This is a genomic window from Psychrobacter glaciei (genome assembly GCF_014652895.1).
Classification (GTDB): Bacteria; Pseudomonadota; Gammaproteobacteria; order Pseudomonadales; family Moraxellaceae; genus Psychrobacter; species Psychrobacter glaciei.
On sequence record NZ_BMZR01000003.1, the window covers coordinates 115343 to 173013 of the forward strand.

General features: G+C 43.8%; 45 protein-coding genes, 1 other RNA gene and 1 pseudogene (2 of these 47 running past the window's edge). 22 read left to right on the forward strand and 25 right to left on the reverse strand.

Annotation, left to right across the window (positions count from 1 at the left end; translation table 11 throughout):
• Positions 1-1712: the 5' portion of a penicillin-binding protein 1B gene (mrcB, locus tag IE130_RS08140; protein WP_189584345.1), read on the reverse strand. The gene continues 766 nt to the left of window position 1, outside the view; the window shows 1712 of its 2478 coding nt (coding positions 1-1712); the start codon lies at positions 1710-1712; the stop codon falls past the left edge of the window.
• Positions 1713-2116: 404 nt separating this feature from the next.
• On the opposite strand from mrcB, the gene IE130_RS08145 reads away from it, so the two are divergent.
• On the forward strand, positions 2117-4966 hold the full coding sequence (locus tag IE130_RS08145) for a heavy metal translocating P-type ATPase (RefSeq protein WP_189584348.1): 2850 nt from the start codon (positions 2117-2119) through the stop codon (positions 4964-4966).
• Between the two features lie 425 nt (positions 4967-5391).
• Here IE130_RS08145 and IE130_RS08150 read toward each other — a convergent pair whose 3' ends face one another.
• Positions 5392-6114: a Bax inhibitor-1/YccA family protein gene (locus tag IE130_RS08150; protein ID WP_010199412.1), complete on the reverse strand. Its 723-nt coding sequence runs from the start codon at positions 6112-6114 to the stop codon at positions 5392-5394.
• 298 nt (positions 6115-6412) lie between these two features.
• Here IE130_RS08150 and IE130_RS08155 point away from each other — a divergent pair, with 298 nt between their 5' ends.
• Together IE130_RS08155 and IE130_RS08160 are read left to right on the forward strand one after the other, a co-directional pair.
• On the forward strand, positions 6413-7417 hold the full coding sequence (locus IE130_RS08155; RefSeq protein ID WP_010199415.1) for an NAD(+) kinase: 1005 nt from the start codon (positions 6413-6415) through the stop codon (positions 7415-7417).
• A gap of 38 nt (positions 7418-7455) precedes the next feature.
• Entirely contained in the window at positions 7456-7767 is a 312-nt protein-coding gene (locus IE130_RS08160; RefSeq protein ID WP_189584351.1) for a YeaC family protein, read from the forward strand.
• A 104-nt stretch (positions 7768-7871) separates the two neighbouring features.
• Here the strand turns inward: IE130_RS08160 and IE130_RS08165 are convergent, their stop codons facing one another.
• The 5 genes and pseudogenes from IE130_RS08165 to IE130_RS08185 form a co-directional block, all read right to left on the reverse strand.
• Entirely contained in the window at positions 7872-8246 is a 375-nt protein-coding gene (locus IE130_RS08165; protein ID WP_010199421.1) for a HopJ type III effector protein, read from the reverse strand.
• A 201-nt stretch (positions 8247-8447) separates the two neighbouring features.
• A pseudogene (gene csrA, locus IE130_RS08170) lies at positions 8448-8615 on the reverse strand (carbon storage regulator CsrA); the annotation flags it as partial.
• A 325-nt stretch (positions 8616-8940) separates the two neighbouring features.
• A complete protein-coding gene (locus IE130_RS08175; protein WP_189584354.1) occupies positions 8941-10227 on the reverse strand; it encodes an aspartate kinase in 1287 nt (428 codons plus the stop codon).
• A 310-nt stretch (positions 10228-10537) separates the two neighbouring features.
• On the reverse strand, positions 10538-13210 hold the full coding sequence (alaS, locus tag IE130_RS08180; protein ID WP_189584357.1) for an alanine--tRNA ligase: 2673 nt from the start codon (positions 13208-13210) through the stop codon (positions 10538-10540).
• Positions 13211-13379: 169 nt separating this feature from the next.
• Entirely contained in the window at positions 13380-15107 is a 1728-nt protein-coding gene (locus tag IE130_RS08185; protein ID WP_189584360.1) for a DUF389 domain-containing protein, read from the reverse strand.
• Between the two features lie 310 nt (positions 15108-15417).
• On the opposite strand from IE130_RS08185, the gene IE130_RS08190 reads away from it, so the two are divergent.
• Positions 15418-15630, forward strand: coding sequence for a hypothetical protein (locus IE130_RS08190; RefSeq protein ID WP_189584363.1), 213 nt, complete (start codon positions 15418-15420; stop codon positions 15628-15630).
• A 202-nt stretch (positions 15631-15832) separates the two neighbouring features.
• Here IE130_RS08190 and IE130_RS08195 read toward each other — a convergent pair whose 3' ends face one another.
• On the reverse strand, positions 15833-17086 hold the full coding sequence (locus IE130_RS08195) for a L,D-transpeptidase family protein (protein ID WP_373299659.1): 1254 nt from the start codon (positions 17084-17086) through the stop codon (positions 15833-15835).
• Positions 17087-17560: 474 nt separating this feature from the next.
• Here IE130_RS08195 and prmB point away from each other — a divergent pair, with 474 nt between their 5' ends.
• The gene (gene prmB, locus IE130_RS08200) at positions 17561-18727 is read left to right on the forward strand and encodes a 50S ribosomal protein L3 N(5)-glutamine methyltransferase (RefSeq protein WP_010199439.1); all 1167 of its coding nucleotides are present in this window, start codon (positions 17561-17563) and stop codon (positions 18725-18727) included.
• 76 nt (positions 18728-18803) lie between these two features.
• Positions 18804-19907, forward strand: coding sequence for a chorismate synthase (gene aroC / locus IE130_RS08205; RefSeq protein ID WP_189584372.1), 1104 nt, complete (start codon positions 18804-18806; stop codon positions 19905-19907).
• Positions 19908-20115: 208 nt separating this feature from the next.
• Here the strand turns inward: aroC and IE130_RS08210 are convergent, their stop codons facing one another.
• From IE130_RS08210 to IE130_RS08225, 4 genes are all read right to left on the reverse strand, one after another.
• Positions 20116-20316: a hypothetical protein gene (locus IE130_RS08210; protein ID WP_189584374.1), complete on the reverse strand. Its 201-nt coding sequence runs from the start codon at positions 20314-20316 to the stop codon at positions 20116-20118.
• 159 nt (positions 20317-20475) lie between these two features.
• On the reverse strand, positions 20476-22305 hold the full coding sequence (gene creC / locus IE130_RS08215) for a two-component system sensor histidine kinase CreC (protein ID WP_189584376.1): 1830 nt from the start codon (positions 22303-22305) through the stop codon (positions 20476-20478).
• 214 nt (positions 22306-22519) lie between these two features.
• Positions 22520-23302, reverse strand: a complete 783-nt coding sequence (locus IE130_RS08220) for a response regulator (RefSeq protein ID WP_189584378.1) — start codon at positions 23300-23302, stop codon at positions 22520-22522.
• A 415-nt stretch (positions 23303-23717) separates the two neighbouring features.
• The gene (locus IE130_RS08225; RefSeq protein WP_189584380.1) at positions 23718-25103 is read right to left on the reverse strand and encodes a glycerophosphodiester phosphodiesterase family protein; all 1386 of its coding nucleotides are present in this window, start codon (positions 25101-25103) and stop codon (positions 23718-23720) included.
• A gap of 174 nt (positions 25104-25277) precedes the next feature.
• On the opposite strand from IE130_RS08225, the gene IE130_RS08230 reads away from it, so the two are divergent.
• The 3 genes from IE130_RS08230 to IE130_RS08240 all read left to right on the forward strand — a co-directional run bounded on the left by IE130_RS08230 (position 25278) and on the right by IE130_RS08240 (position 27158).
• Positions 25278-25949 (forward strand): alpha/beta hydrolase, encoded by a 672-nt coding sequence (locus IE130_RS08230; protein WP_189584383.1) that lies wholly within the window; start codon positions 25278-25280, stop codon positions 25947-25949.
• 85 nt (positions 25950-26034) lie between these two features.
• Positions 26035-26413: a transfer-messenger RNA gene (gene ssrA / locus IE130_RS08235) on the forward strand.
• A 367-nt stretch (positions 26414-26780) separates the two neighbouring features.
• A complete protein-coding gene (locus IE130_RS08240) occupies positions 26781-27158 on the forward strand; it encodes a hypothetical protein (RefSeq protein ID WP_189584386.1) in 378 nt (125 codons plus the stop codon).
• A gap of 159 nt (positions 27159-27317) precedes the next feature.
• Here IE130_RS08240 and IE130_RS08245 read toward each other — a convergent pair whose 3' ends face one another.
• The 3 genes from IE130_RS08245 to IE130_RS08255 all read right to left on the reverse strand — a co-directional run bounded on the left by IE130_RS08245 (position 27318) and on the right by IE130_RS08255 (position 30212).
• Positions 27318-28979 carry an alkaline phosphatase D family protein gene (locus IE130_RS08245; protein WP_189584389.1) on the reverse strand — a complete coding sequence of 554 codons (1662 nt, stop codon included), beginning with the start codon at positions 28977-28979 and terminating at the stop codon, positions 27318-27320.
• Between the two features lie 148 nt (positions 28980-29127).
• Entirely contained in the window at positions 29128-29517 is a 390-nt protein-coding gene (locus IE130_RS08250; RefSeq protein WP_189584392.1) for a hypothetical protein, read from the reverse strand.
• Between the two features lie 179 nt (positions 29518-29696).
• Complete coding sequence (locus IE130_RS08255; RefSeq protein ID WP_010199475.1) at positions 29697-30212, reverse strand: hypothetical protein; 516 nt, start codon at positions 30210-30212, stop codon at positions 29697-29699.
• A 320-nt stretch (positions 30213-30532) separates the two neighbouring features.
• Here IE130_RS08255 and recJ point away from each other — a divergent pair, with 320 nt between their 5' ends.
• Entirely contained in the window at positions 30533-32344 is a 1812-nt protein-coding gene (recJ, locus tag IE130_RS08260; RefSeq protein ID WP_189584394.1) for a single-stranded-DNA-specific exonuclease RecJ, read from the forward strand.
• A gap of 275 nt (positions 32345-32619) precedes the next feature.
• Here recJ and IE130_RS08265 read toward each other — a convergent pair whose 3' ends face one another.
• The 6 genes from IE130_RS08265 to IE130_RS08290 form a co-directional block, all read right to left on the reverse strand.
• Positions 32620-33285: a trimeric intracellular cation channel family protein gene (locus IE130_RS08265; RefSeq protein ID WP_010199481.1), complete on the reverse strand. Its 666-nt coding sequence runs from the start codon at positions 33283-33285 to the stop codon at positions 32620-32622.
• 89 nt (positions 33286-33374) lie between these two features.
• On the reverse strand, positions 33375-34010 hold the full coding sequence (locus IE130_RS08270; protein ID WP_189584397.1) for a trimeric intracellular cation channel family protein: 636 nt from the start codon (positions 34008-34010) through the stop codon (positions 33375-33377).
• A 14-nt stretch (positions 34011-34024) separates the two neighbouring features.
• The gene (locus IE130_RS08275; RefSeq protein ID WP_189584400.1) at positions 34025-35161 is read right to left on the reverse strand and encodes a multidrug resistance efflux transporter family protein; all 1137 of its coding nucleotides are present in this window, start codon (positions 35159-35161) and stop codon (positions 34025-34027) included.
• Between the two features lie 349 nt (positions 35162-35510).
• Entirely contained in the window at positions 35511-36242 is a 732-nt protein-coding gene (gene queE, locus IE130_RS08280; RefSeq protein WP_189584403.1) for a 7-carboxy-7-deazaguanine synthase QueE, read from the reverse strand.
• Between the two features lie 226 nt (positions 36243-36468).
• Positions 36469-37290 (reverse strand): 2,3,4,5-tetrahydropyridine-2,6-dicarboxylate N-succinyltransferase, encoded by an 822-nt coding sequence (gene dapD / locus IE130_RS08285; protein ID WP_010199491.1) that lies wholly within the window; start codon positions 37288-37290, stop codon positions 36469-36471.
• Between the two features lie 165 nt (positions 37291-37455).
• On the reverse strand, positions 37456-38397 hold the full coding sequence (locus tag IE130_RS08290; RefSeq protein WP_189584406.1) for an alpha/beta fold hydrolase: 942 nt from the start codon (positions 38395-38397) through the stop codon (positions 37456-37458).
• 302 nt (positions 38398-38699) lie between these two features.
• On the opposite strand from IE130_RS08290, the gene IE130_RS08295 reads away from it, so the two are divergent.
• From IE130_RS08295 to IE130_RS08320, 6 genes are all read left to right on the forward strand, one after another.
• Positions 38700-39815 (forward strand): FAD-dependent oxidoreductase, encoded by a 1116-nt coding sequence (locus IE130_RS08295; RefSeq protein WP_189584409.1) that lies wholly within the window; start codon positions 38700-38702, stop codon positions 39813-39815.
• Between the two features lie 270 nt (positions 39816-40085).
• Positions 40086-41084: an arsenosugar biosynthesis radical SAM (seleno)protein ArsS gene (arsS, locus tag IE130_RS08300; RefSeq protein ID WP_189584412.1), complete on the forward strand. Its 999-nt coding sequence runs from the start codon at positions 40086-40088 to the stop codon at positions 41082-41084.
• A gap of 12 nt (positions 41085-41096) precedes the next feature.
• A complete protein-coding gene (locus IE130_RS08305) occupies positions 41097-41942 on the forward strand; it encodes a DUF547 domain-containing protein (protein WP_189584415.1) in 846 nt (281 codons plus the stop codon).
• Positions 41943-41956: 14 nt separating this feature from the next.
• Positions 41957-42670, forward strand: a complete 714-nt coding sequence (locus tag IE130_RS08310; protein WP_189584418.1) for a TIGR04283 family arsenosugar biosynthesis glycosyltransferase — start codon at positions 41957-41959, stop codon at positions 42668-42670.
• Positions 42671-42687: 17 nt separating this feature from the next.
• Entirely contained in the window at positions 42688-43335 is a 648-nt protein-coding gene (locus IE130_RS08315; RefSeq protein WP_189584421.1) for a TIGR04282 family arsenosugar biosynthesis glycosyltransferase, read from the forward strand.
• A 98-nt stretch (positions 43336-43433) separates the two neighbouring features.
• A complete protein-coding gene (locus IE130_RS08320; RefSeq protein WP_189584425.1) occupies positions 43434-44477 on the forward strand; it encodes a methyltransferase domain-containing protein in 1044 nt (347 codons plus the stop codon).
• A gap of 368 nt (positions 44478-44845) precedes the next feature.
• Here IE130_RS08320 and mtnP read toward each other — a convergent pair whose 3' ends face one another.
• Together mtnP and IE130_RS08330 are read right to left on the reverse strand one after the other, a co-directional pair.
• Complete coding sequence (gene mtnP, locus IE130_RS08325; RefSeq protein ID WP_189584438.1) at positions 44846-45739, reverse strand: S-methyl-5'-thioadenosine phosphorylase; 894 nt, start codon at positions 45737-45739, stop codon at positions 44846-44848.
• Between the two features lie 397 nt (positions 45740-46136).
• Positions 46137-46613: a GFA family protein gene (locus IE130_RS08330; protein WP_189584441.1), complete on the reverse strand. Its 477-nt coding sequence runs from the start codon at positions 46611-46613 to the stop codon at positions 46137-46139.
• Positions 46614-47099: 486 nt separating this feature from the next.
• Between IE130_RS08330 and IE130_RS08335 the strand changes: the two genes are divergently transcribed.
• The 3 genes from IE130_RS08335 to IE130_RS08345 are packed head-to-tail and all read left to right on the forward strand — an operon-like array spanning position 47100 to position 50659.
• Positions 47100-48122, forward strand: a complete 1023-nt coding sequence (locus tag IE130_RS08335; protein ID WP_189584442.1) for a TAXI family TRAP transporter solute-binding subunit — start codon at positions 47100-47102, stop codon at positions 48120-48122.
• On the forward strand, positions 48100-48645 hold the full coding sequence (locus IE130_RS08340) for a DUF1850 domain-containing protein (RefSeq protein ID WP_189584445.1): 546 nt from the start codon (positions 48100-48102) through the stop codon (positions 48643-48645). Before IE130_RS08335 ends, IE130_RS08340 begins: the two co-directional genes overlap by 23 nt.
• Before the next feature lie 10 nt (positions 48646-48655).
• Entirely contained in the window at positions 48656-50659 is a 2004-nt protein-coding gene (locus IE130_RS08345; RefSeq protein ID WP_189585246.1) for a TRAP transporter permease, read from the forward strand.
• Between the two features lie 144 nt (positions 50660-50803).
• Here the strand turns inward: IE130_RS08345 and lipA are convergent, their stop codons facing one another.
• Complete coding sequence (gene lipA, locus IE130_RS08350; RefSeq protein ID WP_189584448.1) at positions 50804-51850, reverse strand: lipoyl synthase; 1047 nt, start codon at positions 51848-51850, stop codon at positions 50804-50806.
• A gap of 368 nt (positions 51851-52218) precedes the next feature.
• On the opposite strand from lipA, the gene acnB reads away from it, so the two are divergent.
• From acnB to IE130_RS08365, 3 genes are all read left to right on the forward strand, one after another.
• On the forward strand, positions 52219-54822 hold the full coding sequence (gene acnB / locus IE130_RS08355; protein ID WP_189584451.1) for a bifunctional aconitate hydratase 2/2-methylisocitrate dehydratase: 2604 nt from the start codon (positions 52219-52221) through the stop codon (positions 54820-54822).
• A gap of 393 nt (positions 54823-55215) precedes the next feature.
• Entirely contained in the window at positions 55216-56034 is an 819-nt protein-coding gene (locus IE130_RS08360) for a hypothetical protein (protein ID WP_189584454.1), read from the forward strand.
• Positions 56035-56424: 390 nt separating this feature from the next.
• A complete protein-coding gene (locus tag IE130_RS08365; protein ID WP_227676171.1) occupies positions 56425-56868 on the forward strand; it encodes a PACE efflux transporter in 444 nt (147 codons plus the stop codon).
• A 119-nt stretch (positions 56869-56987) separates the two neighbouring features.
• On the opposite strand, the gene IE130_RS08370 is transcribed toward IE130_RS08365, so the two are convergent.
• Positions 56988-57671, reverse strand: the 3' portion of a protein-coding gene (locus IE130_RS08370) for an enoyl-CoA hydratase/isomerase family protein (protein WP_189584457.1). Its footprint extends 114 nt past the window's final position; 684 of the gene's 798 nt are visible here — the last part of the coding sequence; its start codon lies off the right edge, out of view — the gene reads right to left on this strand; its stop codon occupies positions 56988-56990.

The window sequence follows — 57671 nt, forward strand, 5'->3', positions numbered from 1 at the left end:
GGATAGGGCGATATTTTCTCTTTAATACCCATACGCTGTAGCTGCTTGGCAAAAGTATTGATCCCAAATTCCATGCCTAAGCGTACCGCTGCTTGGTTATAAGACTGAGACAGAGCGGTGGTAAAGGGGACATAACCATGATCGCGATTGTCATAGTTTTTTGGATTCCATTTCGTACCGTCATTTAGATTGACTGTAATCGGTGAATCATCGACGGAACTCGCCAAATTATAGCGACCACTTTCGAGCGCTGTCATATAAATGATTGGCTTTAACAAAGAACCGACTTGACGTTTGGCGTCGACAGCACGGTTAAAGCCAGTAAACTCACTGCCGCTACCGACTACGGAGACCAGCTCACCAGTCTCTGGATTCGCACTGACCAAGGCCCCTTGTAAGTCTTTGGTCTTGCTGCTGCTACGACGTAGCTCGCCCAGTTTTTTATCGACTGCTTTATCAGCAGCTAGTTGGGCAATAGGATCGAGCGTACTAATAATCGTCAGACCTTCATTTTTGAGGTCATCAGAATAATAGACGGTATTCAATTCACGTTTGACGATATCAAGGAAATCAGGAAACTGGCTTTTGCCTTCGACAGGCTTATCAACGATACCCAGCGATCTCTCTATGGCTTTATCATAGTCTGCTTGACTGAGCGTACCCATCTCTAGCATGTTGCTAAGAACAATGTTACGACGTGCTTTTGAATCGTTTGGATGGCGACGTGGATTATAGACACTTGGGCCTTTTGCCATACCGACAAGTAAGGCTTGCTGATCTAAACGCAGCTCATTCAGCGGTTGATTAAAATAAAACTGTGCTGCCAAACCAAAACCATTGATAGAGCGGTTGCCATTTTGTCCTAAGTAAATTTCGTTCAGATACGTTTGCAGAATTTCATCTTTGCTATAATGGAGCTCAAGTAGCACAGCCATCAAGGCTTCATTGGCTTTGCGTTTTAGGGTGCGATCTGAATTCAGATAGAAGTTTTTAATCAGCTGCTGGGTGATGGTCGAACCACCTTGTCTAGAGCCACCAGAGAAATTATTGATGACTGCACGAGCGATACCGCGTATCGATACCCCTTTATGCTCATAAAACCCGCGATCTTCTGTGGCTATTAACGCATCAATCAATGGCTGTGGCACCTCATCTAAAGAGACGACCATACGATCTTCATTGCTGTCTGGGTAAATGCCACCGATACTAACTGGCTCAAGGCGAATAATGCCGCTCTTAGCTGGTAAAGTGCTTTGAATCGACTCAATTTTATTACCGGCAATCGTCATTTTGATGACTTGCTCAGTGTCTATATCGCTAGAGCTGTAGGTAAAACCGCGGGTATGGATAAAATAAGTATTGCCGGACTTACGATAAGTACCAGTGCGATCATACGCCTTATTGCTTTGATAATTGAGCAGCTCAAGCCATGTCTTAATCGTGCTGTTATCGACATTGGCACCTTGGTAAAGCTCAAGCGGCTGCGAGTATACCTTGGCAGGAATATCCCAACGCTTACCTTCGAACTTGTGGGTAATGGTGCGATCAAGCTTGATCAAATACAGCGCCAGTAGCACCATGCCAGCAATAATGACAATTAATAAAATACTACTAAACACCAAGCCGCGCTGCTGAGAGGGTAGCGTGCTGACAGAAGGTGTAGATGGCGAAGAGAGCTTGGCGTTTGGTAGCTTAGAATTATATTTTTGCACGGATGATGCACCATTTAGGGATAAAAAACTGCCTCATAATGACGCAAATTGACAAATTTTTCAATCTATCATCATCAACGCAGGCATTCATTGGGATTACACTGTGAGGGGTTATACTACTCACAGCACTGGCTTATAGTATAATCGATCTGTTGACGGCTATGTTTATACGAAAACACAGCGCGCTTTTAATTTGCTCTGTGGATGCCATATAAGATAACAATTTACGATTATTCTAACGATGTTTTTTATGTGAATCAGCGGTTGATTCTCCCTCTGTGCTAGCAGTGCCGAACCTATTTAAAATAGCTGTTTTAAGTAAAAGTAAGCACGTTTGATGATAGCAAGTTTACTCAAAGCGAATTAGGTTCGAGCAAACCTGTCTAAAGGAAGTAAGCGCGATTATGTCTAGTGCCCCCTCACCAATGCCAACCTCCAGCCATTATTATGAAGACAACTCTATCACAGAAGGGTTGGTGCTGCCCCTTGCTGGTCATTGTTTTCACTGCGGTGATCCAGTGCCGCAGCCGCCATTTTATGCTGATATATTGGGTAAATCTCGTGAGATGTGCTGCATGGGTTGTCAATTGGCGTCTCAAAGCATCGTTGAGGCAGGGCTTGAGCAATATTATCTTGATCGCTCTGAAATCAATCGTACCGCAAGTTTGCCCACCCAGCTGACGCGCCTCGAAGCCTATGATCACGATGAGATAAAGTCACAGTTCGTTTATGCTCAAGATGGTCTGTCGGTGGCGGAATTGTCCGTTAATAACTTACGCTGTGCTGCCTGTACGTGGCTCATCGAATCGCGTCTTTATGAGATTGATGGCATCAGTAAGTGTCAGGTCAATTTGACCAATCAGCGTATGCGCGTCATTTGGGACGAGAGTAAGCTGCCTATCAGCCGTATTCTAGCCGTTATCAATGAAATTGGCTACGAAGCCAAGCCTTACCGTCAAGACACCCATGAAGCAATGCTGGCTAAGCACAATAACAAGATGCTGCTACGTCTAGGAATTGCTGCTCTTGGCGCGATGCAAGCAATGATGTATGCGGTCGCACTATATTTTGGTGAATACAGCGGGATGTTGATATTACAGCGCGACTTTTTGCGTTGGGTGTCGTTATTCGTCAGTATTCCCGTGTTCTTTTATGCGGGCATACCGTTCTTTACGTCTGCATGGTCGGCAGTTCGCGCGCGCCAAGTCAATATGGATGTACCGGTCAGTATCGCCTTGATTGTCACATTTTTCGCCAGTTTGTACGCCACCATTACTGGAAACGGTCAGACCTATTATGATTCGGTCAGCATGTTTATTTTCTTCTTATTGGCAGGGCGTTATATCGAGCATAATGCCCGTCTAAAAGCGGCGACGATGGCCAATGACCTAGTAGTGGTGGAACCAGTTTTAGTACAAAAAATCGCTGAAAATAAAGGAGACGCTGCGCTCATTTTGCAGCAGTTACAGCAAAATGCTTCGAATAAAACAGATACGAGTGCTATTAATCAGGCAGTTCATGAGACAGGTGTTAAAAGTCCAATCAGCGCTGTGGCAAGTGCTCCGACAAAGTACACGCCCAATTTTATGCAGAGTATGGACGCCAATGTCCATCAAATAACCAATCGTATAGCTCAAGACTGGCAACAAACCAGCCGTCAACCAGACCTATCAAGGCTAGACTCATCAAAGCCAGATTTATTAAAGCCAGCGTATGGCGCAGAACAAAAACAGATGGTGACCGCTCAAAGCTTACAAGTGGGTGATATCATCATGGTTGAGGCTGGGTCTGAGATTATAAGTGATGGTATTTTGCTTAGTCCAACTGCGACCGTCTCCCAAAGTCTGCTGACGGGTGAGGGTGATTTAATCATCAAGACCCAAGGCGACTATATCGTCGGCGGCGCGCAAAACGACAGTCAGCCGTTTGAGATGCTGGTCACGGCACTGCCAGAAGACAGTCAGATTGGATTAATTGATCGGCTGATGAACCGTGCCATGAGTGAAAAGCCCAAACTGGCACAGCAAGCGGATAAGCTGGCTCGTTGGTTTGTGGCGCGGATTTTAGTGTTGTCAGCATTGGTGTTTATCGGCTGGTACATCGTTGATCCAAGTCAAGCCATTTGGGCAACGGTCGCGGTATTGGTTGCTACTTGCCCTTGCGCGCTGTCACTAGCCACGCCGATTGCGCTGACGGTCTCTACCAATCGATTGGCCAGCTATGGATTTTTGACCACGCGTGGTCATACGCTGCAAACCTTAGCAGAGATTACTCATGTGGCCTTTGATAAGACAGGGACATTGACTTATGGAAAGCCAAACTTACTGAACATTGAGCTAATAAAACCGGTCAGCCAAAATGAAAACGCTGACTCAAGCGCGTTGCCTTTGCAAAAAGACCGTTTTTTAGGCATAGCTGCTGCCTTAGAAGTAGGCAGTCGCCATCCGATTGCTCATGCGCTACTGACTGCCGCTTATCAATTACATTTGCCACCCACTCAAGCCTTGCAGCATTATCCAGCAGGCGGGGTAGAAGCCATGATTGATGGCGTTCTATATCGTATTGGTCATATGGATTTTGCTTTGGATAAAAGCGCCACTGGTGCAAATGCAGACAATGATTTAACGATTGATTTGTTGAGCTATCGTGCCAGCTCAGCGGTTGTGTTGTCTTGTCAAACAAGCTCCTCAAGCACATGGCAAGCGCTGGCGTGTTTTTACTTTAGCGATAAAGTGCGTGATAACGCCCGCTCAATGCTGGATACGCTCAAAGACTTAGGGATTGAGTCTGTGATGCTGACGGGCGACCCCAGTCCACAGGCGCTGGTCATGGCGGAGAGTTTGGGCATGCAGTCGGCATATAATGGTCTGTCACCAACGGATAAGGTCAATCATATCCAGCAGCTGCAAGCACAAGGGTCAGTCGTGCTGATGGTTGGTGATGGCATTAATGATGCACCCGTATTGGCAGCAGCAGATGTGTCGACTTCGATTGCTGGCGCAGCAGATTTGGCGCAAGTGTCGAGTGACAGCATCATCCTTAATGGACAAATAGAAGCCATTACAGCTGCCAAGCGTATCGCGGATAAAACGGAACGTATCATCAAACAAAACTTCCGCTGGGCACTGGCTTATAACAGTATCGTATTATTGCCTGCCGCGTTCGGTTATGTCCCACCTTGGCTTGCCGCCATCGGAATGTCATTGAGTTCATTATTCGTGGTATTAAATGCACTGCGTCTAAAACGCGCTTAGGGTCTGTTAAACATTCAAATATTAGGACTGCTGATCGCTAAAATCGCATCAAACTAGGCGTAAACAGACGATAATGTCGAGACCTTAGCTAGGTTTACAACAACGTTTGGGCTGATTTTAGTATCAGCCCCAAGTATACAAGCAGGGGCAGGGCTATTTTTTGCCAATACATGGCGAAATTGTCTAACCTAGAACGACTAGGCGTCAAAAATTTCACTGCGTATTGTCTAAAAAATAGCCACTGCCAGTACCACATTTGAATGTTTAACAGACCCTAGTATTAATCCTAAAAAGATGATGGGTTGCCTCACACTTGCTTAGCATTCTATAAATAGTATTTACTTTAGTTTCACCCATAAAAAAACCGCCTTTAGCAAAAGACGGTTTTTTATTTTACGTGTCATTATTATTAGATAGGTTTTATATTAGTCTTGTAGGTAGCTGAGCAGACGCATAAATTCGATATACATCCATACTAGCGTCGCAAGAATACCGATACTAAATAACCATTCGTAGTCTTCAGAAATACCAGCTGCTACGCCGCGATCAATGTTATCAAAATCAAGTAATAGCGTAAAAGAAGCGATAACAATCACGAACAAACTGAAGCCAATAGCGATAACGCCACCTTCAAATAAGAAAGGTAAGCTCGAACCGAACGCTAAAGAAAGTACCCACTGCGCAACATAAACGAGCATGATGGCAATAAGCGCTGAGGTGACGATAGAGCGGAATTTCTGCGTTACCTTAACGAGACCAGAGCGATATAGCCCTAGCATAACGGCTGCTGTCACAAAGGTTGCACACATTGCAGTTACTGGCACGCTTGGATACATTCTCATAAAGAATAGCGAGATGCCACCCAAGAAGATACCTTCTAAGAGTGCATAAGGGACGGCAAAAGTTTTGGCCTTTTGCGGTTTAAAAGTGATAAAAATCGCGAGACCAAAAGCGGCAAACATACTACCAAAGGCCGCCATGGTAATAAAGCTTTGTGATAGACCTGCCATCAGCGCATAAAAGAAAAAGCCGATACCAGTGATAGCAGATAAACCAAGTAACAAGCTGGTCTTTTGGATGACACCTTTGACGGTCATCGGCTGACCGCCGATCGCAAGCTCTGCGCGACTGACAATAGGATTGGCCATACATATGTCCTCAATTAAAAATGATATAAATTACTGCTACTTTAGCAAAAGCTCGGTTATTGTCAACTGTGTTTGCGTGACGGCTGTCGAGGCCTGACGCAGCCATGGTATGACTTATTTGTGTTTGATAGGCATTGATGCTCAGTAGCGCTGTAAACACGCTATAAAGGGGCGTGTAATGGTAGATATATGGGGTCGATTACGACAGTTAACAACGATAATTGATAAAACATGCTAGTTTAAGCGCTCATTTATCGCTATCATTACTCTGTACTTTACCGTTATTCCGAGTCGTTTTATGGAAAACTCCGCGCAGTCCGAAAGATTGCCACACTTACATGAATCAGAGCTGTTCCACGCCATCAAAAACCCTGCGTTTCGGCGTATTGGGCTAATGGGGCGCGCAGGCAAGCGCAGCGTCACCCAAAGTCTGGTGCAGATTGCCCAAACGATCAATGAGATGAATCTCACCTTGATAATGGACATGCAAACCGCCCATCTACCAACCTTGGATCTCACTGAGATCGAAAAAGTCAAAATCGTTAAGCGTAGCTTGATTGGTGAGATTTGTGATTTGGTCATCGTCGTCGGTGGCGATGGTTCCATATTGCATGCTGCTGAAGCACTGGCACGTTATCGCGTACCTGTGTTGGGCGTCAACCGTGGTCGTCTTGGATTTTTGGCCGATGTCAAACCTGACGAAGCTGCTTTTAAATTGCGTCAAGTATTGATGGGCGATTATCAGTTGGATCATCGGTTTCTACTGACGATGGAGATACGAGAAGGGCGCAACATCATCCATGAAGATATGGCGCTCAATGACATCGTATTGCATGCGGGTAAGTCGGTACATATGATTGATTTTCAACTGAAAATTGATGGTCATGATGTCTATAGGCAACACAGCGACGGCTTGATTGTTGCGACGCCTACCGGCTCGACAGCCTATGCACTCTCTGGTGGTGGGCCTATTATCCATCCGAGTATGGATGCGATATGTTTAGTGCCCATGCATCCGCATACCTTATCCAGCCGTCCAATTGTGGTCAGTGGTAATAGCGAAGTTTGTATTCGTATCCATGAGGACAATCGCACGCAACCAATGGTCAGTGCAGATGGCAAACCCAGCATACCGCTCGATCAAGAGCAGCGGCTTTATATTCGTAAGCACCCTGATAAGCTGACGCTGCTGCATCCACCAGGGTTTGATTTTTATGAAGCCTGCCGTACCAAATTACACTGGAATGTCCATGCCGAAGAATTCAGTCTTGATATCGATGATGATATTATGGATGATGAATAAAAGCAGTTGTCGTATAAAAAATAGTAGCGGAGAGTAAGATGGACAAGCAAACAATATTAGCAACACTAACGCCTGACATGGTCGATAAATTTCGTATGGCTATTGAGCTTGGCAAATGGCCGGATGGTCGCAAATTAACGGCTGAGCAGCGTGACACCTGTATGCAGGCAGTGATGGTCTGGGAGCATGAGCATCTACCTGCTGCCGATCGTACCGGTTATATTCATAAACCCGTAAAAGACAATGGCTCCATCGTCGGCGCTGAATGTGATGTGGAGCATGAGCATCATTATCCGAATATGCCCAATCCTAAAGGTGCTATCCAGCCGGTTAAATTTCTTGATAAATAAGTTTTGTGATAAATAAGCAAGAGTATCGCTAATCACAGCAGTAGTCGCTCAATAAAAAAGCCACGCTATATAATAGCGTGGCTTTTTTGCATGCTCAAAAATAATTAAAGTGCAGTGGTATCAACACTAGGGCGAACGGTCAATGGATTTTTTTGCATCAAAAACCCTTGCCAACCCCAATGTAAAAAGTTGCGGATATTGGCGTGGTCAGTACCGTTCGGCGTCGCTTGAACCTTGGCATAGTGTTCGCCGAATAGCTTTAGCGTGTCCAACTGATTCAGACCATGGTGCTTAGCAAAACCAAAAATCTTCGCACTACCTTCATTTTCACCCGCTGCATTATGCACCATACCATTAACGAAAGGAGCGGGCGCATAGCGATAAAAATCATCAATAAAACTGATGACATCATTGAATCCAATGGCTTTTTTATTCAAACCATTAAGTAGAGCCGATACATCTGATTGGCGGATACTCATAAATAAATGACCTCAGAGCAGATTAAAAAATCAAAAATACAGTATTTGTGTACACTGCTTATAAAAATATAATGCTTATATATATTCAATAATAATTATTGATTAAGCGTTAACTGTTATAGCTTAGCGATTGAAATAGTCTTCGTCATCAAATGAAGGCGCAAAACTGCCTTGCTCAAGATGCTGCATTTGCGACTGTACAGAACGCTCATGCTGAATACGTTGATAAATTTCTTCGCGGTGTACGGCAATGTCTTTTGGTGCATTAACACCGATACGCACCTGATTGCCTTTAACGCCCAAGACAGTCACACTGACCTCGTCGCCAATCATTAACGTTTCGCCCACGCGGCGTGTCAAAATTAACATGCGTCACACTCCTTATGTCGCATCAACAGATTATTACTCATCAGATTACATCTCAATTGCAGGACATTACCATCGCACTAGACATCTCTTGTATTTAACTTACAAGCTACTATGTCTAAAGTTAGGCGAATAGCGGTAATGATAGGTAGATTCATTTAGCCCAAATGAAAGCCCCATTATAGGGGGCATAACAGATACTGTCACGGGTTTTCACAAAACTATTAGCTATATACGAACCAGAGCAATAATAAAAAATAAAAATAGGATCTAATAAGACCCTATTTAATTGATAACTATTAACTCTGGCATATGCTCGTTATAGCATTTATAGCCCAGCGATTTTGCTTTCACCGTCTTCACGATCAAGGCCAAATGCGGTGTGTAATGACTTAACGGCTTTTTCCAAGTGTTGGTCTTGAATCAGCACAGATACTTTGATTTCGCTGGTCGATATCATTTGAATATTGATGTTGTTTTCGGCTAAGGTTTGGAACATTAGGCTGGCAACACCTGCGTGTGAGCGCATGCCAACGCCAACCAATGAGACTTTAACAACTTCGCTGTTACCTGATATCTCTTTGGCACCAATCTCATTTTTGACTTCTTCATTAAGCACTTTTAGCGTCTTGTCTAAGTCAGTGCGATTAACCGTGAAGGTAAAGTCGGTGGTACCATTATCCGAAAGGTTTTGGACGATCATATCGATTTCGATATTGGCACGGCCAATTGGGCTTAAGATAGCAGAAGCGATGCCAGGGTGGTCAGGCACGCCGCGTACTAAGATTTTTGCTTCGTCTCTATTGAACGCGATACCTGAGATGATTGCCTGTTCCATATTGTCTCCTTCGTCTATCGTAATTAGGGTGCCCACGTTGTCTTGAAACTCTTGGTCAAAGCTGCCGTCGGTGTTTTCATCAAAGCTAGAGAGTACACGCAGTGGCACGCCGTACTTACCAGCGAATTCTACCGAACGAATCTGTAGAATTTTAGAGCCAAGACTTGCCATCTCAAGCATTTCTTCAAAGGTGATTTTTTCAAGCTTTTTGGCTTTTGAGGTAACGCGTGGATCAGTGGTATAGACGCCATCGACGTCGGTATAAATCTGACACTCATCAGCACCTAAAGCCGCTGCAATCGCAACGCCTGTCGTATCAGAGCCGCCGCGCCCGAGTGTGGTTGCATTGCCTTCGTCATCGATACCTTGAAAGCCTGCCACAATAACGATATTGCCAGCATCTAACTGCTCGCGTATGTTTTTGTCGTCGATACTTTCGATACGCGCTTTGTTGTGCGAGCTATCGGTTCTGATCGGCACTTGACGACCAGTAAATGAACGGGCGCCAATACCAAGCTCTTTAATTGCCATGGCCAGCAGTGAGATAGAAACCTGCTCACCCGTTGAGACCATTTGATCGTATTCACGAGGGTCAGGCTGAGAGCTAATTTGGCGGGCCAGATCAATCAAACGGTTGGTTTCGCCGCTCATGGCAGAGACCACGACAACCACTTGATGACCATTGTCATGCCAGCGTTTGACTCGTTTCGCGACGTTTTTGATGCGGTCGATACTGCCCATCGAGGTGCCGCCATACTTCTGTACTATTAACGCCATAAAAATCTACCTATTATTCAATAATGACCTTTTATTATCATCGATAAGAGTCAACATGATACTCGTCAATGTTTATATAGATAAAGCCAGATTATAAGAGTTACGCCCTATGTCTTTCATTCATATAGTGGTATTTGCTTCAACCTCAGTGAATGAGTAATATCTTCAAACGTCGACCTTTATACCATATCTACAGCGTAACTTTAAGTCTCAGTACTACTTAGATATATGGCGATTGTTTATAATGGTTATAACCAATCACGTATTCTATGCGTTATAGATCAGCGTGAAGCTCTGTGTTTTTGCTAGATTAGCTAAGCTGGGCTTCAATCCAAGCAGGTAGCGCATTGATAACCGCTGCACTGTTGCCAGATTTTGGTGCGCCGCCTTGTGCATAGTCAGGCTTACCGCCGCCTTTACCGCCAAGCTCACCTGCCAAATGACGAATGATGTCACCGGCTTTCACTTTAGCAGTAACAGACTTCGCTACGCTAGCTGCTAGCGCTAACTGCTCATCTTTATCACCAATCAACACAATCACGCTATCAGGAAGTTTTGACTTGATGTCGTCCATCAGCGTACGAATCGATTTGCCATCAACACCGCTTAAGGTACTGATAAGAACTGGCGTACCTGCGATAGTCTGTACGTCATCGAGTAGGTTGGCTGCTTGGGCACTGGCTATTTTTTGCTGCAAGCGCTCTAGTTGTTTTTCTAGGTCGCGCTGCTTATCTGCCATGGTACGGACACGCTGAGCGACTTCAGGGCGTTTTACTTTGAGCTGACTGGCAAGCTCGCTTAATTGTTGTTCACTTTGCTGAATGTTTTTGACCGCGTTCATACCAGTGACGGCTTCAATACGGCGTATACCAGCTGCAATACCTGATTCGCTAGTAATTTTAAGCACACCGATATCACCAGTACGCTGTACATGTAAGCCACCACATAGTTCGATAGAGAAGGGCTTGCGTTGACCATCTACGATACTGTCTGTACCCATGGTTAGTACACGAACGTCACTGCCGTACTTTTCGCCAAATAATGCCATTGCACCGTTTTTCATGGCTTCATCAATCGACATATTCTCAATACGGGCAGGAGTGTTGGCTTGGATTTGTTCATTGACGAGACGTTCGATACGGCTAATTTCAGCAATACTGACGGGCTTGTCATAAGAGAAGTCAAAACGTAAGACTTCGCTTGAAACTAATGAGCCTTTTTGCGTGACCGCGTCGCCCAATACTTCTCTTAGCGCTGCATGCAATAGATGCGTGGCTGAGTGGTTTTTGGCACTGGCCGCACGGATGCTAGAGAGTACTTGTGCTTCAGCCGTTTGCTTAGTGCTAATGTCGCCCATGGTCACGACACCATAATGGATAATCGCCTGACCAGATTTTTTGGTATCTTGTACTTCAAAGACCCCTGATGCAGTGCGGATTTCACCAAGCTCACCAACTTGACCACCACCTTCAGCATAAAATGGTGTGCGATCAAGTACCACAACGCCTTCCATACCTTCCGTCAAGCTGTCTGCTGGATTGCCGTCTTGATAAAGCGCGTCAACAGTCACGCCATCTTCTTCAAGCTGTTCATAGCCGATGAATGTCGTTGGCGTCTCTACTTGGATAACGCTGCTGTAATCGACATCGAATTTGCCAGCATCACGCGCACGCTCACGTTGTGCTTGCATATGCTCGTCAAATTCCGTTTCATCAATAGCAATACCACGCTCACGAGTGATATCAGCGGTCAAATCAAGCGGGAAGCCATACGTATCATAGAGCTTAAATGCTGCTTCACCAGAGAGCGTATCGCCATCTTGTAACCCTTCAAGTTCGCTGGCAAGCAAACGCAGACCTTGTGCCAAGGTTTTAGCAAACTGTGCTTCTTCTTTTTGAATGGCGTTTTCGATGACGCTTTGTTTGTCTTTTAGCTCAGGGTAGGCTGTGCCCATTTCAGCCACGAGTGGCGCGACCATCTTGTAGAAAAAGTCACTATCAGCGCCCAGTTTATTGCCATGACGTACGGCGCGGCGAATCACGCGGCGCAGTACATAGCCACGCCCTTCGTTACTTGGCATGACGCCATCAGCGATTAAGAATGAAACGGCACGAATATGATCTGCGATGACTTTTAAGGATGATTGCTGTTCATTATCAATCTCTAAAATCTCAGCAGCAGCATCCATCAAATGAGTGAATAAATCGATCTCATAGTTGCCATGCACGCCTTGCATGATGGCACTAATGCGTTCAAGCCCCATGCCAGTATCGACGCTTGGGGCTGGCAGTGGTAATAGCGTGCCGTCTTTTTGACGATTGAACTGCATAAATACGCAGTTCCAAATCTCGATATAGCGATCGCCATCTTCTTCAGGCGTGCCAGGTAAGCCACCTTCGATATCGGCACCGTGGTCATAAAAGACTTCGGTACAAGGGCCACAAGGACCAGTGTCACCCATCGTCCAAAAGTTATCTGATGCGTAAGGCGCGCCTTTATTATCGCCAATACGGATAATGCGCTCACTTGGAATACCGATGTTCTTATTCCAAATATCAAAGGCTTCGTCATCGGTTTCATAGATAGTGACATACAAGCGGTCTTTATCAATCGCTAGCCATTTATCTGAGGTCAAAAACTCCCAAATGTATTCAATACCTGCTTGCTTGAAATAATCACCAAAGGAGAAGTTGCCAAGCATTTCAAAGAAAGTATGATGACGGGCGGTATAGCCGACATTATCCAAATCATTGTGTTTACCGCCAGCACGTACGCACTTTTGCGAGGTCACCGCACGTGTATAGTCACGTGGTTCCATACCCAAAAAGGTTTCTTTAAACTGATTCATACCGGCATTGGTAAACAGCAATGTCGGGTCATTATGTGGAATCAAACTAGACGAAGAAACAGGGGTATGCTGCTTGCTTATAAAAAAATCGATAAAAGCTTGACGAATATCGGCTGAGCGAAATGGCTGGCTCACAGCGGCTCCTTACTGACGGATGGGATTAAAGATGGCTTTAATATAAAAAAGGATTAAATAATTTTGCAAGCGATTTTAGCACAAACGCCTAAGCTCTTGGTACAAGAGTTACAACTGCTGCGTTATTCTGCGTCTCTAGATAGTCAATGGTTTTGGTAGCGTATAAAAGCTAATTGGTCAAAATCGCCGCATCGGTCTTGTCGAGTTTGTCTTGTATCAATGGATCCGATTCAATGACTTGCACTGGCAAGTAACGTAATTGTATTTTGATCGGTAAATAATCAGGGAAGTTTTCCGCCATGTCTTGGGTAATAGCGGCTTCAATTTGGCGGACATCGTAAGAGCTAGGAGTGGTCTCACCGCGAATAACAGCACGAACGATCTGGTTTTTTTCCGCCGTATCGAACTGGGTATTGGTCAGTACATTACCTTTGTCAATAAAGTAGCTATTGATCGCCTCTTTGACACTGCTCTCAAAGACTTGTTGCTTGGCATTGGTTTGTAGATTGATAGTCAGATAAGTACCCAATCCTGCTAACAACAGCAAAGTCACGGCATTACGTTGCAAAAAAGTCAGATAAGTATTGGATTTATAATCGTCCTTCACCAAACGGCGAAAACCTAAAACCCACAACACAAGCGCATTGGTAAATTGGATGGCAATAATGTTGGTAATGGCTAAGAGTAGGGCGCCAAAGCCAAGCTGAATCTCATTATTAGCAAATAAAATACCACTGGCGGCAAGAGGTGGCACTAAGGCCGTGGCGACTGCCACACCCACGACGGCGACTGATAAGTGCGGTGACACCATCGCATAAGCACCAGCAGTACCACCTGCTAAGGCAATCATTAAGTCCATGGAAGTGGGTTGGGTACGCGATAATATCTCTGTCGTCAACGGTTGATCTTTGTGCAGCCAACCAACGACGAAACCGACCAATACGACCAGTGAGATACCAGCAATAACCGTAATAAGCGACTTACGTAACAGCGGCGCACGGTAGTCGATAATCGCTAGCGCCACTCCTGTGATCGGACCTAACATCATGGCGACCAACATCGCACCAATGACGACAGCGGCTGAATTGGTCACCAACCCGTAACTGGCGATAATGGCAGAAAGTATGTTCATGATGAAATACATTTTGCTGGGCAGCGCATTTGCTTCAATTCTGACGCGTACTTCTGGATAGTCTACCTTTTGATTGTTAAACTGCTCAGCGACAAATTGCTTATAAGACTCTAGTTTGGCTTCTTTTTGTTCTTTGACTTCGTCCTCTTCCTCATCATCGCTATCTTGCGCCTTTACCATAGTATCTGTATCTGTATCTGTATCTGGCTCAGCGTTGGCGTCATTGATGTTTTCTACATTCGTATTTTCTACAGACATGTTTTCGTCTGTCTTAGAATGAGTTGCATCTGCTGTCGGTTCATTATGACTGGCTTTGCTAGCAGTATTCAGCGCCGCAGAATCGTTAGCATCCTCTGCTTCAACTGTGGCTTCATCGACTAGCGTCTCCTGACCATTTTCAGTACCTTGCTTTTCTGCATTATCAGCATTTAACACGCCAACTTCTGTTTTTTCCATGTCGGCAGACGCTTGGGTTTCTGGTTCCGATGTTTCAACGCTCGCAACCACTACATCCGGTCCAAGCGATTCCATCGTTACTTTAGCTTCAGGAGGCTGTGCACCTAGGGTTTTTTGCTCGATACCGTCTTGCTCAATGTCGCTTTCAGCATTCTTTAAAGCTTCACTATTCAAAGCTTCACTATATACAGTTTCATCAGTCACATTTGTATGATCAACAGACTCTGACGCCTGTTGAAGGTCAATCTCGTCTGAGGCGTCTTTTGTCGTTGCTGACTCAACAGGTAACTGTTTATGAGGTAAGGTCATAGCGGAAAACTTTCTTAGAGAATGACAGAAAGTCACTATTGTAATGATAAATTTAGAAAAGCGTATGAGTTTTTTACGACTAGGCAGGCGGGAAATAAGCAGATATGAAATCAACTGATAGCTGATAAAAGCAATGTATTTTGCCATTTCTTGCAATGAATACTATTGTAGATAAATCCTTAATTATATTAGGGTCTTTATGTTAGGTCACCCGATATAACTGGCTTGAAGGTTTTAATTAAATACTTACTTTTTTTGTGGGTTTAGTGTATAAAGGTATTATATCCACAACAAAAATAAGGAATAAGTTATGAACTGGCCATTATTTTCTGTCATCTATGCAATCGCCTCAACAGTTACCATTGGTGTCTTTATGATTGGCGCCTTGGTCACAGGGTTCAATGAGATACCCCATATCCAAATGGCAGTAGCAGCGGGTATTTTGTGCTCTATTCCTGCAGGCTTATTTTTCACCAAAAAAGTCGGCAGCATTACTGGTAACGAGGAAGGTTACAAAGTATAAGGCGCAGCACGATGGGCGATTCTAAAATTCCTTGACTATATTTTACATTGATATTTTTTCTGCTGATTTATGAACAATGTGTCAGTGTTTGGTGAAATTTAGCCATAAAAAAAGACCCTACCAAGAGGGTCTTTTTTGTTTAGTATTTCTGATTGCTTATTCAATCGACGAATACGAGTGGTACATTCATCGTTAAGCCAGTTTAGTTGAGGACAACGGTTGCGCCGTTTTCGATATTGGCATAAACCTCTAACACATCCCAGTTGGTCAAACGTACACAACCTGCTGACCCTTGGCGACTGATACCTTCAGGTACTGGTGAGCCATGTAAGCCATAAGAAGGTTTAGACATTCCCATCCATACCACACCTACTGGATTGTTCGGTCCTGGCGGTAACATATGGATTTTCTTTTGAGCACCTTCGCCAACGGTTGCTTTATACCAAGGCATTTTGACTTTATTGATGATCTTAAATGTACCTTTTGGTGATGGTGTGGCATCACTACCAACGGTCGTTGGGTAAGTGGCAACCAGTTTATCATCATTGTAAGCGTACAGCGTTTTGTCTGCTTTATTGGCAACCACGCGATTGATACGTTGATTGAGCTTTTCACGAGTATTCAATACAGTGATTGTCTCACCAGCGGTATACGTTTTATTTTTATTGAGCTTGTCTAAATAACGTACATCCATGTGGAAGCGCTCACCCAGCATCTCTTTGATATCTTGGTAATACAAGCCTTTCATTTTTGACTTTGCTTCTGAACCAGAAGGAGTGGCCGCGAAGTTGGTTTTTATATCATCTTCAGTCAGCGTATAAGTCACTAGCACCGGCTTATTAGCAGCGATGTTTTTAACCAAGGCATTCCAAGTTTTTTGATCCATTTTTCCGGTTGCTGGCAAGCCTTTCATGGTTTGGAAATTAATCAGGGCTTTCTTGCTGTTCATACCCCAGCCGCCATCGATAGGACCAGGAGAAGCATGGTTCCAGTCGAGCAATGCCTGCATCTTAATGGTCATCGCTGAGTTGACCTTCATGCTTGGTGACCAAACAGCATCGTTGACTTGTGTGGCGTAGTTGGACAAGTTTAGCGTGGTATATCTTTTGCCATCTTTGTCTTCGATGTTTTTGATGGTTGGGTCATCACTGAAGTCTTGACGTTTTTCGCTGTCAGGCAATTCAAAAGCTAAAGGGTCAGATGAGTCAATAGACGAGACATCGCTAGGGGCGGCAACGGCCTGACCTTCGCTCATATCGTCAGTTCTGTCAGATTGCTCATCCTTACGGGTCAGCTCTTCTGCGCTCATGTTATCAGCAGTGGCTGCTGGCGCTGACGGCTTAGTCTTTTGCTTTGAATCAATCAATTGCGTCATGCGGTCAGCTGGTTTCGCGGCAGTGACAGGAGCGCGACTCTCTTGCACATTAAGGCTGACTTTCTTGGCGATACTAGGCATTGAGTCAGCGGTGCGTACTGGCAATGTGCGAGTACTGTCAGCGGTGGCAGCAAATGCAGTAGCACTGGCGCTAACGACAACGATAGATATGGTAGTAATAAGCGGTTTTATTTTCATCATATTGAGTTACTTGTGGTTGCTACTAATGAAGCTATTATGCGCATAATTAATAAGCTTCGCAAACTTTTGACACATATTTTTATGTCCGTAGGGTGCTAAACGTCAACTGCTGACGTATTCACTACAGTTGGGCAATAATTTAGCCATGGTATGTATGAAGTTTTGCTGGATTTTAACGTAAGTCACTTGTTATATATGCTATTTTTTTACACTAAAAAGCACAGTGATTGGCGCTATCTAGCGTTTGCGTCTATAATGGTTGGCTAGATTCTTATTTAATAAGTCAGCTCATTATAAAGAGCAATTTAACTTACCCGCATGTCGTCAGTGGACATGTAACCAGCAAGGTGCGATATGTCAGAAGACCAAACAATGAGCGCAGAAGAGTTTCAAAATCAGTACCTCAACGACGATGGTCTAGAGGGTGGTATGGTATTTGATTCAGAGACTGGGCTTCTCGGTGAAGACGATCAATTTGCCAATTTGCCTGCAGAGCTCGAAGAAGCACGCGAGCAGCTGGTCAGTATTCGTGATTTTATACGTTTTTCGGTTACTCAGCTTCGTAATTATGATGTGGTCGTGGCTCAAGGAACGACTGATGAGTTTGCTGAAGCATCGGCGATAGTATTGCATTCTTTGTCGTTAGATTGGTCGGCGAATGAGCAGATCCTAGACTGCCGGTTGACCACATCAGAGAAGCAAGTGGTACTGAGCTTGCTAGAAGAGCGTATCGCTGAGCGTAAGCCTTTGAGCTATTTGATTAATTTATCGTACTTTTGTGACCTGCCTTTTTATGTCGATGAGCGGGTTTTGATTCCGCGTTCACCTGTGGCAGAGCTGATTCGTCAGCAGTTCCATCCGTACTTTGATACCAATGAGCTGGCCAAGCCATTGGGTATGAATGTCAACGATCAGGCAACCGCTTTTTACGATCATGGTTTGGATATCAAGCAACTATCACAGCCTGAGCGTGTTTTAGACTTATGCACGGGTTCTGGTTGTATTGCGATTGCGCTTGCAACACGTTTCGTCGATGCATTGGTCGATGCCGTGGATATTGATAAAGGTGCGCTTGAAGTGGCGATGGTCAATGTAGATCACCATGATCTTGGTCATCAAGTGAATGTGATTGAGTCGGATCTGTTTGCCAAGATTCCTGCTGAAAATCAATACGAGCTTATCGTTACCAATCCTCCGTATGTCGATGCTGCCATCATGGCAGATTTACCACCTGAATTCTTATATGAGCCTGAGCACGCGTTAGCGGCAGGTCAAGATGGACTGGATCTGGTACATCGCATTCTTTTTGAAGCACCAGATTACCTAAGCCCAGAAGGTCTACTTGTCTGTGAAGTGGGCGATAGCGAATGGGCACTAAAGCAAGCCTATCCTGAGATTCAGTTTGACTGGTTGAAGTTTGCTCATGGCGGTCATGGGGTGTTTGCGATTACCTATGATGAGCTAATGGCACATCGTCAGCTGTTTGCTCCTTTTGTGCAGATGTTAGACAGTCATCAATAGGTCTAGACTGGCAGTCAATAATTATAAATAATGGGTCAAATTAGCATAAGTTGCGTTTACTTGTTTAAGGATAAATATGGCAGGCAATAGTATTGGGCAAGTTTTTACGGTTACCACGTGTGGTGAGTCGCATGGTGCTGGTCTCATGGCAATCGTCGATGGCGTACCACCGGGTTTAGCATTATCCGCAGAAGACTTGCAGATTGATCTAGATCGCCGTAAACCGGGTACGTCTAAGTACTCGACCCAGCGCCGCGAGTCTGACGAAGTTGAGATTATCTCTGGTGTGTTTGAGGGTAAGACAACTGGCACGTCTATTGGCCTGCTGATTCGTAATACCAATCAAAAATCCAAAGACTACAGTGAAATTAAAGATACCTTCCGTCCCGGTCACGCCGATTATACTTATAGTATGAAGTATGGATTTCGTGATTATCGTGGTGGCGGGCGCTCCTCAGCGCGCGAGACTGCGATGCGTGTGGCGGCAGGTGCTATCGCTAAGAAATATCTACAAGAACGCTTGGGTGTGCAAGTCCGTGGTCATGTCACCCAAATTGGCAATGAGTACAGCAATATCCTAAACCCAAGCCAAATCGATTGGGATTTTGTAAATAGTAACCCGTTCTTTTGTGCGGATGCCGATGCTGTCAGTCGCTTTGAGACTTTGATAGATAACCTACGCCGTGAAGGTACTAGCTGTGGTGCACGTTTAGAGATTATCGCCAGTGGTGTACCCGTTGGACTGGGTGAGCCAGTATTTGATCGTCTCGATGCAGATATCGCTCATGCGATGATGAGTATCAATGCCGTCAAAGGCGTTGAGGTCGGTGATGGTATGGCAGTCGCAGGGCAGTTCGGTCATAGCTCTCGTGATGAGCTGACGCCAGACGGCTTTACTGCCAATCATGCGGGAGGCATCTTAGGGGGTATCTCATCAGGACAAGATATCCGTGTCAGTATTGCACTTAAGCCAACTTCTAGTATTACGACGGCTGGCAAGAGTATCAATACGCAAGGCGAGTCGGTTGATATGCTCACCAAAGGTCGTCATGACCCTTGCGTTGGGGTACGTGCCACGCCCATTGCAGAAGCCATGCTAGCCATTGTTTTATTAGATCACTATCTGCGTCATCGCGGTCAAAACGCGGATGTGATGCAGCCAGTAGAGTCGATTACTTAGGGTAACTTTTCGAACTATATCCTAGAGATTTAAGCCCTTGATTGTTTCTGATAATTTTATTAGAAATAACCAAGGGTTTTTTTGTGGAAGATTAAAAATGAGTGATTCAACAGGTAGAGCGCGATCAGCAAACTAACAATGTAATGGATTTACTTTGAAACAGATACAGTGCGACTGGGATGAGTTTTTCGTAGCCTTAGTAATAGTTCTAAGCAGCTACTTGATAACCATCAACCGCCACACACTGCTGATGGCGAAACACCAAAAGTAATTGTTGACTGGGAATGGCCAACCAATGGCCGAATTCGATACTATCGATGCCTTGGTTGGATAAAGTCTGTGCGCAATGCTGACGATTGTAGCCTAAGCAATTTTTTATCACTTGGTTTTGGTTAGTAGGTTTTTTCATAGCATTTCTATCCTTAGTTTTGATAACGAATTTGAATGACGTTATCGTAAAACAAGCAGATAGAAAACCTGTGTAGGAACGATGGAAATTGAATGAATTGTCGTTATTAATCATTTTTTTTGAGTATAGAAAGTGAGCGCGTCTATTTTAGCCAAACATTTATTCTTTAGCTAAAGGCAAAGTAATACTGACCATCACGCCTGAATACTGCGTAATAGCAGCATTATTTTCATTGATATTGCTACTACTGTCATCACTATTTGCTTGAATATTCTTAATAACAACATGACCACCATGATGTTCGATTACTTGCTTCACAAGGGTTAAACCAAGGCCCGTCCCTTTTTTTGGCGTATTACCAGACATGCTAGGCTGTGTTTGCTCAGTATCGGCAGTTGAACTTTTCTCTGTTGAAGATGTTGATAGAGGCTCTGATGTAGTATCAGTAGATTGACTCTGGTGCGATAAACTGAAATAACGGTCAAACGCTTTACCAACGGCGTAATCAGGTAATAATTTACCATTATTAAATATATCGATAGTCACAGTTTGCGCAGAATTGTTTTGCGCGGTGCTGTGCAGATAAATAGCGACTGTGCTATCGGCAAAATGTATGGCGTTATCCAATACGTTTTGCAGCACCTGTACCAACCAAAACTGGTCAGCGAAAACGCTGGTATTTGCCAAGATATCTGGCGATAAAGTCGCTGTTTCAGTAACCCGTTTATCATCCAGATAGATGTCGATAGGCGCTAGGTGCTGCTGTTGCAATTTAGCGGTATTGTCTTTTGCAAGGGTTTGCAGTAATGGTAATAGAGGCGTCAGCTGCCGATTTAGCTTAAAGCTCGGTTGTTCAACCTTGGCAAGTAATAGCAAACGGTCAATTAATTGCTGCATTTTGATACTTTGTTCACCAATGGATTGGATGAGCATCTGTCGGTCTTCCTCATCAAGCCCGTCGTCTTCTAGCAACTCACTGCTGGCACGGATAGCGGTTAATGGGCTTTTGAGTTCATGGGTGAGGGTATGGACATAGTCGGTGACATAGGCACGATTTTCCAACCGATGCTTCATAGATTCAATGGTATTTGTTAGGCTGTTAAGCTCATGACCTAAGTAAAAATAGGGCTTTTTGGTATCCTCTGCCAGCGCACTGGTATATTGGGTAACCAAGGTGATGCTTTGCTTAAGCCACCATGCGACCAGTCCTGCTAATATAAGGGCAGCAATACTCATGAGCAGTGCTGTGATAAGCATGCGATTGCGCGTATTGTCCAAATACGGCAACACGCTCGCGACAGGCTTGCCGACGCTGACGATACCAATCAGGTTGCCAGCATTATTTTTTATCGGCTGCGCCACATACATGACCGTACCATCACGCTGACTATGGTCTCGTGTCGTACTTCTAGCGCCATATTCACCTTTTAAGGTTAAATAAACATCGTTCCAGCGACTATAATCTCGTCCTTCATCATTGTCGGGTTCAGGCAGAGAGTCATATATGACGACGCCTTTATCATCCGTTACGTATATCCGAAAGCTGCTATAATTTTTGTTTTTATACTCAGGCTCTTGAGTTTTGCCAATTACTGGCATGCCAATAAATGCCGCATCAAGTCTTCTTTGATAATCATCATCGTATAGCTGCCCTGAAGACAGTGGCATCTGTAAACTTGCCGCCAGCAATTTGCTGGTATCTAATAACGTGTCTTCAATGACTTGCTGCGCCGTCGGTTTGACATAACCAAACAGTTGAGTAAATGCGACCACACCGCAGATAATCAATACCAACGCCAAGGCAAGCCAAATCCTAAAAAAAATACTTAAATTCAGCAGTCGTTTTGGTTTAGTCGTTTGCTGCGCGGTGCCAATGGGATGCAGTTTTGCATACCAATTGCTTTGGCTGGCATGAGTGCTATTGTCAGCCTTGTTATTAATATGAGTATTAGGGCGGCTATTCACGCTATTACTGGTTTTATGATTCATATTTTTAGGTATGCTATTTGACGTTATAGAAGGTCGGTTTTAATCAAAATATGACTATATAGTCGATACTAAATAAAGTGGGTACGCGACATTATGATGCGTGACTGGCACAAACTTTTCTTGCTTGCTGTGCTTACGCAGACAGAGGCTACGAAAAATTTATACCAGTCACGCTGTCCCTTTTTTATATTGACCTGACTATAGTTAGTTATGACTAAGCGGGACATAATGCGTAACCCAATCCACGATGAGTATGAATGACCTCAATGCTCGCGTCGACAGTGGCCAGCTGCTTACGAATGGACTTAATATGACTGTCTATGGTTCTGGCTAAGCGATGGTCAGGGTAGTCGCTCACAGCGCTGAGTAATTGCTCACGGCTAAAGACTTGATTGGGTGCTTGCAATAATGTCAGCAAAATTTTGCGCTCGGTATTGCTGAGCTCAAGCTTTTGCTCTTGCCACATCAAGGAGTAATTGAGCGGTTGGTAATGCCAGATGCCAGATTGACATTCAAACGTCAATGCTTGCCCTGACATACTGTTCGAAGAAGCACGGTTAGTTGTATTATCGGTGGCTGTGGTATGAGTAGCAGATTGCTTAGACAGTAATTGTTCACGTCGCCAAATGGCTTTTAGACGGGCAACCAACTCGCGCGGGCTAAAAGGCTTGGCACAATAATCATCACCGCCCATCTCTAAACCCAAAATCCTATCAACCTCGTCGCTACGAGCCGTCAAAAATACGATAGGGATGTCTTTTAAGCCATCGATATCAGGGGTGTGTCGTATTTGTTGGCAGAGGCTGAGACCATCACCATCTGGCAAGCCAACATCCAAAATAATCGCCGATAGATCTTGCGCCTCAAGGCTATGAAGCATTGGTAACACGCTGCTCGCATTGTCTAGCCAAGTGATTTTCCAGCCTTCACGTTTGCAAGTAACTTTGAGTGACATCGCAATAGCAGGGTCATCTTCCACCAGTAAAATATGGGTCATAGTTTCTATATCGTTTTATAATTTTAGTAAATTATCGTAGCACAAAACAGCAGCCTGCTCTTGCTACCACTATCCAAACAGTGTGAAAACTTGATGGAAAAGCAGGGTATTAGGGCATGTCCTCATTTTGAAAATGGAAATAAAAAGAGATAGATTTTTGCCAATCGATGGAAATTTTGCAGAGAATATGAACATATTGTCTATAAATTTTCGAAAAGTGGCGAGAATATAGCCTTTTTTAACCCATTTAAAAGGTTTTGTTCAGATTGAGGACACGCCCTAAGCAAATGGTCTATTATTTAATGATGCTGATACAACCAATGGAAAATAAAAAACCAGCTTAACAATAATTAAGCTGGTATTGGGACATGTCTTAATATTAGACGCTTAGATAAGAAAAAGGAGTCGGATTAACCTATTTTAAGCCTTTGCAGTTGGCATAATAACTCACTGTAGCGGGCCAATCTGAAAAGATGCCTTGGACACCGACGTCTTGTGCCAACACATCTATATAATTCATCATATCACCATCATTATTGATAGCCTCGCCAAGACCACTATAATACCAGTCACCGCCATTTGCCAGTGGACCTGAACGCTCTATTGACCACGTAATGATTTTTAGGTCATTGGCTTTGGCTTGTTTTGCATAGGCTGACGGTATCATTTTTCCATTGTCATCAGTTGTGACTAATAGCCAAAGTGCTGGCGCAATGATGTTAATGCCACGGGCTTTGATATCAGCCAAGGAGTGCTTCCATGTCGTCGCATCATCTTTATCAAACGTTTTGTTTTCAGCGGTTTCATTACTGTCATCGATGAGATAAACGGCATTGGCACCATAAGCTGGCTCATTTTTTATCCAGTAATCAAGGTCTTCTATATTGAATGACTGCGCAAATACATCATTTGCAGGCACACCCGCTGCCTTATAAGTCTCTATGAGCTGTTGGCGGTAATCGTCTAAACGATAACCATTGAACGGCATGGTCACGGCAGGCGCTTTTAGCTCAGGCGTGTGCTTCATGCCCAGTTGGCGTGCCAATGCGATATGCTCTTTCAAAGTCAATACCTTGCCATTTTGCGAGTACAAGTCTGTTCGCCAAGGCGCAGTCGCATTCATATATTCATCGATACTGGTCGCTTTTTTATTTGCGGCGTCCATTTTGCCCGTCAATGTTTTAAATTGATTGGCACTGATGTCTGAGGTACGGCATTCAATACTGTCGGCATTGGTCAGTACACCATTGGCATCTATGATTGGCGGCACGGTGCACTGTTTGGCCAGCGGGGTAGCAAGGATATTAGTAGTGGTATGCAGATCGTCTTGCGCATGGCGGCAGACCAGCTCGCCGTCATTGGTAAAAGCCACGTCACATTCCAAGATACCTGCGCCCATTTGCGCTGAGGCAACATAGCTATCATAAGTGTGTTCTGGCAGTTGTAATGGCGCACCTCGATGGGCAATAGAAAAGTTCGTTTTGCTAGGTAATTGTGCTTTGCAAGCCAACAGCTCTTCTTTTAATGGGCTCTCATCCATATCATTGACCAAATAGAAAGGCCGAACACCATAGGTATAAGCTTGAGGCGTGGCAGGCAGGTTTTTTGGTAGTTGTTTTAGTGATGGCTTGATAGTTTGATTGGATGTTTGAGTCAATGTGGTATTGCGTATATCGTCTGCGGCCATTGATAGGGTGCAAGTGGCCCCTAGTGCTATGGCTATACTGACCGTCTTAACGGTTTTAAATGGCGTTTTTTTGAGTTGATTGAGCGTCGCCACTGAATTATCTAACATTGTCATGTAAACTGTCCCTACAAAAAGTGAAAAATAATAAGTACAATATTGCGGTCATTGACCCGTCCTTTACGTTACCTGATAATCTTTAAAAGATAATGACAGGCAAACAATTGTTACAAAAGTATTTCACTCTCCATCATCAAAATTAAGCTATCAAAAATATATTAAGGATCAGGTATGACTGACTATTTAGACGCTGTTATCGTTGAACATAACCCTTCTCAAAAAAAGATAGATCGTGCTGTCATTTGGTTGCATGGCTTGGGTGCCAGCGGCCATGATTTTGAACCAGTGGTACCGCAGTTAGAATTGGCTAACGATATGGCAGTACGCTTTATCTTTCCACATGCGCCTAAGCGCCCAGTGACCGTGAATGGCGGCATGGTGATGCCTGCTTGGTACGATATTTTAGAGATGAGCCTTGAGCGTAAAATCGATGTCGCTCAAATTGAAGAGTCTGCCCAACAAATCAATGATTTGATCAGCCGTGAGGTTGAGCGCGGTGTTGCTCCTGAGCATATCGTCATTGCAGGGTTTTCGCAGGGCGGGGCAGTGGCTTATCACGTAGCGCTTGGTTATCCTAAGCGCTTAGCAGGTTTGATGACACTCTCGACCTATTTGGCGACCAATGATAATATTGATTATAGTGCGGCTAATAAAGACATGCCAATTTTGATTGAACATGGTACTCATGACCCAGTCGTTCCTGTGATCTTAGGCGAGCAAGCGCAGCAGCTTTTATCAGCAAAAGATTATAATGTGTCTTATAATACCTATCCAATGGCACATCAGGTATGTATGCCACAAATTCAAAATATTGGTAAATGGTTAAATAAAGTATTGGCTTAGAGAGTTGAGCTGTAACGTAATGTAATGAGGGTGTTTTATAGGTTGAAAGTTAGCACTTAATTCCTATATAATACTCGACCTTATTGGGGATGTTCTGGCTTCGACGCTGGTGATGAAACTCAATGATGCATGTCGAGAGTATATGTCCTCTCGTTAATCCAACATATATTGTTATAGTCGCAAACGACGAAAATTACGCTCTAGCAGCATAAACCCAGTTTACTTGGTTTAGACCCTGCTTACTAAGTTGCTGATCACCTACAGTTGGTCAACTAAGTTGAAGCGTCCGCATGTAGGCTCGCCACAAGGGATTGTCTCAATCGCTTGGGTTCAAAAGTAGAGAATCGGCTAATCCATCCTGACTGTCGGATCGGTGCAGACTAAAATTAAAGACAGAAACTAAACATGTAGATTCATGAGCGTAATGCTGGCGGACGCGGGTTCAACTCCCGCCATCTCCACCAAATATTTTAAATGAAGTCAGTCACCTAGGTGGCTGACTTTTTTTATGGCAATTTTTTTGTTATTAGCTTTTCTGATTAGCATATATAAGCTTAACCATATCAACTATAGACAATAGTTACTTGGATGAGTTTAATTGATTCGGTGTAATGGACATTTTTTATGCTGGCTCAGGTTTTAAATCTATATACCGTCTCACTATTACCAACCGCACACGCAGTTTTACATTTCCTGTCTTAAAAAATAGCCCTCTATCTTATAGGATACATTAACAAAGCACGACCTACCAAGCATGCAAATGAATGCTGGGTGATGGTCATAAAGTCAGGCGTGCTAACGTATATTATAATTGAGGTCAGGGATATATCCATGTTTGATATCAAATCATTTTTTAAAAGAGAAGTAGAGAAAAAACTCATCAATGTAGACGATTATATTTTTATGCCTGAGCGAGTAGAGATGGAGCTGGAGGACGGATTATTAAATTGTGTACTCAACAGTGATGGTCGAGTCGATATTTTTTATAGTAAGCAAGGCGTGACAGAGGTCAGCTCGGCATCGCGTAAGCATCCCTTTACGGCATTCGAAACCGAACTATATCATGGTGTTTATGATGACGTTATTAATGATTTGATCAAAGAAGTAGACAAGATTATCGATGGCTCTTCTAAGTATTTTAGTCGCAGTAAAATACTGCCTTTTGCAGCAGCTCTGTCACAGAGTCCAGTTGACAAAAACAAGTTCTAAGCCAAAGTAATAAGCCAAAGTAATAAGCTGAGAGGAGTGGATGGTACAAAGGCTCAGCAACAAAAAGGGTGCGTTATTTATAACGCACCCTTTTTGTTGTTTTATATTCTCAACGAACATTACTTTAATGCTTTAAATATCTGTAGCACTTAACGATACTTATATTTTCATCCCGACGGCTTTATTTGCAGCAGCTAAAGCAGCGACGTTGGTGATAGGACGAGATTGACTGCCTTCAACCAAATGATTGGTCTTCGTCTGGGTGTATAGCCCTTTGGCGAAGCGAGTACTGTCATCGCGCTCAGTCAGTGTATCCGTATAATACCAATCGCACTGGCAGGCCTGCTCGGTGATATCAAGTAGCATATACCCATGATCGGTTTGATTGTTAAACTTCTGATGGGGATTAGCCTCTGCTCCATTGTCATTTTCAGGGAAGGCAAGGGACGTCAGAGCAGGGCAAACGAACTCGACGGCCAGCGACCCTGCACCAGTATTTGGGTTGTAGCTGCTAGCATCGAATGGGTTTTTACAGACATCAAAAGCGAAGGAAGCGTGATAATCGCCAGTCAGCACGACGGTGTTATCGATATTGTTGTCTTCAATAAAATTGAGCAGACGATCGCGCGCACTGGCGTAGCCATTCCAAATATCTCCGGAGTTGGTCGCAGATGCACCTCTGAACGGCGCTAAAATGACTTGTTGTCCCAGTATTTGCCATGTCGCATCGCGGCGCTTTCCCTCTAGCATATTTAGATAGAGCCAGTTTTCTTGCTCAAGTCCTAGCAGTTGACGCTCAGGCTCATTACTGGCTGCCGCATCTAGCTTTTCACGGCCAAATATACGCGTGTCTAGCATATTTAGATCAAACAACTTACCAAACTCAAAGCGTCGATAAATCCGCAGCTGACTGTCGAGCTCGTTGCTACTATCGTCACGGATAGGCATCCACTCGTGATAGGCGCGAACCGCTGACATTTTGCGCTCTATATAGCTGCCTTTACTGTCAGTATGGAACCTAGCGCCACCCTTCCATGAGTTGTCTGCAATCTCATGATCGTCCCAAACGGCGATAAAGGGATGTTGGCGATGACATTCTTGCAAGTCAATATCAGTGCGATAGCAGGCGTAGCGACGACGATAATCTTCTAAGCTAATGATTTCATTCTTTGGGTCTATCGGACGCTCTTCTATCAAGGATTGATCGCGATAAAACCCCTCTGGATACTCATAAATATAGTCACCCAAATGCAATACGGCTGATATATCTGCTTGTTTAGCGATATCTGCATAGCCGTTAAAATAGCCATAACCATAATTAGAGCAGGAAACCACTGCTAAGCGCACGCGATCTACTTCGCTGGCTGGCAAGTCTGCATTGGGTATCGTGCGCGTGCGACCGATAGGGGATGTATAGCCTAAAGCTTCAAAAGCGTAATAGTAAGTGGTATTAGGTTGGGGAAGCTTTGGGTCGACTTTGACCGTAAAGTCAGACTCTAAGGTGGCTAATGCTCTGCCGCTAGCGACAATGTTTTTGAGCTCTGGATCTGTCGCGATGACATATCCGACTGGAATGCTAGTGGCACTGATACTGCCGTCATTGGTGATTCGTGTCCACAGGATCACTCGATCATGCAAAGGGTCACCGCTGGCGATACCGTGTACGAAAGGTGCTGCACCTTGATAACCTAAATCGTCTACCTTATCTAAGGTATTCGAATTGGTGGAGTCATCGTCTGATGAGCAAGCACTTAGCTGGGTCAACAAAGTACCTGCTACGGTCACCTGACCGCCTAGTTTTATAAACTCACGTCTTTTCATCTATCATCCTTGATATAAAGTGAATTTCATTTACACCTAATTTATACGAGTAAGCTGGGTTAAGCAATCGCTAACCCAGCTTGTGTCAATATTAATATCTATGTCGAAAATACATTGTCAAAAATGTATTTGACTACTTATTAAAAGTTTATTTGGTGAAATTTGCATAACATGTTTGTAGAGATTTGGCGACGACTCTGGTTACCAACTGTGTGCGATACTGTGTGTCTATCGCTGCATTACCTAATTCAACAAGGGTCACTTGTTGCGGGGCTTGCTCACTGACACAGCCACAGACATTGCTTTTTATGGCTTCTTCTTGCGTTTCAGTCATGGCTACACTGGCAATGCGCCAAGCGCTTTGATTTTCAATCTGACTACGGCACTGATTATCAACCGCTGCTTTAAATACGTTCATACCGATATTGTTTGCTGTGCCAATCGCATTGCCAGCATTAGTATTCATACCGTCCGTCGTTGTGCAACCCGCTAGGGCAAAAGTAGCAAGCATAGCCGTTGAGATTAATATTTTTTTCATGGGTTAGTCCTTTAAAGTGTCGATGCCATCTAAAACTGTATATTATCAGCAAAACCTAATAATGACACCATTAACCAACTGGCTTATTTTAACTTCCAATTATGTGGTTCATAAAAAAGCCAGCTAAGTAGTTACTTAACTGGCTTGATATAGATGTAAACGAGATTGCTCAATTTGTCTTAGACATTCTTACCGTGTTGCTTTTGCTGAATGTCTTTTGCCAATTTATAACATTCTTCGATATGATCATTCGCGATTTTTTTGAAAATCATATAGCCCATCGTAGCAGCAACCATTTGGCCACCTAACGGGATGAATTTCGTCACTTGCTTGGCAGCGATACGACCGCCGAAGCCTTGTACGGTCTTTTTGACGATACCGCGCGTCGCCATTAATCCTGCAAAATCGACAGTACGATCTTTTAGAGCACCCCAATGAATCGCGCGTGACTCTAGGTCAACTGCTGATTGACGTCCTTCAATCAAGCCAAAGCGTTCACTGATTTCTGGTAATAGCTGAGTAAGCATGCCCGCATCCACAGCGACATCAAAAAATGGCACAGGAATGATGGCGACACCGGCAGAATATTTGGCGCGTTTTTTGACCAGCTTTTGGCACTCTTTTTTGACTGTTTCCAAATCTAAGCTAGGATCGATAGTATTTGGTAGTTTTTCAGCGGTTGGTGTGGTTTTCATAACGCATCCTTATAAATAGTTAAAATAAAAAAATCAGATTAAAAGTCTCAATAGATAGCAAGTCTCTCAGTTGGTTACTATTTTATGGATTTATAAGAGGCATACAATCATTGCTTTGTAGCAAAATGCAGAAAAATACGGTCACTATGCACCGTTTTTGTAAATGCACAGTTATGTGCGCTAGATAGGTAAGCGTGGATAACTTGTTTTATGCAGGCAATAAAATATGATTTATTGCAATGTAATGCAATAAAAAATGATATACAGAGGCATTATAAATTACCATTGTGACCCTTTGCTAAAGCCAGTAGAATAGCCTCATGCTAAATTTAACCCCCCGTTATACCAGCACTCGCATCGACGAGTTGCCCACCGCGTTGCAACCACTTGCTGCCCAATCATTAACGATCGCTCGCTTATATGCAGCTCGCGGTATTACCCAGCCTGATGAGCTTGAGACTGGCCTGTCAGGTCTATTGCCTGCAGAGATGCTGCATGGCGTCACAGAAGCAGTGCGTCTATTAGACGTGGCTATCGATGACGGTCAGCGTATCCTTATCGTGGGCGATTTTGACTGTGATGGCGCGACCAGTACCGCGCTGATGATGCGTGCACTCACAAAAATGGGCGCAGTCGTCGACTTCCTAGTACCAGATCGCTTTAAATACGGTTATGGTCTGACGCCAGAGATTGTCGAATTAGGCATTAAGACGTATCAGCCAGAGTTGATTGTCACCGTAGACAACGGTATATCAAGTCATGAAGGCGTGGCACGTGCGCAGGCCGATGGCATCACTGTGATTATTACGGATCATCATCTGACGACCAAAGAGACGCCACCTGCTGAAGCGGTGGTCAATCCCAATCAGCTCGACTGTAACTTTACCAGTAAAGCGCTCGTAGGGGTCGGCGTGGCATTTTATGTGCTCGGACGCTTAGCCAAGCTGCGCCGTGAAGCCGATAAATCTACCGTGCAAGTCAGTCAATATTTGGATTTGGTGGCGCTTGGGACGATTGCTGACGTTGGTGTGCTGGATAAGAACAACCGCATCTTAGTGCATCATGGGCTAGCGGCTATCCAGCAAGGACGCTGCTGTCTGGGTATATTGGCACTGCTTGAGCAAGCAGGTCGTGATCCTAAGAAGATGCAGGCGCAAGATTTTGGTTTTGTGTTAGGGCCTCGTATCAATGCTGCCGGACGTATGGACAATATGCGCATCGGTATCGAGTGTTTGTTGACCGAAGACTGGAGTACGGCGCAGCGCTTGGCGCAAGAGCTTGAGCAGCTAAACCGTACCCGTCGTCACGTAGAAGGTGAGATGCGCGCGCAAGCGGATAGCATCGTACAAGCATTAGCTGCTACTAATAACGATAATGATGCTGACGAAAGCGGCGATACTATTATTCAGCATAACACTGAGAGACAGGCTGTTAATAATCAAGATCGTAGCATTATTTTATATCAAGATGACTGGCATCAAGGTGTTATCGGTATCGTCGCTGGACGTTTAAAAGAAAGTCATTATTTGCCCAGTATCGTTTTTGCGCCAGCAGATACAGAGCGTACAGGTGACGACGATGCCATTAAAGGTTCTGCGCGGTCTATCGCTGGCGTGCATATTCGTGATGCGATTGAACTAGTTGCTGAGCGCCATCCTGACTTAATCAGCCATTTTGGTGGTCATGCGATGGCAGCAGGTCTGACCTTGAAGCGTCGCAACTTTGAGGCATTTGCCATAGCGTTCAATGACGTCATGGCAGAGATGGAGGATGACGTATTTGCAGAGCAGAAGTTCACTGATGGAGCGTTGCAAGCAGGCGACTTTAGCTTATGGTTCGCTGAGCATTTGGCCAATGCCAGTATTTGGGGTCATGGCTTTGCACCGCCGATATTTGATGGGGTATTCGAAGTATTAAGCTTTAAGGTATTAAAAGACAAGCACCTTAAACTATCACTGCGTTATCCTGATGTGCAGTATCCGATTGAAGCGATTCATTTTAACTTCGATAGCGAGGCATGGGACTATCGTGCCGAAAAAGTGCACGTGTTATTTCAATTGGATATTAATGAATGGAATGGCAAACAAAGTCTGCAACTGATGGTAAGGTACTTAGCAGTCGTTAATGAATAAGGATGTTACCTTATTCTAAGACTACGAAAAGACAATAAAAGACAATAATAGGGCGTCAACTGTGTTTAAGGTTGACGCTTTTTTAATATTGGCATTGTAGGGCGTGTCTTCATTTCAGAAATGGCGATAAAAATGAGATAAATTGCCGTCAAACAAGAAAAATAGCGTAGATAATATCGGGATATTAACAAGCTATTTGACGATGTTTGGCAAGATTTAGCCATTTTTAGCCCATTTAGATGACTATCGAGTGAATTGAAGACACGCCCTAGGGTTTAATACTTCCATTCAAGAGCAGGGAATTGCCAATCGTAGCGAATGGCGAGCATTCTTAACGTAAAAATCGTAGTCATGGCAGAGATGTCAGCAATCCAATCCGCCACGCCTAAATTGTGCAGGGCAAAGTATAGAATGCCGCCTGTTAAGGCTGCGGTGATATAAATCTCTTGCTGTAGCACCAGCGGAATCTCATTGCAAATCATATCGCGGATGATGCCGCCGACAATAATAGTAATCACCCCAAGTAATAACGCCACAGGCACATTGGCGCCCATGCTATCGGCAACCTTGATACCAATCAAGGTAAAGGCTGACAGACCAATGGTATCGGAGAGCTTGAGAAATCTATCGACGCGTCTTGAATTAGGACGAAAAAATATTTGTGTCGCTAATGAGCAGAAGGTGATGACGGTCAAGTAGCTCATATCCACCATCCAAAACAGCGGATGACGATCCAAAATCACATCACGGACGGTGCCGCCGCCGATAGCGGTCACGATTGATACCAACAAGCAGCCAAAAACGTCAAATTTTTTATGTTTTGCTAAGATAGTCCCTGAGATACTACAAGCCACAATGCCGATCATGTCAAACAAGTAGAGCAAAGAACGCGGGTCGAACGTCGTGATCAGTACCGTAGGGTCCAATGCGATAGCCAACATGTGCGAATCTCAGTAAGTTTTTATGATGATTGGCTAAGCATTATAAGCGAATATAAGAGAGGTTGCTTTTTAAACAATCCAAATCCGTCTTATTTAACCAAGCGAATAGAAGGCAGGTGCCAATCAAAGCGCAACGCTAACATTCGCACTGCAAAGATAACGCCCAGCATAACAAATTCATTCAATCCGGCATCCATACCCAAACTGTCAAGCAGCAAATAAGTGACCGAGCCTACAATACTTGCAGAGATATAAATCTCGCGCTGGAGCACCAGCGGTATCTCATTACAAATAATATCACGTAGCATACCGCCAATGATGGCTGTCCAAACACCCATCATAATGGCAATCACGGGCGACATATCTTGGGTCAATGCTATTTTAAAACCAATAACGCTAAAGGCAGCTAGCCCAATGGCATCAAAGAGTTTGAGCGCATTATCAATCTTGTGATACAGATGAAAAAATATCTGTAAGATAAGGGAGGTGACGGTGATGACAATCACATAGTTAAGATCGGTCATCCAAAATAGCGGATGGCGATCTAGCGCCATATCGCGTAGCGTACCACCGCCAATGGCATTGACCATCGAAACTAAGATGCAGCCAGCAATATCGAAGCCTTTATGTTGGGCGAGCAAAGTACCAGCGATAGCACAAGCAATCACACCAACCATATCGAGCAAATACAGCAGAATATCAGGAAAAATAAAATTATTCATCATAGCGTTATTTGGTCTCACCCATCTTTGGCAAATAGTACCAGTCCCAACATAATCAGCCCAATACCGACCAACCCCAATGTGGAAGGTATCTCGTTGTTGAGCAATAATATACCGCCTATCAAGGCAAATATCACCTCGCTGGCTTGGGTAGAATCAACGCCCGCAACCTCACTTGAGGTAACTGCTTGCTCACGCGCATACAAAAATATGGTGGTCGCTGCCACACCCGCCAATAGAGCAACGAGCAACGTATTGAATATTTGCGAGACTTGCGGTCGATCAGGGCGCACTATAATGCCTAAAAACATCCAAAATGGCAAACTCCCGAGCGTCATTAGCCATACTTTATTAAAGGCATTTTGCAGTAGCGTGGTTTCGATAGAAGGAATACGAGCAATTAGGTTTTGTAAGGATGATGTTGCCGTCTCACTTTTATATGTACTATCGATATCGGTAGCATCATATGTGGCAGCTGGTAAATCATAGGCTTCAGATATGAGTGGCTCATTATTATTGAGATTGTCTCTTTTAGCCTTTAACGCCGCTGCTTCTTGTAGATGAGTATTACGCTGGCGAGCATTATGAGACGCTTGCCAAACCAATTGATTGCCAATGGGATAGCTAAAAGCGGCGATGAGAGCAGGTAATGCGCCATAGAGCAGCATATCAGACATGGGGACGGCGTCAGCATCGACTATGGCCGCCGCGTGCAATCCTTCGCTGACATTGACCAGTACCACTCCGATAAAGACAATAACGGCATAAACGATGAATTTTTTATCAAAACGTTGGCCAAATGCCAGTAAGACGAGCAGGCTAGTCACGACGGTAAACATAAAGGTGGCTGCTACCACCCAACCGGCGACATGGTCGGCGGCATAGCAAATACCCGTATAAAATAGCCCGAACCCGATACTGCCAGTCACGCACCAAAAACCCCAATGCTGTAGAAAAATTCTCATTAGCGCTTTGATACGACCAAAACCATGCTGCATGACAATAATAGCGGTGATAATCAACCACATAAAGACATAGCGGAGACTGGCTGACCAAAACCAGTGACCGCCTGCATCACTCATCAGCTCGTTTAAAATAAAAGTGGAACTAAAGAACGCACCTGCCAACAAGCCGAGTAAAATGAGTTTGACCATCCCTGTATCCTTACCGTTGGCTATATGTCCGTTCGTTTAGGGTCTGTTGAACATTCAAATATTAGGACTGCTGATCGCTAAAATCGCTCCAAACCTTTTATCAAATCAGGCGTAAACTGACGATAATGTCGAGACCTTAGTTAGGTTTACAACAACGTTTGGGGCGATTTTAGCATCAGCCTTTCAGGGCAGGACTATTTTTTGCCAATACATGGCGAAACTGTCTACCCTAGAATGACTAGGCGTCAAAAATTTCACTGCGTATTGTCTGAAAAATAGCCACTGCCAGTTCCACATTTGAATGTTCAACAGACCCTAGTAATTTTTACCTGCTTTTTTATGTGCTTTTCTATTTACCTTTAGCATCTGCCCAAATGATTTTGTGCAATTGTAATTGAAAGCGGACAGGCAAGGCATCAGCCAGCATCCATTCAGCAAGTTCTCGTGCTAACACAGGTACGTCAGGGCTAAACTGTTCATCGATATCATCGGCGACGTTAAACATCGGCGAAAACCAAACGGTTCCGACCAATTCATTTAGCTTATGCTCGATTAGCATAGCTTGCGCCCAGTCGTAATCTTTACGGTTCATGATGACAAACTTGATTTGGTCATGCTGAGTAAGATGGTCCAAATTTGACCATAAGTTTTTATCGACCTCGCCTGAGCTTGGTGTTTTAAGATCCATCACCTTGCTGACCGCTGTTGGTACGTTTTCTACCGTGAGCGCGCCTGCGGTTTCAAGGGATATCTCATAATCATCGCTCAGCAAACGTTTCATCAATTCAATGGCATTCGGCTGTGCTAATGGTTCGCCGCCTGTCAGACAAATACGCTTGCAAGGATAAGCTTTGATGGTTTCTATAATGGTCTCTAGCGACTGACGTTCGCCGCCCGTAAAGGCATATTCGGTATCACAATAGACACAACGCAGCGGGCAGCCAGTTAGACGCACAAATATCGTCGGCAAGCCTGACGTTATCGCCTCACCTTGCAAAGAGTAAAAAATTTCAGTCAGACGTAATCCTGCTTCAGGATCAGTGACAGGAATAGCGGCGGTGCGTAATGGTGATTCACTCATAATATGTCAAATACAGTTAAAGGTTGATAAGGCGATCAGGCACTTATCAATCGTAATAAAAAAGGCAGATGGTTGTGTGGGTGTTTTTATGTTTGCATAAAGCCAAACCAACAAAGGATTATAACGTAACGCCTTATATTAAGCTGCAAAAAAGATGCTGGAGTCATCCTCCAGCATCTTTTTATAAAACAATATTATTTAACAAATAATGGTACGTGCTAAATATTTAGGCTAAGCGTAATAGCTCATTTACTGATGTTTTTGCACGAGTTTGTGCATCTACTTTTTTCACGATGATAGCAGCGTACAAGCTGTGTGTGCCATCTTCTGACGGTAAGCTACCCGGTACGACAACAGAACCTGCTGGTACACGGCCGCGATGAATCTCGCCAGTCTCGCGATCATAGATGCGCGTGGATTGACCGATGAACACACCCATAGAGATAACAGAGCCTTCTTCGACGATCACGCCTTCAACGATTTCAGAACGCGCACCGATAAAGCAGTTGTCTTCGATGATAGTAGGGTTGGCTTGTAATGGCTCCAATACACCGCCGATACCAACGCCGCCTGATAGATGCACGTTTTTACCGATTTGGGCACATGAACCAACCGTTGCCCACGTATCGACCATCGCGCCTTGATCGACATATGCGCCGATGTTGACATACGATGGCATTAATACTGCGCCTGCCGCGATGAATGAGCCTTTACGAGCGACTGCCGGTGGTACAACGCGTACGCCTGCTTCTTTAAACTGTGCTTCAGTCCAGTTAGCAAATTTAGTTGGTACTTTGTCATAAAACTGTACATGTTCGCCAGCTGCTTGAACGTAGTTGTCGTTTAAGCGGAATGATAGTAATACGGCTTTTTTTGCCCATTGATTGACGACCCATTCGCCATCTTTCTTTTCGGCAACGCGCAAGCTACCATTGTCTAGTTGCTCAAGGACTTGATTAATAGCATCACGTACGTCTTGTGGCATAGTGCTTGGGCTGTATTCATTGCGGTTTTCAAAGGCTTGTTCGATGGTTTGTTGTAATGACATGGATAAAAATTCCTAAGATGGATGAAAGGTAAATAAAAAGATTTTATCGTTAACTATATCGTAAAGAATCGACTAAAAATATTGCCTGCCACATTGTCGCTAATTTGGCAGCTTTTAGCAAATAAGTTGGGCGTAATGGTCATTGCTTATAATAAATAATGCCGTCTAGACCGTTGAGCTATTATCGTCTATCCATTCTAAGATATCGTGATAGACCACTTTATTAGCCTGCTCATGTAGGGGCTCATGGCGCATGTTTGGATAGAGCTTTACACTCACGTTATTAAAATTTTGTTTCTTTAGGCGGCTGACAATATTGCGAATGCCGCTGCCCATGTCACCGATGGGGTCGCTTTTTCCACTGGCAAAAAGCATCGGAAAGTCTTTGGCAATTGTCGTGGCCCAGCCTTTATGCAAGCTAGTTGCCATCAAGGTAAACAACGTCATAAAACCATTATTGGTAAAGTCAAAACCTGTGAGTGGATCGGCTTCATAAGCGGCGATATTGGCTGGGTTTTCACTGATCCAAGCAAACTGTGAATCAGAAGTACGGTTATTAAGCTTGCTGTTAAGTACCTTGTTCATTACCTTGGCAAATACGGCGTTTGGCTTTCTTGGTGCAGCTTTTGCCAATAGTTTATTGATTGGTAGTAGCACTTTGGTCAACGGATTGGCATCAGCAGTGCCCATCAAAATCGCACCAGAAAAGTCTTGAGCATGATGTTTGAGGACATTACGGACAATAAATGAGCCCATAGAGTGTCCCATGACAAAGTGCGGCACATGAGGATGACGAGCCTTTAAGCTATCAGCCATAACGATGACGTCTTTTAACAATGACTGCACCGGATGCTCGCTGCCAAAAAACCCCAAATCAGCGTGTGTTTTTACCGTTTGACCATGACCAAGCTGATCGTAAGTTGCTACTGCAATACCATTATCAGCCAAAAACTGGGCAAAGTCCGCATAGCGACCGCTATGCTCTGACATGCCATGGACGATCAGTAGCGTGGCTGTAATCTTTTTGTCGCTATCGCGCGGCTCAAAGAAGGTATGATGCAGATAGTGGGTATTATCAGAGGAGGTGATCTGGTCAGAATTACTCATAAGCGTAGAATCCTTGCATGGGTAGAGGATAAAAACAAACTGTTTCTATGGTTTTTAAGTGTTTAACGACGAGCGCTAAACGTATTGTCAATATGGCTTTGCTAGAGAATAAGCCGTCAGTCAGGTTGTATTATCACGATAGATGATTGCTGCCACCAATTTAATCACAAAGCCTTAGCAGGTCAATATTATTTACTGAATCGTCGTTATCGTACAATAGTCTTGCTTTAAATGCTTTTAACTTATGTTTTAATTTCTATTGCCAAGCCATTCAAAAACTATCAAAGACACTGAGCGATGAGATGCCCACAAAAAAAATGCCTGTAAAAAAACTGCTGTTGGCAGGTGCTGGTCATGCGCATATTGGCTTGTTGCGTCGACGCTGTATAACGCCTTCCATCAAATTAGATATCACATTAATCAGCGCACAGCCGCAGTTTGTTTACTCTGGTATGTTGCCTGGTTGGATGGCGGGACATTATACTTTAGATAATATCCGTATCGATATAAAGTCACTCTGCTCTCAAGCAGGTGTGCGCTTTATTCAGCAGCCAATCACAGCAGTAGACGCTAAATCTCAGCAAGTCATGACCACTGACGATAGGCATTATAGCTATGATGTATTGTCATTAAACACCGGTGCAGATACCGATATGCGCTGGTCACATAATGCTGAGACGAGTAGCGTTATTGCTATTAGGCCATTATCAGAATTTATCACACATTGGCAGCAGATTCTGACGGATGCTCGACAATCTAAAAAGTATCAACTGGCTATCATTGGGGCTGGAGCGGCAGCGATAGAGTTGGTCATGGCTGCTCAAGTCGCGCTACAGCAAATCAATACTAACCATCAAGTGATACTGGTGTGCGGTGAGCATCTTTTATCGGGATTTAATCCGCGTTTTCAGCAGCGTGTTATGAAGCAGCTATATCGCCATGGCATTAGGATGGTTCAGGAGCGCGCAACAGGTTATCGTGATGGTCAGCTGTCAACCGCTACTGATTCGTTAACGATGGATGCGGTTATCGCTGCTACTGGCGTGATGGGGTCGGCATGGACAGCCGCTACTGACTTGCAAACCATTGATAATGGTTTTATCGCTGTCAATGCCCTGCAACAGAGCGTCTCCCATCCGAATGTGTTTGCTGTCGGCGATGTAGCCACGCGAGTGGATGAAGACATGGCACATTCGGGAGTTCATGCGGTACGTGGCGGTGCTATAGAAGCTGATAATTTGCTAGCATATCTGAGAGGTGAGCCTATGCAGAACTATCAGCCCAAAACACGTACGCTATATTTATTGTCTTGCGGCGATAAATACGCTATCGGCAGTTGGGGCAAGTTTAGCGTGCAAGGTCGCTGGGTTTGGTATCTAAAGCGGAAAATCGACAAGCGCTTTATAAATGCAAAATAACGCTTTTGACCCGCTTTATAATTTACATTTGACCATGATATTTCCTTTTTAATAGAAATACTAGGGACATAATACGGTATCATTGATTAGTTAAACTGGAAAGAAAGAATAAATTGATTAGTAACTTGTCAATAATAGCTATGATTTCTATTGTGGTTTAATGATGATACTCAAGATTTTTCATTATCAATGAGTTTGTATGACTACTGAGACTGAGTCAAAACTGACTTAATCTGCTAATAAAATGCTACTGAATGGATTCAATAATTTATGAAATCTACCATTGAACTACTCGAATTTACCGATTTTCCTGCTATCAAACGCCGTCAACTGACGATATTACAAGTCAATATGGGCTACTTATGCAATATGTCTTGCGTCCATTGCCACGTGGCTGCCAGTCCTTATCGGACAGAGATGATGTCGCGTGAGTTGGTTGAGATGATACCCAAAGTGCTGCAAGCGCAAAATATTGATACGCTCGATTTGACGGGCGGTGCACCTGAGATGCATGAGGACTTTAAGTATTTGGTAAAGGCGGCTCGTGCCCTAGGTGTCAAGGTAATAGACCGCTGTAATCTGACTATCCTCATGGAAGATGGGTATGAGGACATGGCGCAGTTTTTAGCAGACAATCAAGTTGAAGTGGTGGCATCCTTACCTTGTTATTCCTTAGAAAATGTAGACAAACAGCGCGGTAAGGGCGCGTTTGATGACAGTATATTGGGACTGCAAAAGCTCAATGCCTTAGGTTATGGCAAGCCTGATTCAGATTTGACATTGAATTTGGTCTATAACCCACAAGGTGCCACGCTGCCGCCCAATCAACAGCAGCTTGAAGCGGACTATAAGCGCGAGCTAAAAGAGCATTTCGATATTGAGTTTAATCAGTTGTTCGCTTTGACCAATATGCCGATTCAGCGTTTTGGCGCGGTGCTGTTGGCCAAAAACCAATTCCACCCATATATGGATTTGCTCAAAGAAAATTACGTGGCTGCCAATTTAGCCGAAGTCATGTGCCGCTCGACCATCAGTGTCAACTGGTTGGGTGAATTGTTCGATTGCGACTTCAATCAGCAGTTAGAGATTCCTGTACCCAATAAGTCGCGTCAGCACCTAAGCGATTTGCTGACTCAAAACCCTTCTGGTGACGTCATCTCTATTGCTGACCATTGTTATGGTTGCACAGCAGGACAGGGGAGTAGTTGCGGTGGCGCGCTAGAAGAAGAGACAGCAGACCAGACGATAGAAAACACCTCATCGATTTAAACGGAGTCATTCATGAATATTTTTGATAACATCAGTAAGAGCACAAGCAGTTTTTCAAGCAGTCGTTTAATGATCAAAACGGCAGTGGCCACTTCTATATTATTGGCCAGTGTCGCCAGTTATGCTGATTTCAATCATAGCACTTGGGACAGCTTACTCAACAAAAACGTCACTATGACCAATGGTGGCAAAGCCTCTGTCGTTAATTATAATGGCATGAAAGCGGATAAGAGCAAGCTTGATAGCTATATGGCGGCCACTAGCAAAGTCAGCCAGTCAGAATTCAATCGCTGGAGCAAAGACGAGCAATTGGCATTTTTGATCAATGTCTATAACGCAGGTACGGTAGAGCTAGTGTTGACCAAGTATCCTAGCATTAAGTCGATTAAAGATATCGGTGGGATATTTGGCTCGCCATGGAAACAAGATTTTGTCACGCTACTAGGCAAAAAGCGCTCGCTCGATGACATCGAACACAATCTAATCCGTGGCTCCAAACGCTACAATGAACCACGTATTCACTTTGCGGTGAACTGTGCTAGCATTGGCTGTCCAGCCTTGTTAGATGATGCTTTTACAGGCAGCAAGTTGGATAAGCAATTAGAGCAAGTAACCAGTAAGTTCTTAGCCGATAGCAGCCGCAATCGTCTCAAAGGAGGCACACTTGAGGTATCGCCAATCTTTAAATGGTATAAAGAAGACTTTGAGTCGAATTGGCGCGGCACCAAAGATTTAGAAGGATTTTTAGCTCGCTATAGCTCGTCTTTAAGTCTTGATAAATCGCAAACGGCTGATCTAAAAGCAGGTAAAACGAAGATTGGTTATACCGATTACAATTGGAATTTGAATAAAAAGTAAGAATACGGCCAACTATGACAGCGACGGTTTCTATCATTATTCCAGTACTCAATGAGGCAGATAATTTGCCTCATCTGTTTGCAAATATAGACAGCCTAAATCCAACACCGCAGCAAGCTATCTTGGTCGATGGCGGCTCAAACGATGACTCTATCGGCATAATTCAAAGCTTTATTAAAGAGTTAACGCTCGATAATTATCGTAAAGTGGATTGGCAAATGATTGAGTCCAAAGCAGGGCGTGCGCAGCAAATGAATTCAGGTGCCGCATTAGCAACTGGCGATATTTTGCTATTTCTACATGCTGATACGCAACTGCCAACCCAAGCTATTGCAGAAGTAACAACTGCTATAAAACACTCAGAATGGGGTCGTTTCGATGTGCAGCTGAATAGCCGTCAGCCGATGCTTTGGCTAGTAAGTCGAATGATTAATTGGCGCTCACGATTGAGCAGAATCGCTACGGGCGATCAAGCTATTTTTATCAAGCGTAAGCTTTTCGAACAAATCGGTGGTTATCCTAAACAGTCGCTGATGGAAGATGTCGAATTATGCAAGCAGCTAAAAGGTGTTGCCAAACCTGCTTGTTTGAAAAGTAAAGTTATCACCTCGGCCAGACGCTGGCAGCAATATGGCACTTGGCGGACGATTGTCTTAATGTGGCATTTACGTTTTGATTATTGGTGTGGCGTGTCGGCTGATAACATTAGAGCGCGCTATTATAAATAAAAGAATAAACGCTTACCATGAATCAAAAATCACAAATTTGCATCATTCTTTTTGCCAAATTTCCCGCACAGGGTATGGCAAAGACTCGTCTGCAACCAGCGCTTGGCATTGAAGGTGCCGCGCAAATGGCACGGCAACTGCTGCTGCATAGCATAGAACAGGCCGTTGCTACTGGCTTTACAGTTGAGCTATGTGTTAGTCCTGCGCCAACTGATCCTTGCTGGCAAGCGCTTGATTTGCCTGACTCACTGCAATGGTCAGCGCAAGTGGAGGGTGACTTGGGTTTTCGTATGCTGGGAGCCAGTCAGCGAGTATTGAAGAGTTTTGAAAAGGTTTTATTAATTGGTACGGATTGTCCTAGCCTCACGGTAGCGCGTATTCAACTAGCAGCACAGCAGCTAGATCAGCATGATGCGGTCATGATTCCTGCATCAGATGGTGGTTATGTGTTGCTCGGATTTAAACAAGCGGATAAAAGTCTTTTTTCAAATGTCAGCTGGAGTACGGCTAGCGTGGCTGCGGTGACTAGGCAGCGCTTTGCAACATTAGATTGGACACTCGCACTATTATCACCTTTACATGATATTGATGAGCCTGAAGATTTGCAGTATTTGCCAAATGGCTGGCTGGATTCTCACGTCAATATCAAGGTCGATGACAGCTGATAAGCGTTTCAATAAATTGGCTAAAATAGTGCGGCTATATTTATCAAAGTCATCACTAAGACTTTCAACTGGACTGTACATTTAATAAGGATATTGTTATGCAGGACGTGGTTCAGGATTATTATGGTAAACAGCTACAAAGCACTGCTGATTTAAAGACCTCGGCGTGTTGCGATATTAGTAATATGCCTGAATGGCTCAAACCGCTGCTGGCTAATATCCATAATGACGTCTTGAGTCGTTATTATGGTTGCGGATTGGTTTGTCCGGCGTTACTTGAAGGCTGCCGTATTTTAGACTTAGGAAGTGGTTCGGGCCGCGATGTCTATGCACTAGCGCAATTGGTTGGCGAGACGGGGCATGTGGTCGGTATTGATATGACCGATGAGCAATTGGCAATCGCAAGACAGCATCAAGACTATCATGTCGACAAGTTTGGCTATGATAATGTGACTTTTATAAAAGGCTATCTTGAAAAGTTAGATGAGCTAGCGTTAGCAGATAATAGCTTTGATATTATCGTCTCAAATTGCGTCATCAATTTATCCACTGATAAAGCCGCAGTGATGGCCAATGTGCAGCGTTTACTTAAGCCCGGTGGAGAGTTTTATTTTTCTGATGTGTATGCTGATCGCCGTATCCCGCAACACCTAATCGACGATCCTGTCCTTTATGGAGAGTGTTTGAGTGGTGCCTTGTACTGGAAGGACTTTAGCCGTTTGGCAAGAGGCGCAGGATTTTTAGACCCGCGTCTGGTCGAGGATCGCCCACTTGAGATTACTGATCCCGCATTGGCGGCAAAAATTGGCGATATCCAGTTTTTCTCTGCCACTTATCGTTTGTTTAAGATTGCAGCGCTCGAAGATGCTTGCGAAGATCATGGTCAAGCGGTGATATACAAAGGATCTATCGAGCAATCTTCTCATCGTTTTGATCTGGATAAGCATCATGCTATTGAGGCGGGTCGAGTATTCCCTGTCTGTGGCAATACGTTTCGAATGCTACAAGAATCTCGCTTTGCACCGCATTTTGAATTTATCGGTGATGACAGTCGCCACTACGGTATTTTTGCAGGTTGCGGCGAACTGATGCCATTTAATCAGTCTGTAACGCTAGCATCTGAGCTGGGCGGCTGTTGTTAGTGTCAAAGCTGTGTATAGTCAGTGAAAAGTAATATCGACACATGACGTACTGCTGATATCAATTTTTCTTGCTTACTGTGCCTGCGCAGACAGAGGCTACAAAAAATTGATATCAGCAATACCGTAGCGTTTTTAGGATACTTTGACTATAGTTAGCGTACGTTGCAAATATACGAGCTAAAATCCTAAAAAAGGCCATTAATTCAAGTTAATGGCCTTTTTGTATGTGCATGTTTGTATGTGCATGTTTGTATGTGCATGTTTGTATGTGCATGTTTGTATGTGCATGTTTGTATGTGTATGGGAATTTAACACTTTGCTGTCTGTCATTATTTCAGACAAGCATCTATCGATACACTTTTGAATATTTAGTACAGCAATGCAGCAAGTCTGGTTTTGGTCTGCTCGTCCATCACGTTCACAGGCGTTACCAGTGCTTGGGCTAAGGCATTATGTGCGATTGAATTCGGCAGCTCGGCGGCAATCAAAGCGACCGCTTCCTTGATTACTTTCTGAGCGTTTTCGGCATTTTTCATCAGGTTTTTTATGGCGTAGTCCGCACTGACTGCTTCTTCGGTAGGATGCCAACAATCAAAATCTGTCACCAAGGCCAACGTAGCATAAGCAATGCTGGCTTCACGTGCCAGCTTGGCTTCTGGCATATTGGTCATGCCGATAATACCTGCCTGCATTTGCCGATACCACTGGGACTCTGCACGAGTTGAGAACTGTGGTCCCTCGATACAGACATAAGTTGCCTGTGAGTGACATGCTCCCTCAAAAATATCTGCTTTGTCGTAAGCTCGCTCTAGGATATCTGCTAGGGCAGGACATAGTGGCTTTGCCATCGATACATGAGCGACTGCGCCTTCACCAAAAAACGTACTGACTCGCTGCTTGGTCATGTCAATCATTTGATCGGGTACGACCATATCTAGCGGCTCAATATGCTCTTGTAAAGAACCGACTGCGGATACTGATACGATATAGCGCACGCCTAATGTTTTTAGTGCATAAATATTGGCGCGATAAGGGACTTCAGACGGGATGAGTTTATGACCTTGACCATGCCGTGTCAAAAAAGCAACCGTCACACCCTCTAATTCACCAAGGACAATATCATCAGAAGGGCTACCATAAGGCGTCTGTATGGTAACGTTGCGTCTATTGGTGAGTGATTGCATTTGATAGAGACCACTGCCGCCAATGATAGCAATGTCGGCAGAGTGTTTTTGCGTGTTTTCTACTGCAATTGAAGTCATATCAGGTTCCAAATGATAGCTAGTAAAAGTCGTAAAAGCTGGTGTTACTCGCTTTTTCCTCAAAATATAGATAATAACAAAGGTCTTGGTAAACGGATTTTTTATAAGGGGTTTTACATTCTAAATATAGCCACTAACGTTTAGGGCGTGTTGAACATTCACAAATAGGCACTGCTGATTGCGAAAACTGTTCTAGACAAGGCGTAAAACGACGGTAATGCTCATGCCTTAACTAGGTTTACAACGCAGCATAGGACAGTTTTCGCATCAGCTCGAAGAGACAGGACTATTTTTTGCCATTTCATGGTTAAAAGTAGACGCTTAGAATGACTAAACTTACTGTTTTTAACGTCGAACTGTCTAAAAAATAGTCTCTGTCAGTGCCATGGTCGAATGTTCAACACGCCCTAGTGACTCTCTTATACATACCTTGAGCAAGCGCCTTAACTGTCATCGCCTGACTTTGTACAAAGCCATTGCACTTAGGCAGGTCATCATCCATATCTTGGACTCGGCGATTATAAAATAGATGCATGCTAGGTTCAGGTAGCGCGGCGACATTAGGGAGATTTGTCGTGGGTATTAATATGAGGTTTCCGCCCACTGCTGTTTCTATACTGGGTTTATTGCAGCGCGTACACAGCCCGCGGCTAATATTTGGCGGAAGTTTCCAACGGCGGAATTTGGTTCTAATCAGGTTTAACTTACTCACATCCGATTTGAGTAAAATCGTTACATCATTATACGCTTGGCCAGTGAATTCTTGGCAAATAGTACAGTGGCAGATAAAGCGGCCGATGGGCTTATTATTGATAGTATAGGTGTTGCTAGAACAGGAGCAAGAGCCTTCCTGTGGTATAAATTCGCTGCTCATTGGTCAATCCTTATCAACAAAGTTGTTATTATTTATCATACTCAAAACATAGCACTATCTTAGCTTACTATAGTCGGTTCAAGATGATTTAGATACAATAAAGGCGTGTGAAAGTACTACAGATAGTAGACTGACCCCTTGTCCAATTTGTATAGGATTGACTGCACTATAAGTATTATTGAGGGTAATCACAAATACCCTTATTTCTGTTTGGGTAATGATAAAGGTTTACACTCGGTCTAATTTTTGTTTAAATAGTTTAACTAATGAAACTTTGTTCCGCTTGGCAGAACATGCTAAATGCCCGTCAATTAGAAAAATTACTATTTTTGACTCAAAGCGCTTTATTTATAAGGTTTTGAGAGAAGGTAGGCTACGGTTTATTTATGACAGGAATTACTATACTATTATAGGTCTGTAACGCATTAACATTTAAATGTTGATGCCGTTAGATGTATTAAACTGATTATTTCAAGGATGAATGCAATGCTCAAATTTACAAAATCTCCGTTATTTTTATCAGCGATGTTAAGTGCCACTCTAGGCCTAACCGCATGCTCATCGCCAAGCTCAGAAAGCACTGACAGTACGGAAACAGACAGTGCTGCCACCGAGGCCACTGCTGCCGACAAGCTGGATACCAAATTTCTTACCATCGCCACAGGCGGGGCATCTGGTCCTTATAACATCATTGGGACGTCATTGTCCGAAATCTATGTCAAAACTTTTGGGGTCAACTCAAAGACACAAACCACGGGCGCATCAGTCGAAAACGTCAATCTATTGACCCAAGGTAAAGTCGATATGGTATTGGCGCTCAGTGATGTGGTCACGGACGCAGTCGAAGGTAAAAATAACTTTGATAAGCCGATCGCTAACATTCAACAAATTGCTGTCTTGTACCCTAATGTGGTGCAAATCGTCACCACCAAAAAATCCGGTATCAAAAGCATTGAAGACTTACGAGGCAAGCGCATCGCTGTAGGCGATCAAGGCTCTGGAACGGAAGTAAATGCGCGAACTTTATTAGAAGGGTTTGGCATCACGTATGATGATGTCACAGTCGATTATTTGGGCTTTTCTGAAGCGGCTGATGGTATGAAAGCAGGTAAAATTGAAGCGGCTTTCTTTAGCAGTGGTCTTCCGAACTCTTCATTGATGGAGCTAGAGCAGGGCTTAGACTTGCAATTGATTACCATCAACCAAGACAAGCTAAAAGAAATCATTGCGACCAAGCCTTACTTCAAAACCTTTGAGATTCCTGCTGGCACGTATGGCAACGAAACTGCCATTCCAACCGCAGCAATCATGAATGCTCTGTTGGTTAGCTCTGATCTATCTGAAGCTGATGGTTATAAGTTAACCAAAACATTATTTGAGAACTTGGAAGGTCTAAAAACAGCACACCAAGCGGCAAATGATATCAGCTTAGAGACTGCCCGTGAAGGCATGGTCGCCCCAATCCATCCTGGCGCTAAAAAGTACTATGACGAACAAGCAGCCAAATAATTCATTATGGCTATCAACTGGCGCAGCATTTATTGCCGCGCTGGTTTTTTTTACGCTATGGATGGGCTTTGTTCTCCAGCCTGTGGTCGAAGTGCGGATCAAAGGGCTAGAGGGGTCTGACGATAAGGTGTGTTACTTCGTCGAGCCTGATTTTCAGCTACGCTGGATACATTCTGTAGAAAAGCAATGGTGGGAGGAGCAATACCAACGTGAGAGCGATGGCCTGCTGCTGACCACCACGTATTTTGAAGCTTTTGGCGCAGGTACACCCTCAACCGAAGCGCTTGCTCCCATACAAAAACCTGGCTATCTGGGTTATCAAATCAATGAAAAGCTCCCCAACCTAAATTGGATCGTATCCAGACTGACCAAAGGCGAGATTGATTATGGCGACCACCGTGTTTTGATTCACCAGATGGTGCCGGACTATTCTGAAGTGGTGATCATGCCTAAGACGTATGGTTTAATTGATAGACTTAAAAAGGACTTGTGTCATGAACTCCCAAGTGACGGATCACGGTAGCGTAACTACCATGCCAGACGCTGATGTTGATAAAGATGCTGAGGCAGATGCGATCAATAAAGCGGTATTGGAAAAATATGACCGAGAGTCAATCACGCGTCATATCACCCAAGGACCAGTGAAGTATCTCATCGCTGGAATTTGTATACTCTATTCCCTTTTTCACTTATATATTACTTTTAATCCGATGCCAGCATTGCTACAACGCTCTGTACACGTGGGTGTGGGTTTTGCATTAATATTCTTGATTTTTCCTGCTAGCAAAAAAAGTAGCCGAAAAAGTGTGGCATGGTATGACTGGATTTGGTTTGCGCTGTCTTTATCTGGCATGGGCTATCTGATTTATGAGTATCAAGACATTGTGACCTCGCGTGGCGGTATGGCAAATCAGGTCGATGTGATATTTTCACTGATTACCGTGGTCTGTGTACTAGAAGGCAGTCGCCGAATCACTGGTTGGATTTTGCCGATATTAGCAGGGATATTTTTGGCGTATCCGTTTGTCAGTCATTTGGACTTTATGCCTGATAGATTATTAACTCGTCCTTATGACATGGGTGATATCTTTGGTCAATTGTTTCTAAAAACGGAAGGCTTATATTCGGTTGCGATTGGTGCGTCGGTTACTTTTATTTTCTTGTTCATTCTCTTTGGTGCGTTCTTAGCACGCTCAGGAATGGGACAGTTATTTAATGATTTGGCGCTGGCCATCGCTGGTCACAAAAAGGGTGGGCCTGCAAAAGTAGCGGTCATCTCTAGTGGTTTTATGGGCAGTATTAATGGCTCTGCGTTATCGAACGTGGTCAGTACTGGTGCCTTTACCATTCCGTTGATGAAAAAGGTTGGCTACCACAAAGATTTCGCTGGTGCAGTTGAGGCGAGTGCCTCTGTTGGCGGGCAGATATTGCCACCGATTATGGGCGCGAGTGCGTTCATTATGGCAGAGACCACAGGCTTACCTTATAGTACGATTGCGTTGGCAGCATTACTACCAGCGATTTTGTATTACTTGGGCGTCATTGCGCAGGTGCATTTTCGCGCTGGACGTCGTGACTTAAAAGGCATTGCTAAAGAAAACTTGCCAGCGGTAAAAGAGGTGCTAAAAGCGCGCGGTCATATGCTATTACCGATTGTCTTTTTGGTTTTCTTATTAATCAGAAATGTCCCTGTCGGTTATGCAGCTGCTTATACCATTGGTTTTACGGTTGTAGTCAGTATGCTGCGAAAAGAGACTAGAATGGGCTTTTCCGACATTTTGGGGGCATTAGAAGATGGCGCTCGCCAATCGCTTGCCGTGATGGCTGCTTGTGCGGTCGTCGGTATTATCATCGGGGTCGTGAGTCTGACCAGCTTTGGTACGGTCATGACGTCATCTATTGTCACATTAGGCGCAGGGTCTTTATTCTTTACGCTTATTTTAACGATGTTAGCCTCGATGGTCTTAGGTATGGGTCTACCGTCTATTCCTGCCTATATCATTACCGCGACGATGGCAGCGCCTGCATTAGCAGGTTTTGATATTCCAATTTTGTCAGCGCACATGTTTGTTTTCTATTTTGGTATCTTTGCCAACATTACACCGCCTGTATGTCTGGCAGCCTTTGCGGGCGCGGGTATATCCGGTGGCGATCCGATGAAAACAGGATTCTTATCGCTGAAACTAGCTTTGGCCGGATTTATCGTGCCGTTTATGTTTATCTATAACCCAACGATGTTAATGATAGATCCAACGGGTCTGGCAGTTACGGCTAAAGATTTCCCACTGCCGCCTATTATCGATATCATCACGGTGGTAGTGACTTCAGTGACGGGTGTCATCGCGTTAAGCTCGGCACTCGAAGGATACTTCAGAGGCGGTATGAATACACTGACTCGTGTCATCTTGGCTATTGGTGCTTTACTATTGATTTATCCTGAGATTACCACTGGTATCGCAGGTGGGATTATTGTCCTTGGTATTGCTATGTTGAATATAAAAACGAACGGAAAGCCAACGCCAACTTTAACTGTTTAAAGCGTTGGCTTTGAAGGCTTTACAAGTTTATTAAAGTCACAAAAAAAGGGTGAATAACAAATCTGTTATTCACCCTTTTTTTGTTCTTAGGAGATGTCTTAGCAATTGTCTTAGCGACTAGTCTCACATTACTTTATTGCTAAATTAGCAGCCAAGTTTGCCTTCAGCTTCTAATGCTTTTTTGCTACGAATTGGTGCAGGGCAATCTTCGCCATAGTATTGACGATCTGCAAAGTAGCTTGAGCGTACCATTGGGCCTGCCCAAATGCTAAAGAAACCAATTTTTTTGCCGTAGTCCATATAGCGTTGGAACTCATCTGGATGAACATAACGATCAACGGGCGCATGATTTTTACTAGGCTGTAGATACTGACCAACCGTAATCATGTCTACATCATGGGCTTTTAGATCATCAAGTAGTGCATAAATCTCTTCTTCGGTCTCACCAAGGCCGACCATAAAGCCACATTTGGTAGCGATATCTGGACGACGCTCTTTATACAGCTTGAGCAAGTCGAGTGAGTGCTGATAATCAGAACCCGGACGGAACGCTTTATATAGGCGTGGCACGGTTTCGATATTGTGGTTAAAGACATCTGGCGGCGTTTCAGTTAGCAAGTCTAATGCTACTTCCATACGACCACGGAAATCAGGAACCAATATTTCAATCAAGCAGTTTGGGCTGAGCGCTCTGGCTTCATTAAGCACTTCAACAAAATGAGCAGCACCGCCATCTTTTAAATCATCGCGATCGACTGAGGTAATAACTGCATACTTCAGTTTTAGACCTAAGATCGTCTCAGCCGTATGACGAGGTTCGTCGGCATCGAGATTGTTAGGGCGACCATGTCCGACATCACAGAACGGACAGCGACGGGTACAGATATCACCCATAATCATAAAGGTGGCCGTACCATCAGCGAAGCACTGTGGCAAGTTTGGACAAGCCGCTTCTTCACAGACGGTATAGAGCTTTTGCTCGCGTAGCGTTGCTTTGATGCGAGCCACTTCAGCAGGTGATGACATTTTGACCCGAATCCAATCTGGCTTTTTCTTCGCCTCGATGGTTGGGATCACTTTAATTGGGATACGTGCAACTTTATCGTAGCCACGTAGTTTTTCTCCCTGAACTGCTTTTTTGGGTTTAGCTTTGGCAGCAGGAACGTGTGTTTGTACGGCTAATGAGCTCATAGTCTTATCCTAAACCCTGATAATCCTAAACCTTTGTAGGATAAGGGTTTTGTTTATTATTTTCTAAGAATAGGTCGTAAAATTCGTATAGCGATTATAGCAAATCTCAGTCTAAATTTCATCCAACCGTTTTATAATACTGTTATTGATTTTTCAGCATTGAAACAGGCCAAGTAACCGTATAAAAATACCTTATATTTTTTTAATAAATATTGACTATGGAGGCGGGAAAGCGCTTTGCTGGTTAACATTTTGCCCATTTTAAGCTATATTAGCGGGGATAATTATTCCATTTGGTACATAGGCGCAGGCTGTCATGCTGACTACCCACGTATTGTGCTAATCCCCAACTAACGAGGACGACTATTGTGTTAGAAGCTTATCGTAAACATGTCGAAGAACGTGCTGAGCTAGGAACGGTTCCGCTACCACTGAACGAAAAACAAGTAGCAGAGTTGGTTGAACTTTTAAAAACGCCACCTGCAGGCGAAGATGCGTTCTTGATGAACTTGCTAGAAAACCGTATTCCTGCTGGTGTTGACCAAGCTGCTTACGTTAAAGCGGCGTTTTTAGCGGCGATCCTTAAAGGTGAAACATCTTCACCGCTTATCAGCAAGCAAAAAGCCGTTGAAATTCTAGGCACCATGCAAGGTGGCTACAACGTGCAGCCATTGGTTGCCGCACTGGATGATAAAGAAGTTGCACAAGACGCAGCTGAAGCACTGAAAAAGACGTTGCTAGTATTTGATGCGTTCAATGACGTGACTGAAAAAGCAGAAGCTGGCAATACCATCGCAAAAGAAGTTGTTCAATCTTGGGCTGACGCTGAATGGTTCTTGAACCGTGCTGCCGTACCAGAAAAGACCACTTACACAACGTTTAAAGTCACTGGCGAAACCAACACCGATGACTTGTCACCTGCGCAAGATGCATGGAGTCGTCCAGACATCCCATTGCATTCATTAGCCATGCACAAAAACTCTCGTGACGGCATCAATGCTGATGACGAAGGCGTTGTTGGCCCAATGAAGCAGATCGAAGAGCTGAAAAAAATAGGTCATCAATTGGCTTATGTTGGTGATGTCGTCGGTACAGGTTCTAGCCGTAAGTCTGCGACCAACTCAGTACTTTGGTTAATGGGTGATGATATCCCTAACGTGCCAAACAAACGTGGCGGCGGTCTAGTACTTGGTAACAACATCGCGCCTATCTTCTTTAACACCATGGAAGATTCTGGCGCATTGCCAATCGAAAAAGTGAATGTTGATAACCTAAACATGGGTGATGTATTTGACATCTATCCGTACGAAGGCAAAGTCACTAAGCATGACTCTGATGAAGTATTGTCTACGTTCAAGCTAAACTCGCCAACTTTGCTTGATGAAGTTCGCGCTGGTGGCCGTATTCCATTGATCGTTGGTCGTGGTTTGACCAACCGTGCTCGTGAATACATGGGTCTTGGTCATTCAGACATCTTTGCTAAGCCAGAAGAGCCAGTTGATACTGGCAAAGGCTTCACGCTAGCGCAAAAAATGGTTGGTAAAGCTTGTGGTCTAGAGGGCGTGCGTCCAGGTATGTACTGTGAGCCTAAAATGACTACCGTAGGAAGTCAGGATACCACTGGTCCAATGACGCGTGATGAGCTAAAAGATTTGGCTTGCCTAGGTTTCCAAGCAGATCTAGTGATGCAGTCATTCTGTCACACTGCCGCTTATCCAAAACCAGTTGACGTTGAGACTCAGCACACACTACCTGACTTCATCATGAACCGTGGCGGCGTCAGCTTGCGTCCAGGCGATGGCATCATCCACTCATGGTTGAACCGTATGTTACTTCCAGATACCGTTGGTACTGGTGGTGATTCACATACGCGTTTCCCAATGGGTATCTCGTTCCCAGCAGGTTCTGGTCTGGTTGCATTCGCCGCAGCGACTGGTGTTATGCCACTTGATATGCCTGAGTCTGTCCGTGTACGCTTCGTTGGCGAACGTCAGCCTGGTATCACGCTACGTGACTTAGTGCATGCGATTCCTTATCAAGCGATCAAAGAAGGTCTCTTGACTGTCGATAAGAAAGGTAAAATCAACGAGTTCAACGGTCGTATTCTTGAAATCGAAGGTCTAGAAGACTTGACTGCTGAGCAGGCGTTCGAATTGTCTGATGCATCAGCTGAGCGTAGTGCTGCTGGTTGTACCATCACCTTGTCTGAAGCGTCAGTGACTGAGTATTTAAACTCAAACATTACGCTACTTAAGTGGATGATCTCAGAAGGCTATGGCGATGCGCGTACTATCAGCCGCCGTGTTGAGCAGATGCAAGAGTGGTTGGCTAACCCAAGCCTGATGCGTGCTGATGACGATGCTGAATACACGATCGATATGACTATCGATATGAGCACGATTAAAGAGCCGATTCTTTGCTGCCCGAATGATCCAGATGATGCTAAGACCCTAGCTGACGTCGCTGGTGATACCATTGATGAAGTATTCATTGGTTCATGTATGACCAACATCGGCCATTTCCGTGCCGCTGGTAAACTGCTACAAGATGTACCAGCAGGTAGCTTGAAAACTCGTCTATGGATTGCGCCACCAACGAAGATGGATGCGCGTCAATTGATGGAAGAAGGTTATTACAACATCTATGCACAAGCCGGCGCTCGTACTGAGATGCCAGGTTGTTCACTCTGTATGGGTAACCAAGCACGTATCGCACCGAAGTCTACTGCGGTATCGACCTCAACTCGTAACTTCCCTAACCGTTTAGGTCAAGGCGCTAACGTATACCTTGCTTCTGCAGAGCTTGCAGCGGTAGCAGCGGTACTTGGTAAATTGCCAACGAACGACGAATATCAGCAGTATGCTGGCATGCTTGATAGCATGGGTGAGGAAGTGTATCAGTACATGAACTTTGACCGTATGACTGATTATACTGAAGAAGCAGACAAAATTAACGTCGCTCAGTTGACCTAATTTTGTTTAAATCTTAAGTTAAACGTTTTTAAGTTTTACAATTCTTATTTAAACAGAAACCCCGTATCGTGATGATGCGGGGTTTTTCTTTGAGTACGAAGAACTAACTTAGCTTGAAGAGCTATTTGAGCAATAAGTCTGTAAGACTTGAATTCTAAATATTGTCATAAACTGAACAAGAAACTATAGCAGACTTTCTATAGTTTCTTGATCGGTAGCTTGGCAGTGTGTAGAAACGGTTATTAAAGATACAGGCTTTTGATTCAGATATCTTGCAGAAAATGTTTGTGTAATATAAAGTATACGACATCAGTTGACGTACACGGCATATGTTTGGTTGCAACCATTCTTACATTAGTTGATAATTATTAAAACTAATTTGAGGAGGGTTTTATGACGGGTTCTAGTGAGAGTCGAAATCAAGATAGAAAGATATATGAAATGGTTAACAAATACTATTATGATATCGAGTCTATTACAGTATATTTTAAAAGTTATTGCATATTTTCAAAAAATTTTAAGCATAGAAGAGTGGCTCTTTTGATGTTATGTTTGATGTCATCTATAGCCTATCATGCAGTCATGATAGTTATTATGGAGTCATCGATCTTACAAGATGCACTTCCAATTTATGTTTATAAGAGTAAATATTTAGGTTGGATGTTGTATTTCGTATCTTTAGCTGTATACGTAGTAGTTTTACTATTCATAGATAGCAGAAAGACAAATATCCTAGAAAGTAAGTATGGCAGTAAGGATATTCAACTAGTACAAGATAAGTGGTTAGAAAACAATCTTCCTGAGAATGTTAACTCTTTTAGTTTAGTAAGCAAAAGCACTGAGTGGTTTCAGAGTTATCATAAAGTAAATCATAATGATTTTTTATCTACTGGAAAATTACTCCAAAATTCAAAAATCAATATAATCATGAAAAACGTTTTGGCTGCTATGGGATTATCTATATCAGCTAAGTTCCTAGGGGGAGCCGAAGTCTCCGAGGTGGCAAGTAAATACCCTAATGAGACAGTTTTAATAGCCTTTAATTTACTTCTTTTAATTTTTCTGTGTTTGTTTTTATACAGTATTTTTCAAGTTTTTGGTAGAAGGTTTGTCTCTGCTATAGATGGTAGGAATAGCAAAAGTTCATACAGATTTAATATTTTTAATAGAATGTTATTACATCATGTAACTCTAAAAGACTTTAAAGACTAGAAAAAACGCGACTGATGCAGTCACATACTTAACTAAATTTATCGCTAGCTTTATTAACGATAAAACTTAAGCACTTTTTATGGGGTTTAACTTCTACACCCGAATTAAGCTGACACAAATACTAGGTAAACACCCAAAAAAGTACTATCTTATCCAAAACCAAGCTCTTAGGAAGAGCAGACGTAGGCATTTTATTATTAATTAGAAATCGGCAACTTAGTAATTTCAAAATAACTCGGATGTGTTTGCTATAAGCTCAGACTGATTTTTCCAGTTATCTTCTGTATAATATAAGGGCAGGCGGAAACCGTGGCTCTGCACTCAATCTATCTTTTCTATCTCGGGACGGACCGATACTTTGATATGCACTTAGGTGCTTTGGAGTCTTGGTTGATTACTTTATCCCCACTCAAACGTCGTATCGTCTACGTGATTGTGTTTGAGATTATCGCAATTATTTCCTCTACCTTTGTATTAATGAAGCTAAGCAATAGCGATGCAGCAGACTCTCTACCCGTCGCGATGATGATATCTCTGGCTGCAATCATTTGGAACTTTGTATACAACACCGCTTTTGAGACTTGGGAGGAGCGCAGGCAGATAGCAGAGCGCACGCTGCTGATTCGTAGTGTCCATGCATTGATATTTGAAATCGGTTTGGTTTTGATCTGTTTGCCGTTATATATGTTTTGGTATCAGGTTGGTTTGCTCCAAGCATTTATAATGGAAGCCGCTTTACTCGTATTTTTCTTGATTTATAATTTTGTGTTTACCTTTATTTTTGACAAGGTATTTACCTTACCTTATCACTATAAGTCAGCATCTGCTTCTTAACCACAGACATAAACGAAAAAAGGGCTACTATATTGGCAGCCCTTTTTTTGACGCTATGAATAGTGAATTATTTGGTTAAGAATAGATTCAGCCGCCAAATTGAACAGCCTATTACCCAGTTACTTTCCCTGATAAACAGGTTTACGCTTTTCCATAAAGGCCGTAATGCCTTCTTTAAAGTCATCCGTGACTGCCATCATGTTTTGTTGTTCAACTTCCATATCAAGCGCTTCATTTAATCCAGAGAAGGCGTGAACATTAATCATATGCTTCATTGACGCCAATGCTTTACCCGGTAATTGACTCAAACGAGTGGCAAGAGCCTGCACGCTTGCGTCTAATTCATCTGCGCTGACGACACTATTTACTAAGTCTAAACGTGCCACATCGTCTGCTTTGAGCTTATCACCTAGCATCACCAGCTCAGTGGTCTTGGCAGCACCGATTAATTGATTTAGTAGATAAATACCACCAGCATCTGGAATCAGACCGATATTGACAAAGGCTTGGACGAATTTTGCATTGTCAGCGGCGATACGGAAGTCGCAAGTCAGTGCCAGATTCATGCCCGCACCAGCGACCGCACCTTCCAATTTAGCAATAATTGGCTTGTGAATATTACGCAGCTTTAAACTCACTTCAGCGACTTCACGTAGCATAAAATCAAGCTTTGCGACCAATGCCTCAGACTCCATACCGTTCTCTAGCATTTCACCGATATGACCACCACTAGAAAAATTATTATTTGACCCTTGTAGCACAATCACGCGTACGTTTGCGTCTTTATCCGCTTTATCAAGTGC

What these genes read in the sequence shown, in the direction of transcription:
- IE130_RS08145 (WP_189584348.1), top strand. Translation starts at nt 2,117, where the DNA reads ATGTCTAGTGCCCCCTCACCAATGCCAACCTCCAGCCATTATTATGAA.
- IE130_RS08150 (WP_010199412.1), bottom strand. Translation starts at nt 6,114, where the DNA reads ATGGCCAATCCTATTGTCAGTCGCGCAGAGCTTGCGATCGGCGGTCAG.
- IE130_RS08155 (WP_010199415.1), top strand. Translation starts at nt 6,413, where the DNA reads ATGGAAAACTCCGCGCAGTCCGAAAGATTGCCACACTTACATGAATCA.
- IE130_RS08160 (WP_189584351.1), top strand. Translation starts at nt 7,456, where the DNA reads ATGGACAAGCAAACAATATTAGCAACACTAACGCCTGACATGGTCGAT.
- IE130_RS08165 (WP_010199421.1), bottom strand. Translation starts at nt 8,246, where the DNA reads ATGAGTATCCGCCAATCAGATGTATCGGCTCTACTTAATGGTTTGAAT.
- IE130_RS08175 (WP_189584354.1), bottom strand. Translation starts at nt 10,227, where the DNA reads ATGGCGTTAATAGTACAGAAGTATGGCGGCACCTCGATGGGCAGTATC.
- IE130_RS08185 (WP_189584360.1), bottom strand. Translation starts at nt 15,107, where the DNA reads ATGACCTTACCTCATAAACAGTTACCTGTTGAGTCAGCAACGACAAAA.
- IE130_RS08190 (WP_189584363.1), top strand. Translation starts at nt 15,418, where the DNA reads ATGAACTGGCCATTATTTTCTGTCATCTATGCAATCGCCTCAACAGTT.
- IE130_RS08195 (WP_373299659.1), bottom strand. Translation starts at nt 17,086, where the DNA reads ATGCCTAGTATCGCCAAGAAAGTCAGCCTTAATGTGCAAGAGAGTCGC.
- prmB (WP_010199439.1), top strand. Translation starts at nt 17,561, where the DNA reads ATGTCAGAAGACCAAACAATGAGCGCAGAAGAGTTTCAAAATCAGTAC.
- aroC (WP_189584372.1), top strand. Translation starts at nt 18,804, where the DNA reads ATGGCAGGCAATAGTATTGGGCAAGTTTTTACGGTTACCACGTGTGGT.
- IE130_RS08210 (WP_189584374.1), bottom strand. Translation starts at nt 20,316, where the DNA reads ATGAAAAAACCTACTAACCAAAACCAAGTGATAAAAAATTGCTTAGGC.
- creC (WP_189584376.1), bottom strand. Translation starts at nt 22,305, where the DNA reads ATGAATCATAAAACCAGTAATAGCGTGAATAGCCGCCCTAATACTCAT.
- IE130_RS08220 (WP_189584378.1), bottom strand. Translation starts at nt 23,302, where the DNA reads ATGACCCATATTTTACTGGTGGAAGATGACCCTGCTATTGCGATGTCA.
- IE130_RS08225 (WP_189584380.1), bottom strand. Translation starts at nt 25,103, where the DNA reads ATGACAATGTTAGATAATTCAGTGGCGACGCTCAATCAACTCAAAAAA.
- IE130_RS08230 (WP_189584383.1), top strand. Translation starts at nt 25,278, where the DNA reads ATGACTGACTATTTAGACGCTGTTATCGTTGAACATAACCCTTCTCAA.
- IE130_RS08240 (WP_189584386.1), top strand. Translation starts at nt 26,781, where the DNA reads ATGTTTGATATCAAATCATTTTTTAAAAGAGAAGTAGAGAAAAAACTC.
- IE130_RS08245 (WP_189584389.1), bottom strand. Translation starts at nt 28,979, where the DNA reads ATGAAAAGACGTGAGTTTATAAAACTAGGCGGTCAGGTGACCGTAGCA.
- IE130_RS08250 (WP_189584392.1), bottom strand. Translation starts at nt 29,517, where the DNA reads ATGAAAAAAATATTAATCTCAACGGCTATGCTTGCTACTTTTGCCCTA.
- IE130_RS08255 (WP_010199475.1), bottom strand. Translation starts at nt 30,212, where the DNA reads ATGAAAACCACACCAACCGCTGAAAAACTACCAAATACTATCGATCCT.
- recJ (WP_189584394.1), top strand. Translation starts at nt 30,533, where the DNA reads ATGCTAAATTTAACCCCCCGTTATACCAGCACTCGCATCGACGAGTTG.
- IE130_RS08265 (WP_010199481.1), bottom strand. Translation starts at nt 33,285, where the DNA reads ATGTTGGCTATCGCATTGGACCCTACGGTACTGATCACGACGTTCGAC.
- IE130_RS08270 (WP_189584397.1), bottom strand. Translation starts at nt 34,010, where the DNA reads ATGATGAATAATTTTATTTTTCCTGATATTCTGCTGTATTTGCTCGAT.
- IE130_RS08275 (WP_189584400.1), bottom strand. Translation starts at nt 35,161, where the DNA reads ATGGTCAAACTCATTTTACTCGGCTTGTTGGCAGGTGCGTTCTTTAGT.
- queE (WP_189584403.1), bottom strand. Translation starts at nt 36,242, where the DNA reads ATGAGTGAATCACCATTACGCACCGCCGCTATTCCTGTCACTGATCCT.
- dapD (WP_010199491.1), bottom strand. Translation starts at nt 37,290, where the DNA reads ATGTCATTACAACAAACCATCGAACAAGCCTTTGAAAACCGCAATGAA.
- IE130_RS08290 (WP_189584406.1), bottom strand. Translation starts at nt 38,397, where the DNA reads ATGAGTAATTCTGACCAGATCACCTCCTCTGATAATACCCACTATCTG.
- IE130_RS08295 (WP_189584409.1), top strand. Translation starts at nt 38,700, where the DNA reads ATGCCCACAAAAAAAATGCCTGTAAAAAAACTGCTGTTGGCAGGTGCT.
- arsS (WP_189584412.1), top strand. Translation starts at nt 40,086, where the DNA reads ATGAAATCTACCATTGAACTACTCGAATTTACCGATTTTCCTGCTATC.
- IE130_RS08305 (WP_189584415.1), top strand. Translation starts at nt 41,097, where the DNA reads ATGAATATTTTTGATAACATCAGTAAGAGCACAAGCAGTTTTTCAAGC.
- IE130_RS08310 (WP_189584418.1), top strand. Translation starts at nt 41,957, where the DNA reads ATGACAGCGACGGTTTCTATCATTATTCCAGTACTCAATGAGGCAGAT.
- IE130_RS08315 (WP_189584421.1), top strand. Translation starts at nt 42,688, where the DNA reads ATGAATCAAAAATCACAAATTTGCATCATTCTTTTTGCCAAATTTCCC.
- IE130_RS08320 (WP_189584425.1), top strand. Translation starts at nt 43,434, where the DNA reads ATGCAGGACGTGGTTCAGGATTATTATGGTAAACAGCTACAAAGCACT.
- mtnP (WP_189584438.1), bottom strand. Translation starts at nt 45,739, where the DNA reads ATGACTTCAATTGCAGTAGAAAACACGCAAAAACACTCTGCCGACATT.
- IE130_RS08330 (WP_189584441.1), bottom strand. Translation starts at nt 46,613, where the DNA reads ATGAGCAGCGAATTTATACCACAGGAAGGCTCTTGCTCCTGTTCTAGC.
- IE130_RS08335 (WP_189584442.1), top strand. Translation starts at nt 47,100, where the DNA reads ATGCTCAAATTTACAAAATCTCCGTTATTTTTATCAGCGATGTTAAGT.
- IE130_RS08340 (WP_189584445.1), top strand. Translation starts at nt 48,100, where the DNA reads ATGACGAACAAGCAGCCAAATAATTCATTATGGCTATCAACTGGCGCA.
- IE130_RS08345 (WP_189585246.1), top strand. Translation starts at nt 48,656, where the DNA reads ATGCCAGACGCTGATGTTGATAAAGATGCTGAGGCAGATGCGATCAAT.
- lipA (WP_189584448.1), bottom strand. Translation starts at nt 51,850, where the DNA reads ATGAGCTCATTAGCCGTACAAACACACGTTCCTGCTGCCAAAGCTAAA.
- IE130_RS08360 (WP_189584454.1), top strand. Translation starts at nt 55,216, where the DNA reads ATGACGGGTTCTAGTGAGAGTCGAAATCAAGATAGAAAGATATATGAA.